This window comes from Tardiphaga sp. OK246, assembly GCF_900188215.1.
Lineage (GTDB): Bacteria > Pseudomonadota > Alphaproteobacteria > Rhizobiales > Xanthobacteraceae > Tardiphaga > Tardiphaga robiniae.
The window spans coordinates 57,198-114,868 of record NZ_FZOX01000001.1 but is presented as its reverse complement, the minus strand read 5'-3'; the positions used below and the strand labels follow the sequence as shown (position 1 = coordinate 114,868).

The window sequence follows — 57,671 nt, the reverse complement described above, 5'->3', positions numbered from 1 at the left end:
GGACGTGCCGTAGCTCATCGACGCCGACAGATCGACGCCGAGCTGCTTGACAATGTTGCGCTGGACTTCCGCAACGGTGACCTTGAGCATGACCTGATCACGCCCGCGCACCGAGATGCTGTTCACGACCTTGTCCATGCCGCCGACGAGGCGCGCCGCGAGGTCCGCGACCTGCTGCGCTTCGACCTGACTCGATGCCGTACCCGACAGCATCACGCCATCGCCGAGACCTTCGATGCGAATATCCGTATTGGGCATGGTCTGCTTGAGCGCGGCCCGAATACCGTTCAGGTCGCGCGTGACGGCGATATCGTAGGCGGCGATCTGCTGGCCGTTGACGTCGAAGAATACGATGTTGGTCTGGCCTACGGTCGCACCGATGATGTAGGCGCGCTGTGCCGAACGCACGACGGCGTTGGCGATCTTGGGATCGGCGACCAGCACATCCTTGATGTCGCGCGGCAGGTCGATGACGATCGACTTGCCGATGCCGAGCGGCAGGAATTTTGCGTTCAAGGCGCCGGCGCTGCCGGCTTGCATGGACGCGGAGTCGGCCGCGAAAACGGGCGTCAATACGGGATTGATCGTGAGCGCCGTGATGGCGGTGAGCGACAGCGCGCGGGCTGCAAGAGCCCGCATCGATCCGCCTGTTGTGATGCGCTTCATCGCCTGCGTCCTCTTCATCACTTCGTCATGGTCGCGGTCGACGGGATGCCGTAACGCACGATGCTAATACTGTCGCGCTTACCGCCATTGGGATCTTCAACCGGCGCAGGCGCGTTAGCGTCGACCAGGGCCCGCAATGCCAGTGAGATCGTGCCGCTCTGCCGCGCGCGGGCGAGCAACTCGGCCTGTTCGGGCTTCAATTCGAGCGTTGCGGTCTTGCCGACGACTGAGTTCTGACCGTCCTTTTCCTTGGGCGCCTGATCGATGGCGAGGATGCGGATATTATTCAGGATGATCTCGGAGTTGATGACCTCAATGCCGCTGCGATCCGTACCGCGTTCGCGCTTCGACAGGATCACGTCGACGCGGTCGTTTGGCAGGATGAAGCCGCCGGCGCCAGTTTCCGGCGAAATTTCGGTGGAGACGGCGCGCATGCCGGTCGGCAGAACGGCGGCCATGAAGCCAGCGCCATTGGCGCGTACCAGTTTCGGTTCGCGGATCGGTTCGCCGGCAATGAAGGCCGACCGCGCGATGGAGCCAGCGATTTGCGTCGCTGCGTCCGGGCGGCTGTTACGGCTGATGACATTGGTGCTCGCCGCTGATGCGGGCCAGGACTGCCACTGGACATCATCGGGACCGAGCGCCTGACCGAGCGCGATATCGGCCTTGGCAACGAGAACGTCAGTTGTCGGGGCTTCGGCGACCTGAGGGGGCGGCGGTGCGTCCGATGTGCTCGCAAGATATAGCGCCACACTGCCAGCGCCGAGTGCAATGGCGAGGACCACAATGCGTGCGGTATTCATACGCTTCAACTTTCCACATTACGCCGCGACGCTGCCGCCGCTGTAACGGGAGTTGACCAGTTATTCGTCAAAGCATGGTTAATGAGCGGTATCTAAATCGCGTTAATAGAAAGTTCCGATCTTAGTGAAGCGCGAGACGCGCCAGGTCGATCGTCTTCACCCATCCGGTGTCGGGGTAAACGAGCAGTGCGCCGAGGGCGAGGGCAATACCGTAAGGGATGCCGGTTTCCTTGTGATGCAGACGCATCAGCCAGGCCTGGCCGCCGAGCGCATAGGGCAGCGGCCACTGCCGGAACTGGAGCAGCAGCAACGTGAGCGCGCCGCCGAACAGCGAGGCGTAAACGAGGTAGTTCAGGAGATGGTCGAAGCCGAACCACAGTCCCGCAGCTGCGGCGAGCTTGGCATCGCCGCCGCCGATCCAGCCGAACGCAAAACAGGCGAAAGCGACTACCAGCACGGTCGCCCCCGCGCCGAGATGCGACAGCGCATCGTGAAGACCCATCCCACCGAAGATCGCCAATACGGTGAAGCCCGCTGCCAGCAGCAGCGAGATACGGTTCGAAATGGTCATTGTGAAAAGGTCGCTGATCGCCGCATAGGCCATCAGGCCCGGGAACAGCAGGAGGCGCGTCAAATCGAGGATCATGGCTTCAAGGGCCCGTTACGGCGACGACGGAAAACCTAGCCAGCAGAAATGAATAATCGGACAACAAGAAAGAATTTACCAAACGCTGGCGATCCGAATCGCGACGGCGACCAGCGCGAGGGTCAATGCGGCGCAGACCAAGCCGGCAGGGTCGCGGAGCGAGATCTGAAGTCCCTGCAGGACAAAGCGGGGAATGTCGGGGTGTCTCATACGCATTACACTTTTGACGACGACTGCTCAGCAGCATTCCGAAACAAAAAAGGCTCCGGACACCGGAGCCTTTGATGCACTCGTAACAGTCGCTTACTTGAGCGAGCCATTGATCGAGGTGAACTTGCCGTTCAGGTTCGAGCCGAGGCCGTTAACGACCGCAATGATGGCCAGCGAGATGCCGGCAGCAATCAGGCCGTATTCGATAGCGGTGGCGCCGGACTCATCCTTCATGAAACGCGAAACGAGGTTCTTCATAATACAAAACTCCATATGTGCACGTGGCTGTCGATCGTGATGCCTGGTCTCCCCGGCGTTCTCAGCACCGTGACCATGAGGGAACACTAGGAGTGGGGAATTGCAGTGCGGTTAATTCGATTGATGAAAGTCGGTCGCATTTGTCTCTTCTTTTGCACGGTAAATACCTACTTAAAGCGATTTTAGAATGACTTGGGTGTGATGACACCAGGCGTGTCCTTTTCGCTTCATCGCTCCTTAAGCATACCGCGGTAACTCTTGGCCTCCGGAGCCTACGAGGTCGCGATGACTATACTCCCCATGGAAGTCCTGAACATGTTCGGCGAGACCATCATGAAGGTGGTGCCGATCACGCTGGTTGTTGCGGTGGTCTTTACGGTGCTGACGCATTTCTGGGCCTGCAATCCCGGCAAGCACTGGTGGCGCAAGACGGAGATCGTGACCGACGTGGTCTACTGGTTCTTCGTCCCGCTGATCACCCGCGTCGTGCGGATCGGACTCCTCGTGGTCGGCGCTGCCGTCGTCTTCAATATTCACGATGCCGATGAACTGATTGCCTTCTACGACAACGGCCACGGGCCGCTGGCGCAGATGCCGCTCTGGGTACAGGGGATCTTCTTCCTCGTGGTGTCCGACTTCATGCTCTACTGGCTGCACCGGATGTATCACGGCGGCGGCTTCTGGAAGTACCACGCCATCCATCATTCGTCGGAAGAGATCGACTGGATCTCTGCTGCACGGTTTCATCCGGTCAACCTGTTTCTCGGCACCGTCGCGGTCGACGTGCTGCTATTGATGGCCGGTATCTCGCCGAACATCATGCTGTGGGTCGGACCGTTCACGACCTTCCACTCGGCTTTCGTGCACGCCAATCTGAACTGGACCCTCGGGCCGTTTAAATATGTGCTGGCGACGCCGGTGTTCCACCGCTGGCACCACACGTCGCTGGAGCGCGGCGGCAACACCAATTTCGCCGGCACATTTCCGATCTGGGACATCATGTTCGGGACCTTCCGCATGCCGAAGGGTGAACTGCCGGACAATTACGGTGTCGACGGCGAGCCTTTGCCGACCGAATTCACCGGGCAACTGGCCTATCCGTTCAAGCAGTAGCACGCTCTTCCTGCTCCTCCCCCAAGCGGCGTAGCCGCGCTGAGGGAGGGATTGCTCTGGCGCCTACGCGCCATCGCAGATTCAACTGTCAAACAGCCACTGTTCTTCAGACATGCGTCATCGCCCCCATTGTTTGCGGCGCGGGGGCGCCATCGTGCTTCGCATTCCCGCCCTCTTGTGAGAGGGCGTGCGGAACGCCGGGTGCCCGTTGCACCCTTGGGCCTGATGCGAATGCGGTCTTCCGCAATCTGGAGTGCATCAGGACTTTCGGAGGCGCCGAGCGATTGCCCGACGTTCCGCCTGCGGTGTTTTTTCGGTTGCTTGCACTTTGCCTCGACGAACGCTCCGATCGCGAATTAAAGTCCCAAGGCGATGGGAAGGGAGCCTCAAGCGACTAGGCCGGACACGTTTTGACTTGGTCGTCCGTCACACTGTCCAGGAGTCTTTCCATCCGAAGGTCGGCCGTCTCCTGCCAGTGACAGTGCTGGCGCAGATCCGTCCTGCCCGAAGACAGACGTCACCCCAAACCGCGTGACGCCGCATCTCCGGCGTCCACCGCATCCCACCCCGCGAACGTGACGATCGCGATCGCCCCTCTCGGTGGGGCAGGACGGAGGAGAATTTAATCCATGCAAGGGATGCTGTCAACGGAGGATAGGAAAAAATGTTTAGGCGCTGTCTTGCTGCCCAAGTTAGTCGTTCCGGGGCGCGGCCGGCACTTGCCGGACGCGAACCCGGAATCTCAACATGGGAGTCTTCAACCGCGCCAAACATGTCGAGATTCCCCGCCACTCCAATGGAGTGGCTGAGGTTCGCGCTATGCCGGCTTCGCCGGCGACGCGCGCGCCGGAATAACGAGCCAAGACGATCGCCTGGGCTGGCAGTGAGCGTCGCCCCGCGTCCATCATGCACCCTGCCACCGCCGTTTCCAGTTCCTTCATCAATTAACGGCACATTTGCCATGTCGGGCGCCGGCACCGCTGCGTATCTGCTTTTGTCGGCTTGTATCGTCCCGGAGTACAGGATGTCGTTTCAGTCGAAGCGCGCGCGGATGCGCGCGGTGTTTGTGGCCCGTGCTCTGGCGGCAGGGACCATGCTGTTGCCGGTGGGCGGTCTTGCGGCCCCTGCGAATGATCTGATCGCAGTCAGCGTCGATCAGGCCAGGCTCGTCAAATTTCCCGAGAAGATCGCGACCATCGTGGTCGGCAACCCCTTGATCGCCGATGTGACGCTGCAGGCCGGCGGCATGGTCGTCGTCACCGGCAAGAGCTATGGCGCCACCAATGTGATTGCCATTGATCGCCAGGGCTCCGTGCTGATGGACCGCGTTATTCAGGTGGAAGGGCCGACCGACAAGGTCGTGACGGTCTATCGCGGTATGAGCCGGGAGACCTATAGCTGCGCGGCGAATTGCGAGCGGCGTTTGACGCTGGGTGACGGGGAAACCTTCTTCAAGTCGACGATGGATCAGGCCGGCGCCATCGGCAGTCAGGCCGCGACGATCGGGGCGAGGAACAACTAGAGTCTCATTCATCTCCGATGAATCAGACTTAGCGTTTTTCTTTGTTGGAGCATGATCCTATCCGAAAACCGGCATCCACTTTTCGGGATCATGCTCTAAGCCACCACTTTTCATCGGTCAGACCAATCCCGCCGGACACCATCGCAAGCGTCCTGCCACATGGTTAATTGCGGGTTAACGCATCGAGCCGTGTTGTCTCGATCCGGCGAAACACTTCAACAATCTGTTTCCGATACATCTCGGCGGTAGTTACTTCCTATCACCGAGGCACTTGCAGATGCTGCTACCGCTGATCTCGATGGCGACGCTCGCCGGGCGGCTGCGCCGCTTCGGCCATAACAGCAGCGGCTCGGCCGCGGTCGAATTCGCGATGATCGCGCCGATCTTCTTCGCGCTGATTTTTGCCATCATGGAAACCGGCATGGTGTTTCTGGCGGGGCAGGTCCTTGAAACCGGCGTCCAGGATGCCGCGCGGTCGGTCTATACGTGTTCCGCTGCAGCTACAGCCGTCGATTTCAAGACGTCGGTCTGCGCGCGCGCATCGGCGCTGATGGATTGCACCAAGCTCGACATCGATGTGCGCTCGTACGATCCCGGCACAGCGATCACGATTTCGGATCCGATCGACGCCAGCGGCAACTATGTGTCGACGAATCTCGTCTACCAGCCGCCGGCCTGTCCGACGAGCAAGACGGTGGTCGTGCGCGGCTTCTATCAGTGGCCGCTTTATGTGACCGGCCTCGGCTACAATATCGCCAATATCAGTCGTGGAACGACGAGCAGCAAGCGCCTGCTGGCCGCGACAGCGGCGACCGGGCCGCAGTGATGGCAGGGATCGGGACAATGCGCGTGCGTATGGCAGCACTGGCAGCCTGGCGACGGGCCTTGCTGTTGCGAGACGACACGAGAGGCGTCTCCGCGGTCGAATTCGCGATGATAATCCCGCTGATGTTCCTGATGTTCTTCGGCATGCTGGACGTTTCCAACGGTTTTGCCGTCGATCGCAAGGTCAGTCAGATCTCACAGGGGATGGCCGACCTGGCGTCACGCTACACGACGCTGGCGGAAACCGATGTCTCGAACTTCTTCATCATCGCCGATGCGATGCTGACGCCTTATGACAAGACGCAGCTCAAGGCGACCATCAGCCAAGTCTATATCGATCCATCGAGCAAGACCGCCAAAGTTGTGTGGAGTCGCGGCGACCAAAAGAAGGACGTGGGCACGGTCGTATCGGTTCCCACCAATCTGATCGTCAAGGACGCCAACGGGAACTATGTGGCGAACCAGTATCTGATCCTCGGCGAGGCCAACTATACATACGTGCCGACGATCGGCTGGGTCGTGCCGAAGGGCGGGCTCACGCTGTCCGATGCGATGTACACGCGGCCGCGTCAAACCTCCTGCGTCGTAATGGTGACGAGCTGCACGCCGTAACTTGCGATCATGCGCTGCGCATTTGTAGTTGCAGCGAACGATCGTCGGTCCACTTTCCCGGATCATGCTTCAGCAAAAAGGCCGCGCTCAAGAGCGCGGCCTTTTCGTATTCAGTCGATTAGTTCGCAAGCATCAAGCTTGCGAGTGATCGTTTAGCCTGCGGCGCGGAGATTGTCGGCCGACGACTTGCCGGAACGACGATCAGCAACGATTTCGTAGCTGATCTTCTGGCCTTCACGCAGGGTGCCGAGACCGGCACGCTCAACGGCGCTGATGTGAACGAACACGTCGTTGCCACCATCGTCCGGCTGAATGAAGCCGAAGCCCTTGGTCGCGTTAAACCACTTCACTGTTCCCATGCTCATGGGGGTAGTCCCTTCTCAAAGATATAGTGTAGCCCACGCAACAGATGTGGGCTGGTGACATCGAATTTTTGGAAGGGTCGTCAGTCTAGACCGGCTGCACCGGGGGATAGATAATGTCGTCCGGCCGAAAATCGATTAACTCATATTAGGGGAAGCGCCCCCTCAAAACAATCCTGACGCGCACGATTTTTTGATTGCGCACGAACGGTCAGGAACGCTTACCCATCCGCGGGATCGCGAGTGATCCGATGCGCGGATGGGTTGTCGTTGCGATTTAAACTGTCGACAGTTAAACGCGGGATGCGCTTAGCGGCGACGGAACTGACCGCGCGGCGGTGCGCCACGCGGAGGACCGCCGGGACGCTCGTCCTTGTGGCGGAAAATCAGACGACCCTTTTCGAGATCGTAGGGCGACATTTCGATGGTCACGCGGTCGCCGGCCAGCGTCTTGATGCGGTTCTTCTTCATCTTGCCGGCGGTGTAGGCGACGATTTCGTGTCCTGCATCTAATTGCACGCGATAGCGTGCATCGGGGAGGATTTCGGTCACCAGTCCTTCGAACTGGATCAGCTCTTCTTTGGCCATTGTTAGCTCCAGATCGATCGGCTGTTAGCGTGGCCGCTGGGTGCGGTTCGGGGTTGTATTCGGTCGGCTTTCGCGGTGCAGGAAGGCAACGCCCTGCATTCCTTCTTTAGTCGCAGTTCCAGCCTGGTTGGCCGGACGTGAGATCGGCTCATGCCGTGCATTCTCGTGTCTCGCATTCTCGTTCCGACCATGATCGCGGTTCGGTTGCGATGCGCCCCCGTTGCCGCCATGCGGACGACGACGATTGCGCGCGTTCTTGCCGGGCGCTCCGTCATTGCTGCGTGGTGCGTGCGGGGCGGAGCGACCGTTGCGCTGACCGCCACGGTTCTGGGAAGGCGACGGCCCCACGTCGTTGCGGCCTGGGGTGCGGCGGTCTTCCTTCGGAAGCGAAATGCGGATCAGCTTTTCAATATCGCGCAGATACGCCATTTCCTCGCCGGCGCAAAGCGAGATTGCAATGCCTTCGCGTCCGGCACGGGCCGTGCGGCCGATTCGGTGGACATAGGTTTCCGGGATATTCGGCAGGTCGAAGTTCACCACATGGGTGATGCCGTCGACGTCGATGCCGCGGGCGGCGATGTCGGTGGCCACCAAAGTGCGGATTTCGCCGGTGCGGAACTGGGCCAGCGTGCGCTCGCGGTGGTTCTGCGACTTGTTGCCGTGGATCGCGGCAGCGGCGATGCCGGCGCGCTCGAGCCCCTTCACGACCTTGTCGGCGCCGTGCTTGGTGCGGGTGAACACAAGGGCGCGGTCAACTGTCTCGGTCTTGAGGATCTGAGCGAGGATCGTCGGCTTGGCGGAGTGATCGACCAGCATGATCCGCTGGCTGATGCGCTCCACGGTGGAAGCAACCGGGGTCACCGCGACGCGGGCCGGATCCTTGAGCATTGCTTCGGCAAGATCGGCGATATCCTTCGGCATGGTGGCCGAGAAGAACAGCGTCTGGCGCTTGATCGGGAGCTTGGCGACGACTTTGCGGATGTCGTTGATGAAGCCCATATCGAGCATGCGGTCGGCTTCGTCGAGCACCAGGAACTCAACCATGTTGAGCTTGAGGCCGTTGCTCTGCACGAGGTCGAGCAGGCGGCCCGGGGTGGCGACGAGGACGTCGACGCCCTGCATCAGCGAACGGACCTGACGGCCCATCGGCACGCCGCCAATGGCCAGCGCCGATGCGAGGTGCATATGGCGCCCATAGGCGTTGAACGAGTCGAGGATCTGGCCGGAGAGTTCGCGGGTCGGGCTCAGCACCAGCACGCGGCAGGTCTTGGGCTGCGGCTTGATGCGGTTCTCGAGCAGGCGGTGAAGGATGGGGAGCGCGAAGGAAGCGGTCTTGCCGGTACCGGTCTGGGCGATGCCGATCACGTCCTTGCCGGTGATGGCGATCGGGATGGTCTGGGCCTGGATCGGGGTCGGGGTCGTGTAGTTTTCTTCTTTAAGCGCACGGGTGATGGGATCGGCGAGGCCGAATTCCTGAAAGGTGGTCAAAAGATTAATCTTTCCAAAGTGAAAGCAGGCGCCCGGCCATGATTCAAAGACCATGGGGCCAGGGAGCGCGCGAGTGTGTCTGGGACACCCGCGTGTTTGGGGCGTCAGTTCTGGTTAGCTGAAGGGGCAAGCCAGAAACCGTCGAACTGCCCTGAGGAGATCAGAGTAAAGACGGGATCAGAACACGCGGCTCGCAAGGACCTGATGATTCTCTAGGTCGTTCGATTGATATGGAACAGCAAGGCGGCGGATTCAAGGTCAATCGGCGTGAGGGTTAAAACCAGCGACAAAATACCGCTGCATGAAATTTAGACATGAGGCAATTTTTGGCGATTATTTAAGCTGTTTGCCGTGTGCATGATCAATTTTTCTGCACAAGAAATAAACAGGAAAACCTCAGCACTTTCTGAAAATCAGAAACACGCGAACAATCCCAATCACTTAACGTGTGTTCCGGGGCTGGCACACTTCTTGCGATCTCCCTAACGCGCCGGCCGTGGGGCCGTTCCGCATTGATTTCGTCTGCGTCAGGGAGAGACCGCACATGATTACCAATTTGACTCACGCTATAGCCAAGCCGATCTCACGCCGGAGCCTGATGGCTGCCGCGACGGGTCTGGCTCTGGGCCTGTCGGCATTTTCGCCGGCCAAAGCGGCAGACGACACCATCAAGGTCGGCGTCCTGCATTCGCTGTCGGGCACCATGGCGATTTCCGAGACCACGCTGAAAGATACCGTGCTGTTCATGATCGATCAGCAGAACAAGAAGGGCGGCGTGAACGGCAAGAAGCTCGAAGCCGTGGTGGTCGATCCCGCATCGAACTGGCCGCTGTTCGCCGAAAAGGCACGCGAGCTGATCACCAAGGACAAGGTTGCCGTCGTGTTCGGCTGCTGGACCTCGGTGTCGCGCAAGTCGGTTCTCCCGGTGTTCAAGGAACTGAACAACATCCTGTTCTATCCCGTGCAGTACGAGGGCGAAGAGTCCGAGCGTAACGTGTTCTACACGGGTGCTGCTCCGAACCAGCAGGCGATCCCGGCCGTCGACTACCTGATGAAGGACGAGAAGGTGAAGCGCTGGGTGCTCGCTGGCACCGACTACGTCTATCCGCGCACCACCAACAAGATTCTGGAAGCCTACTTGAAGTCGAAGGGCGTCAAGCAGGAAGACATCATGATCAACTACACGCCGTTTGGTCATAGTGACTGGCAGACGATCGTGGCCGACATCAAGAAGTTCGGCTCGGCCGGCAAGAAGACCGCCGTGGTCTCGACCATCAACGGCGATGCCAACGTTCCGTTCTACAAGGAACTCGGCAACCAGGGCATCAAGGCGACCGACATTCCGGTGGTTGCGTTCTCGGTGGGTGAAGAAGAACTCGCCGGCATCGACACCAAGCCGCTGCTCGGCCATCTCGCGGCCTGGAACTACTTCCAGTCGATCAAGAATCCTGAGAACGAGAAGTTCATCAAGGAATGGCAGGCCTTCACCAAGAATCCGAAGCGCGTGACCAACGACCCGATGGAAGCCACCGTGATCGGCTTCAACATGTGGGTGAAGGCGGTCGAGAAGGCCAAGTCGATCGAAGCCGACAAGGTCATCGACGCTCTGCCCGGCATCGAAGCCAAGAACCTGACCGGCGGTACCTCCAAGATGCTGCCGAACCACCACATCACCAAGCCGGTGTTCATTGGCGAAATCAAAGCCAATGGCCAGTTCGACGTGGTCTGGAAGACCCCGGCGCTGGTGGCTGGCGATGCATGGTCGAAGGAGCTCGACGGCTCCAAGGACCTGATTGGCGACTGGGTTGGCAAGAAGTGCGGCAACTTCAACACCAAGACCAACAAGTGCGGCGGTCAGGGTTCCTGATCTCGCTCTGAGGTTCTGTGTTCTCCATCATTGCGGGCATTTTCCGCCCGCAATGATGATCCTCCCGAGACTCTTCTGACACGAGACTCCCAAAACTGGAGAAGGCGGTGAATCCGTCGCCTTCTCTTTTTTCTTCGGCCGGGGTTTTCCAGTGACTGATCTCCTTTATCGTTTCCGCGCGATCGCTGTTGCATTTCTGCTGATCGTCGCGACCGCCATTCCGGCCTTTGCGGGTCCTTTCGAGGATGCCGTCGCCAAATTCGCCAATGATGATTTCTCCGACAGCGACGAAGCCGTGGGCATCATTGCCACCTCCGGCAATCCGCAGGCTTTCGCTGTGATCACCGCGCTGCAGGAAGGTCGCCTCTCCGCCGATCCCGACAGCAAGAAGGTTTATCTCACTGGCACCGACGGCAAGGTCACCGATGCTGCGACCGGTGAAGCCGTCGCAGAAGTGCCGGCCAGCGCCGCCGCGGTGCGCCTCAACAACCGCCTGCGCCGCAATATCGAATCTGCACTGGGCGGACTCACGCTGATGTCGCCGGATCCCGCCAAGCGCATCGCCTCGGCGCAGTCGGTGTTCAAGAGCCACGAGACCGCGATGCTGCCGGTGATCGAGACCGCGCTGGAGAAAGAAACCAACAAGGTCGCCAAACAGGCCTTCACCGAGGCCCGCGCGGCGATCCTGCTCTACAAGGAAGATGCGACCGAGGCCGAGAAGATCGAATCCATTGCGATCATCAAGGGGCGCGGCGATCAGGACGCGCTGGCGCTGCTCACCAGCCTGCCTAGCGACCAGACCGTCGGCGTCGCGCGCAGCGCGGCCAGCGCCGTCACGGCAATCAACAGCCGGCAGACACTGTGGTCGATCGGTCAGAACGCCTGGTATGGATTGTCGCTCGGCTCGGTTCTCCTGCTCGCCGCCATCGGTCTCGCCATCACCTTCGGCGTGATGGGCGTCATCAACATGGCGCATGGCGAGATGGTGATGATCGGCGCCTATGTCACCTTCGTGGTGCAGGACGTGATCCGCACCAGCTATCCTGGCCTGTTCGATTATTCGCTGCTGATGGCGGTGCCGCTGGCCTTCATCGTCGCTGGTCTCCTCGGCATCGTCATCGAGCGCACCATCATCCGTTTCCTCTACGGCCGTCCGCTGGAAACGCTGCTGGCGACCTGGGGGCTGTCGCTGGTGCTGCAACAGGCGGTGCGCACCATGTTCGGCCCGACCAATCGCGAGGTCGGCAATCCCTCCTGGATGTCCGGTGCATTCGAGCTCGGTCAGCTCACCATCACATACAACCGGCTCTGGATCCTGTGCTTCACGCTTGCCGTGTTCGCCATCCTGCTGGCCATGCTGCGCTACACCTCGATCGGACTTGAGATGCGCGCCGTCACCCAGAACCGCCGCATGGCGGCATCCATGGGCATCGCGACCTCGCGTGTCGACGCGCTGACTTTCGGCCTCGGCTCCGGCATCGCGGGCATTGCCGGCGTGGCGCTGTCGCAGATCGACAACGTCTCGCCCAATCTGGGCCAGAGCTACATTATCGACAGTTTCATGGTCGTGGTGTTCGGCGGCGTCGGCAATCTGTGGGGCACGCTGGTCGGTGCGTTCTCGCTCGGCATCGCCAACAAGTTCCTGGAGCCGGTCGCAGGCGCCGTGCTTGGCAAGATCGCCATCCTGGTGCTGATCATCCTGTTCATTCAGAAACGGCCGCGCGGTCTGTTCGCGCTCAAGGGTAGGGCGATCGAAGCATGACGCCGCATTTCCTCACCCGAACGCTGGACCGCAGCGCCACGATCTTCCTGCTGATCGTCGCCGCCGTCGGCATTCTCATTCCGCTGTCGAACCTGTTGCTGCCGGCGGACTCGCCGCTGCAGGTGCCGACCTATCTGATGGCGCTGTTCGGCAAATATGTCTGCTACGCCATTCTCGCGCTCTCGATCGATCTGATCTGGGGCTATTGCGGCATTCTCTCGCTCGGTCACGGTGCCTTCTTCGCGCTCGGCGGTTATGCCATGGGCATGTATCTGATGCGTCAGATCGGCTCGCGCGGTGTCTATGGCAATCCGCTGCTGCCGGACTTCATGGTGTTCCTGAACTACAAGGCGCTGCCATGGTACTGGTATGGCTTCGACATGTTCTGGTTTGCAGCAGCCATGGTACTGATCGCGCCGGGCATCCTGGCTTTCGTGTTCGGCTGGCTCACCTTCCGCTCGCGCGTGTCTGGCGTGTATCTGTCGATCATCACCCAGGCGATGACCTACGCGCTGCTGCTGGCCTTCTTCCGCAACGATTTCGGTTTCGGCGGCAATAACGGCCTGACCGATTTCAAGGACATCCTCGGATTCAACGTGCAGGCCGACGGCACCCGTGCGGCGCTGTTCGCGCTGAGCTGTCTGGCGCTGATCATCGGCTTCCTCGTCTGCCGTGCCATCGTCACCTCGAAGCTCGGCAAGGTGCTGATCGCCATACGCGACGCGGAATCCCGCACAAGATTTTTGGGCTACCGCGTCGAATCCTACAAGCTGTTCGTGTTCACGCTGTCGGCCTGCATGGCCGGCGTTGCGGGGGCGCTCTATGTGCCGCAGGTGGGTATCATCAATCCCGGTGAATTTGCGCCGGCCAACTCCATCGAGGCCGTCATCTGGGTCGCGGTCGGCGGTCGTGGCACGCTGGTCGGCGCGGCGCTCGGCGCGGTCGTGGTCAACTACGCCAAGACGGTGTTCACATCCGGCGCCCTTGCACCCTACTGGCTGTTCATGCTGGGCGCGCTGTTCATTCTCGTGACGCTGTTGCTGCCCAAGGGCATCATCGGCACCTTCAATGCATGGTCGGAAAGTCGCAAAGCCAGCAATAGCGCGAATGCCGATAGCGCTGCAGCGGAAGATGGCGTCACCAAACCCCATCTGGCGGAGAAGGCGTGATGACCGTGATTGAAACGCCAGCCCCCGCAACGCCGGCCTCCCACGCGCCCGCTATCATTGATCCCATCGTCGCAGCACGCGAAGCGGAAGCCCGGCAGAAGCGCATCACCTCCGCGCAGCTCTATCTCGACGGCGTTCATGTGTCGTTCGATGGCTTCCATGCCATCAACAACCTGTCGATGGTGCTCGCTCCCGGCGAGATGCGCGCCATCATCGGCCCCAACGGCGCCGGCAAAACCACGATGATGGACATCATCACCGGCAAGACAAAGCCGGACGAGGGCGACGTCTATTTCGACGGCATTCACGACCTGACGCTGCTGGATGAAACCAAGATCGCCGAGCTCGGCATCGGTCGCAAATTCCAGAAGCCGACGGTGTTCGAGAGCCAGACGATCTATGACAATCTTTTGCTGGCGCTGAATGTCGATCACAGTGTGCGCGGCACACTTTTCTGGCGCGGCAATCGTGCCGAAGCCGAGCGCATCGACAAGGTGCTTGAGACCATTCGCCTCACGGACTCGCGCGACCGTCTCGCCGGCAATCTCTCCCACGGCCAGAAACAGTGGCTCGAAATCGGCATGCTGCTGGCGCAGGACCCGAAGCTGCTGCTGGTGGACGAGCCTGTCGCGGGTATGACCGATGTGGAAACGCACCAGACGGCCGAGCTGCTGAAAGCGATCAATCGCGACAACAAGACCGTCATGGTGGTCGAGCACGACATGACCTTCGTGCGCGAACTCGGCGTCAAGGTGACCTGTCTGCACGAAGGCACGGTACTGGCCGAAGGCACCATCGATCAGGTGTCGACCAATGACCGCGTGGTCGAAGTGTATTTGGGGCGGTGATGATGCAGCACTTCACCACACACGCCGTCATGCCCGGGCTTGTCCCGGGCATCCACGTCTTTTCTGCTAATACACAAGGCGTGGATGGCCGGGACAGGCCCGGCCATGACGGAGTAAAATCGCGAATGCCTGAGGCATCACCATGCTGAAAGTCGATAATATCAGCCTCTATTATGGTGCGGCGCAGGCGCTGCGCGGCGTCACTGTCTCGGCGGAGCCCGGCAAGGTCACCTGCGTGCTTGGCCGCAACGGCGTCGGCAAGACGTCGCTGCTGCGCGCCATGGTCGGCCAGCAGGCGATCTCGTCAGGCTCTATCACGTTCGACGGCCAGGACATCTCGACGTTGAAGCCGTTCGAGCGGGCGCGGCGCGGCATTTCCTTCGTGCCGCAGGGCCGCGAGATCTTTCCGCTGCTCACAGTGGAAGAAAACCTCAAGACCGGCTATGCGCCGCTGAAGCGCGCCGACCGCAATATTCCCGATGACGTGTTCTCGCTGTTTCCGGTGCTGAATTCGATGCTGGGGCGGCGCGGCGGCGATCTCTCCGGCGGCCAGCAGCAGCAGCTGGCCATCGGCCGCGCGCTGGTGATGCGGCCGAAACTCCTGCTGCTGGATGAGCCGACCGAGGGCATCCAGCCATCGATCATCAAGGATATCGGCCGCGCCATTTCCTATCTGCGCTCGCTCGGCAATATCGCCATCGTGCTCGTGGAGCAGTATCTCGACTTTGCCTGCGAACTCGGCGACAACTTCGCCGTGATGGATCGCGGCGCGGTGAAATACACCTGCGACCGCAGCACGCTTGATCCCGCCGAGATCAGCCGCCAGATGGCGCTGTAACGCAGGCTCAAGGCCGGAGAGTGCATGCAGGCTGACAACACCACGCTGTCGTCATCGGCAATCTTTGCGGCCAACCGTGCCCGCGGCGCGGTGACGTTCGACGTGCATCTGGTGGAGGGCAAGACGCGCCGCCGCCAGCTGCATGAATCCGGCTCGCTGCGTGTGCGCTTCCCGTCTCCCGAAGACGACGGTCTCTCGGCGATGTTCGTCAACACTGCGGGCGGTGCGGCAGGCGGCGACCGTTTCGATATCGATATCGCGGCCGGTGAGGGCACGAGCCTGACAGTGACCACGGCAGCCGCCGAGAAGATCTATCGCTCCCATGGTCCCGCCGCCGAAATCAACATCGCGCTGAAGGCCGAGGCCGGCGCGCATCTGTCCTGGCTGCCGCAGGAAACCATCCTGTTCGATCAGGCCCGCACCATCAGGCACATCGATATCGATCTGGCCGATCGCGCGACCCTGCTGCTCTGCGAGATCGTCGTGTTCGGTCGTGCGGCCATGGGCGAGGTGATGCAGACGGGGTCTTTCGCCGACCGCTGGCGCCTGCGCCGCGGCGGCAGGCTGGTGTTCGCGGAAAACGTGCGGCTGGATGGCGATATCGCCGCGAAACTGGCCAGACCGGCAATCGGCAATGGCGCGGTGGCCATCGGCACCGCGCTGATCGTGCCCGGCGACGAGGCGCTCATTGAGCGGCTACGCGAAGCCACGGATGGCGCCGGCGGCGAAGTTGGTATCTCCTGCTGGAACGGCTTTGCAATGGCCCGCTTCTGTGCACAAGATGCGGCCAAGCTGCGCACCGACATGATGGCAGTGCTTGGACGATCGGGCGCGATGCTGCCGCGCATGTGGCTCAACTAAACTTATTCAGAGACCTGCAATGAACCTGTCTCCCCGCGAAAAAGACAAGCTCCTGATCTCGATGGCCGCCATCGTGGCGCGCCGCCGGCTGGAACGCGGCGTCAAGCTCAACCATCCCGAAGCCATCGCCATCATCTCCGATTTTATCGTCGAGGGCGCGCGCGACGGCCGCACCGTTGCCGAGCTGATGAAATCCGGCGCCGAGGTCATCACCCGCGCGCAATGCATGGATGGGATCGCCGAGATGATCCACGACATTCAGGTGGAAGCGACATTCCCCGACGGGACGAAGCTCGTCACGGTGCACGAACCGATCCGCTAGTTCAAACTCCGTCATGCCCGGGCTTGACCCGGGCATCCATTTTCAGCGCTCTAAGGCGTGGATGGCCAAGTCAAGCCCGGCCATGACACCGAGAAAATCGAGAGGTCACATGATCCCCGGCGAACTCTTCATCCAGGACGGCGAGATCGAACTCAATGCCGGGCGCAAGACCGTCACGCTGACGGTGGCAAATTCCGGCGACCGGCCGATCCAGGTCGGCTCGCACTATCATTTCTTCGAAACCAATCCGGCGCTGAAATTCGACCGCAAAAAAGCCCGCGGCATGCGTCTCGACATCGCCGCCGGCACGGCCGTGCGCTTCGAGCCCGGCCAGACCCGCGATGTGCAGCTGGTCGAACTCGCCGGCAAACGCACGATCTACGGTTTCCGCGGCGATGTGATGGGGAAGCTCTGAGCGCCTAGCCGCCGGCGCTGTCCATCATGAATGAGCGGAAGTATTGATCGATGGCCAGCGATATCAGGACGACCGAGACGAACAGAAGACAGCTGTACAATGACCAACGTCCGACATCGTCACGGAACGATCGGATGCCAAGGATCACGAACCAGATGCCCAGAGCGATGCTGAACCAGTTGAACCAGGTGACGAGGATCGCTTCGGCAGCGTCCAGTTCGGCAATGAAGCCATCCGGAAATCCGAGCCACATCACGCGGGTCATGTATAGCCAGAACGTCAGCGCGAACAGCAGGCATGCCGCAGCAAATGGATAGACGTTCTTCCATCTCACGATATCGGTCTCCGCTTCAGATCCCGACGCCGCGCGCCTTGTTGGGGTGCGCGAAGCTATGGAAGTCGCGGGTCACGCCGTCAATGAACGAAGGCGCAGGCAAGCGTACCGTCTATGGATTCCGCAGCGACGTAATGGTGAAGTTGTGATTGTTGGGAATGTGACGGCCGTAGTGCTCCCTCCCCCCTTGCGGGGGAGGGGCGGGGAGGGGGGTATGCCACACAACGAGGTCGGCGAGTTTCAGCGCGGTCGCGCCAAGGAACTGCGGCGCGTAATGACTCGCGCCGAGACCTTGCTGTGGCGACAGCTAAAGGCACATCGTCTGGCAAATTTGGGTTTTCGTCGACAAGCCCCGATGGGTGTTTACATTGCTGATTTCGTTTCCCATGCGAGCAAGCTCATTGTCGAAGTCGATGGTGAAAGCCATGATTTTGTAGAGCGCATCGCGCACGACGCGCGCCGCGACGCTTGGTTTGCCGCGCGTGGCTATCGCGTCCTTCGTTTCAGCAATGACGATGTCATGAAGAATCTCGAAGGTGTTGTCCTCGCGATCGGTGAGGCCGCGACCTGTGGCACACCCCCCTCCCTGACCCTCCCCCGCCCAGCGAAGCTTCGCTTCGCGCGGGGGGGAGGGAATACTCCGGCCAATGGAGCGAAAACATGCCCGTGAAAATCAAACGCTCCGTCTATGCCGACATGTTCGGCCCGACCACCGGCGACCGCGTGCGGCTCGCCGACACCGATCTGATCATCGAGGTGGAGAAGGACTTCACCATCTACGGCGAAGAAGTGAAGTTCGGCGGCGGCAAGGTGATCCGCGACGGCATGGGGCAGTCGCAGGCGACACGCGCGCAGGGCGCCGTCGACACGGTCATCACCAATGTGCTGATCGTCGATCACTGGGGCATCGTGAAGGCCGACGTGGCACTCAAGGGCGGCATGGTCCATGCCATCGGCAAGGCCGGTAATCCCGATATCCAGCCCGGCGTGACCATCAATGTCGGTCCCGGCACCGATGTCATCGCGGGCGAGGGCAAGATCCTCACCGCTGGCGGCTTCGACAGCCATATCCATTTCATCTGTCCGCAGCAGATCGAACACGCGCTGATGTCGGGGGTCACCTCGATGCTCGGCGGCGGCACCGGCCCTTCGCACGGCACCTTCGCGACAACCTGCACGCCCGGCCCGTGGCACATCGCGCGGATGATCCAGTCCTTCGATGCCTTCCCGGTCAATCTCGGCATATCCGGCAAGGGCAATGCGTCGAAGCCCGCGCCGCTGGTGGAAATGATCAATGCCGGTGCCTGTGCGCTGAAGCTGCACGAGGACTGGGGCACCACGCCTGCCGCGATCGACAACTGCCTCAGCGTCGCCGACGACTATGACGTGCAGGTGATGCTGCATTCCGACACGCTGAACGAGTCTGGCTTCGTCGAGGACACCATCAAGGCCTTCAAGGGCCGCACCATCCACGCTTTCCATACCGAAGGTGCCGGTGGTGGCCATGCGCCCGATATCATCAAGGTCGCGGGCCTCAAGAATGTGCTGCCGTCCTCGACCAATCCGACACGGCCATTCACCCGCAACACCATCGATGAGCATCTGGACATGCTGATGGTGTGCCACCATCTCGATCCGTCGATTGCGGAAGATCTGGCCTTTGCCGAAAGCCGTATCCGCAAGGAGACCATCGCCGCCGAGGACATCCTGCACGATCTCGGCGCGCTCTCGATGATGTCGTCAGACAGTCAGGCCATGGGCCGGCTTGGCGAAGTCATCATCCGGACGTGGCAGACCGCCGACAAGATGAAGAAGCAGCGCGGCTCGCTCAAGGAAGACAAGGGCAACAACGACAATTTCCGCGTCAAGCGCTACATCGCGAAATACACGATCAACCCCGCTATCGCCCATGGTGTCTCGAAGCTGATCGGCTCGGTGGAGAAGGGCAAGATGGCGGATCTGGTGCTGTGGTCGCCGGCGTTCTTTGGCGTCAAGCCGGATCTCGTCATCAAGGGCGGCTCGATCGTCGCGGCGCCAATGGGCGATCCGAACGCGTCCATTCCCACGCCGCAGCCGGTGCACTACCAGCCGATGTTCGGCGCCTTCGGCCGCGCGCTGACGCAGTCGTCGGTGGTGTTCACATCGGGTGCGGCGGTGGCCGGCGGTCTCGCCAAGAAGCTCGGCATTCAGAAGTCGCTCTATGCGGTGGAAAATGTCCGCGACGGCATCTCGAAGAAGAGCATGATCCATAACGGCGCGACGCCGAAGATCGAGGTGGATTCGGAGACCTATGAGGTGAGGGCGGATGGCGAGCTTTTGACCTGCGAGCCGGCGGAAGTGCTGCCGATGGCGCAGAGGTACTTTATGTATTGAGGTGCGCTATCGCTCGTCATTCCGGGGCGCCGAACCGGCGCCGCAGGCGACGGTCGGCGAACCCGGAATCTCGCGCTGGGGCACGACGGCGCTTCACCATGTCGGGATTCCGGGCTCGCGTCGCTGGCTGCGCCTTCGACGCGCCCCGGAATGACGAGTAGAGGCGGTGAGATGAAAGGTGCCCCCCTTCCTCCCCCTCGCATTCCCCCCTAATGTCCGTCCCGGCATTCTTAGCCATAACAACAAACCGGGAGGACTCCCCTTGATCTACGTCGTTGCCACTTTGTCCGTGAAACCCGAAGCCCGTGCCGAACTGATCGAAGCTGCCAAGGCTTGTATCGCCGAGACCCGCAAGGAAGCGGGCAATATCGCCTATGATCTGCACGAGAGCGTCACCGATCCGACCCGCATGGTGTTCGTCGAGCAGTGGGAGAATGCCGAGGCACTGGTGCCGCACCGGACGCAGGAACATATGAAGACCTTCGGCCGCGTCGCGGTGAAATGCTTCAGCGCGCCTCCGAAGATCGAAATCATCACCCCGGCTGACGTCGTGGTGCGTTAAACCAAACGAGAGATTCCATGATCCGCGCGACTGAGGTCAAAGGCCAATACAACTGGACAGAGGCGGCGGCAGACACCGTCGTTCTCGATTTCGACGATCGTCATCGTCGCCGCATGGCGATGACGGGGACGCGCGGACTGGAATTTCTGCTGGATCTCGAAAACGCCGTCGCCCTGCGGGGCGGCGACGCTTTGGTGCTGGAAGACGGCCGCCTGATCGAGGTGGTCGCAGCGCCGGAGCCACTGATCGAGATCCGTGGTACCGATCCCGGCCATCTGGTGCGGCTCGCCTGGCATCTTGGCAACCGCCATCTGCCGACGCAGATCATGGCCAAGGGCCTGCGCATCCGCAGCGATCATGTCATCGAGGAGATGGTGAAGGGTCTTGGCGCCAAGGTAATCGAGATCGAGGCACCGTTCGATCCCGAAGGCGGCGCCTATGCCGCTGCGCATGAGCCGGCAGGTCATGGACATCATGATCATGCTCATCACGATCATGGACACAGTCACGACGATCATGGGCACGACCACCATGGCCACAGCCATGACGCGCACGGTCATGCCGGTCATGGCGATGACCAGCATGTCCATGACGAGCATTGCGGTCACGATCACGATCATCATCATGATCACGACAGCAAGCACGACCACCACGGTCATTCTCATGCTCATGACCACAAATAAAGCGGCGGACGACAGCCCGCCGAACGACTCTCCCGCCTTGTCTGCCGACGAAGGCGCTGCGCTGTACCGGCTGATGACCTGGCTGTCGCCGGCTTTTCCGGTCGGCGCGTTTTCCTATTCCAGCGGTATCGAATGGGCGGTGGAAGCAGGCGACATCACCGATGCTGCCAGCCTGCAGGACTGGTTGTCGGCGATGCTGTCCGATGGCGCAGGGTTTTGCGATGGCGTGTTTCTCGCTCATGTGCACCGCGCGGCATCTGACGGCGACGACAAGGCATTGCGCGAGGTTGCCGAACTCGCCAGCGCCTTCGTGCCATCAAGGGAACGTCAGCTGGAGACCACCACGCAAGGCAAGGCCTTCATCGAGATCGCGCGCAATGCCTGGTCGCATGAGGGTATGGAGCGGCTGATCGCGATATGCGACAGCCCGATCGTCTATCCCGTTGCCGTCGGACTTGTGAGCGCCGCCCATGGCGTGCCGCTGTCGGCAACCATGCATGGTTTTTTCCACGCGGTGGTCTCGAACTGGATTTCCGCTGGCGCGCGGCTGGTGCCGCTCGGTCAGACCGACAGCCAGCGCGTACTTGCAGCGCTGGAGCCCGTCGTCGTGACCACAGGCCATCGCGCTATGGCCGCATCCCTCGACGATCTCGGTGGCGCGACATTTCGCTCTGATATCGCCAGCATGCGTCACGAGACGCAGTATACGCGGCTGTTCAGGTCATGATTTGCAACAACACCCTTAACCCGGAGAGCATTTGACATGTCCAGTTTTCACGGTCCGCTCCGCGTCGGCATTGGCGGTCCCGTCGGCTCCGGCAAGACCGCGCTGATGGACCTGCTGTGCAAGACCATGCGCGAGCGCTACGACATCGCGGCGATCACCAATGACATCTACACGAAGTGGGACGCCGAATATCTGGTGCGCTCGGGCTCGCTGACAGCGGATCGCATTGCTGGCGTCGAAACTGGCGGCTGTCCGCATACGGCGATCCGCGAGGACGCCTCGATGAACCTCGCCGCCGTTGCCGACATGCGTGTCAAGTTTCCCGATCTCGACATGGTGCTGATCGAATCCGGCGGCGACAACCTCGCGGCGACCTTCTCGCCGGAACTGGCCGATATCACTATCTACGTCATCGACGTCGCGGCCGGCGACAAGATCCCCTCCAAGGGGGGGCCGGGCATCACGCGCTCCGACCTGCTGGTGATCAACAAGATCGATCTGGCGCCCTATGTCGGGGCTTCGCTCGAGAAGATGGACGTCGACGCCAAACGGATGCGCGGGATCAGGCCCTTTGTGATGACCAATATGAAGACGCAGGAAGGTCTCGACCGGATTATCTCATTTATTGAGAGCAAGGGCGGCCTCAAGGCCAAGGCAGTCGCCTGAGACTTGTGAATAAGGCCTCTGCCGTAGTTCTCACGAGCGGGCTTCAACTTGAGGCGTTCATATTGGGTTGGCTATAACGACGGGCTGGTCGATGCCCGTCGGCCAATGTGTCGTGTGATATTGCGTTAAGCCTGTTTTTCAAGATTTGTCCGGTCCGGAAATAATTTCCATCGGGCTGGAACCAAATTGTTCCGGCATGATTGGCATACTCCTGAGCCGCTGACCCGGCAGCAACGTCCTAATTTCCCGAGTATCCGTGTGGTCCGGCTTGGTTTCATTATCGCATTACTGGCACTGGTCGGAGCTCTGCTCTCCGGCCTTGCGGCCTATCGCGTGCATGACCAGGAGCTGGCGATCGAGAATATCGCGCTGGGCCGGGCCGTGGATATCCATGCCAGCCTGGTGCAGGAGCGTTTGACCGAGCGCGAATTGCTGGCGCGCGTCGCAGCCGGGCTGTTTCGTGCGCCGACGGTCATGAAGGCCAATATGCTGCAGCCGCTGCGGGCCTCGATCTACGCCTTCAAGACCGATTTCGCGATTGCCGCCTGGATCGCTCGCCTGCAGCCGAACGAATTCGCGGCCGCCAGCGCGGAGCTGGCCAGTGCCGGCTACCGCAATCCTACGATCCGCAGCTACAACGACGATCGCCTCGATGCCAGGGCGCTGGGGCAGCCGCTCGACGTGCTGATGGATGTGGAGCCGCGCAATTCCGTCACCGAAGGCTTCGCCGGTCGCGCTCTGAATTTCTCTCCCGTCACAGGTCCAACGCTGGTGCGCGCCGTGAACGAGGGCAAGCCGGTCGCCTCCAGCCCCACGCCGCTGCAGCAGCCCGATGGACCGCTGGGATTGGTACTGGTGACGCCAGTTGTGCCCGAAGGTGATCCCGCGCCGGCCGGCTTCGTGTCGTTCTCCTATGAACTTGGGCCGTTGATGCTGGCCAATGACGAGATGTCATTGTTCTCGGTGGCACTGAAAGATCCGCGCGTCGCTGATGGCGAAATCGTCGCCGATGACGATGGCAGGGTAACGGCGCGCCCGCTGGTGGCGAATGGTCCTGCGCTGGCAGTCCTGCGCACGGTTTCGTTCGGCGGGCGTGACTGGTCGCTGGGCTATTATCCGAAGGTCAATACCGAGCTGCGCGCGCAGCGCACCGCCATCATTGTCGGCGGGTTCGGCCTCGCGCTGACGGCCATTGTTTGCGGGCTGTTTGGCTATGTCTCCTACGCCAATCTGCGGCTGCGGCGCGAGGTGGAGATCCGCATCGGCTTCGAACGTCGCCTGACCGCCGTCATCGACGAGCTCAATCATCGCGTGAAAAACATTTTGGCGGTGATCCAGTCCATCGTGACACGCACGCTGCGCCACGGCTCCGATGTGGACAACGCGCGCGATCTCCTGATCGGCCGTATTCACGCGATGTCGAATGTTGTGTCGCTGCTGAGCGAGAGCCAGTGGCAGGGCGTGCAGCTCAAGGGCCTGTTCGAGGCGCGAGCGATCCCGCATGCCGACCGTATCGCACTGGAAGGTCCGGATATCATTGTCAGCGCGCGCGCCGCGCAGAGCCTGTCGCTGCTGTTCTTTGAACTGGCCTCGCATTCCGACGAGGGCCTGTCGCTGGTCGGCAAGCATCCGCATATCGTTGCGCATTGGGAGATTACGGGCAGTGAGCCGGATGGGCTGTTCAATTTCCGCTGGGAAGAGTTCAACACCAGCGAAGCAACGCGGCGCCCGGACAGCGATTTCGGTCTGGTGCTACTCGATCGCGTGGCGCCGGAAGCGCTGGGTGGTACGGCGAAGCGCTACTTCACCGACGTGTCCTACGTCTATGAACTGACGGCACCTGTCGAAACGGTAATCGACATGACCGAGCGCGACCGGACAGAAGCGCTGGCGAAGCCGATCAGATAATCGACCCCAACAAAAAAGCCGGCGTTTCCGCCGGCTTTCGTATTCGTTGTATCCGCTGCGCCCGTTAGTGCGCAGCTTCCAGAGCGGCAGCTTCCGCCTTGGCGATGGTGCCCTTGACCGCGGTCTGCACCTTTTCAAAGGCGCGGACTTCGATCTGACGGACACGCTCGCGCGAGACGCCGAACTCCGAGGCGAGATCTTCCAGCGTCATCGGTTCATCGGCGAGGCGACGCGCCTCGAAGATGCGCCGTTCGCGCGGGTTGAGGACACCGATGGCGCCGTTCAGCGCCTGACGGCGATGATCGAACTCCTCGTGCTCCGCCATGATGGTTTCCTGATTGGGCGAGTTATCGACCAACCAGTCCTGCCATTCGCCGGCTTCGCCGTCGTCACGGATCGGTGCGTTGAGCGACGCGTCGCCACCGAGGCGGCGGTTCATGTCGATCACGTCCTGTTCCGTCACGCCGAGACGCGTGGCGATCAGCTTCACCTGGTCGGGGCGAAGATCGCCTTCGTCCAGGGCGGAAATCTTGCTCTTCGCCTTACGCAGGTTGAAGAACAGCTTCTTCTGGTTCGCGGTGGTGCCCATCTTCACGAGCGACCACGAACGCAGGATGTACTCTTGAATCGACGCCTTGATCCACCACATGGCGTAGGTGGCCAGGCGGAAGCCTTTCTCCGGCTCGAAGCGTTTCACAGCCTGCATCAGACCGACGTTGCCTTCCGAGACAACTTCGGAGATCGGCAGACCGTAGCCGCGATAGCCCATGGCAATCTTGGCGACGAGTCGCAGATGGCTGGTCACAAGGTGATGTGCCGCGTCGCGATCGTCGTGCTCGCGCCAACGCTTGGCAAACATATATTCCTGCTGAGGTTCCAACATCGGAAACTTGCGGATCTCGGCGAGGTAATGCGAGAGGCCGGATTCTCCATTGAGAACCGGAAGGGTAGCTGTACGGGCCATTATGATGCCCTCCAGTGGTTCAGACCCCCGATAGCGGCGGGCCAGGCAGCGAGCGCTTTGTTAAAGCCGCCCTGGCTGCGATGTTCCGCGTCTCATTTGACGCAGGTGCAACATACACCCTACTACAAGCGTATTGAAAGTGAATTCCCTGTCACGTTCCCGTGGGGCCAATATAAGCGTTTGGAAAGGCTTACTTTTTTATATGCATCTGCGTCATTCTGGCACGGCCATATGGGCTCTCAGAACCGCCAAATCGTGAGGAAGCTCGCTGGTCCACTCCAGAATCTCGCCCGTGCGAGGGTGCTCCAGCGCCAGCAAATAGGCGTGAAGCGCCTGCCGGTCGAGCGCTTCCAGCGCCGCGCGGCTCTTTACGCCCAGCGACGACGCCTTGGTCTTGAAATGCGAGCCATAGACCGAATCCCCCATCAGCGGATGCTGAATATGCGCCAGATGCACGCGGATCTGGTGCGTCCGGCCGGTCTCCAATTGGCAAGCGAGCAGGGTGGCGATCGGCTTGCCGTGGCGATCCGGGAATTCCTGCAGCACTTCCCAGTGGGTGACGGCATCGCGGCCGCCTTCGCGGACGGCCATTTTCTCGCGGGCATGGGGATGCCGGTCGATCGGCGCTTCCACCGTGCCGCGCGGCCGGTTTGGGATACCCCAGGCAAAGGCCATATAGCCGCGCCGCATCTCGTTGGTGCGGCCATGATCGGCGAATTGTGTGGTGAGCGACGCATGCGCGGCGTCGTTCTTGGCGACCACCATCAATCCGGTGGTGTCCTTGTCCAGCCGGTGCACGATGCCCGGCCGCTTCACGCCGCCGATCCCCGACAAAGACGCGCCGCAATGGGCGATCAGCGCGTTCACCAGCGTGCCCGTCTCGTGGCCGGCGGCGGGATGCACAACGAGCCCCTTGGGCTTGTTGATGACGATGATGTCCTCGTCCTCGAACACGATATCGAGGGCGATATCCTCGCCTTCGGGCTCCGGCGCGATGGCGGGCGGCACGTCGATTGTGATCGTATCGCCGGCAGCGACATGATAAGCGGGGTCGCGCACGGGGGTGGGGTCTTGCGACGACCGGGTGATCGTCACCTGGCCGGCGAGGATCAGCGCCTTCAGCCGCGACCGCGACAAAGCCGGGCTGCGCACGGCGAGCACGCGATCGAGCCGGGTCGAGCCTTCGTCGCCCTGCACCGTGACATCCAGCCGTTGATCGTTCATTCCGTAAAGCCTTACCTGACAGAAGCGTGTTGCTTCGAGAGCCGTGAATTAAGAGACGAGTGTTTGCATGACCCAGCCCGCCGCCGATAGCGCGCCCGAACCGACCCTTGAACAGGCCGCCATGATCGCGCGCGTCCGCCGCATGATGCTGATCGCGGGCCTGACCACCGCCTTGGGCGTCGGCGCGCTGCTCGTCGTGATCGGCTACCGCCTTTTCCGCACGGATGGAAGCACTGTGACGTCGGCGACGACCGCGACCCTGCCGAAAGGCGCCAAAATCCTCTCCACGGGGGTAGCCGGCGACCGGATCGTGCTGACGCTGGACGTCGGCGGCAGCACCGAAATCCGCACTTTCGACGCCAAGAGCCTTAAACCCGCCGGAACGCTGAAATTCGCCAGCGAGCCCTAGATTTCGCCTGAGACCACTGAGTTCGCTTGGAGACCATAACCATCATGGGGGCAGCGGCCGCCAGCATCTTGCAGCCACCGCCATTCCCGGCTATCCCCTCCCGCGCACGCTCCGTTCGTCTAACGGTTAGGACATGGCCCTCTCAAGGCTAAAATAAGGGTTCGATTCCCTTACGGAGCGCCACGCCTTTCGCGGAAACCCCTTTTAAACAAGGCGTTTTCGCAATTCCATTGACACTTCAAGCCCTTGTTGCGACGGTTTCGTCCTACATAGCGTCCTACATGGGTGCAGGGTGAGTGAGTATCTGACGAAGCGGAACGGGGTCTGGCACTATCAGCGGCGCGTGCCGGAGGAATTTGCTGCCTTCGATAAGCGGGTGCCCGTCAGGCTGACGACCGGCATCAAGGTCGTAGACGACAAGCGCGGACGCAAGGCGATTGAGATCGCCGAGCGACTCAACCTCGATACCGAGGCGTACTGGCGCATGTGCGCTGGCGGCAACGCGGCGCAAGCGAAGCTCGACTACGACGCTGCCGTCAAACGCTCGTTGATCCTCGACCTTCCATATTTGCCGGCGGCTGCCATCGCCAAGGAAGCGCCGGCCGATCTCATTCGCCGGATCGATGCGCTGGGCACCGGCGATCGAGTGCTCGATCCCGAAACGCGTGCGGCGGTTCTGGGTGCCGTGGCCGCGCCGACCATCAAGCTCTCCGGGCTCTACGCCGAATTCGACCTGGCGACCGCCACTGAGCGGTTAGGGTACTCTCCGCGCCAGCTGAAGAAATTCAAGGCCGCCAAAGAGCGCGCGATCGAGATCCTGATCGAGGTCGTTGGCGATGGCACAGTCAACGATCTGACGCGCGAGAAGATGCTGAAGCTCCGCGACCACTGGTCAAAGCGCGTGAAAGATGAGGGCATCCAGGTAAGAACCGCCAACAAGAACATCAGCCACATTACGCGCATGGTCCGCGAGGTGAGCATGCGGCACAATCTCGACAAGGAAACGATCGTCGCCGGCTTGCGGCTGCGTGGTGGCAAGGATGGTAGCCGCAGTCCCTATCCGATCCCATTCATCACCGGCGTGATCTTACGGCCCGGCGCGCTTGATGACCTCAACGACCAGGCGCGGGCCGTGGTGCGCATCATGGTCAATACCGGGTTGCGCCCAGTCGAAATTATCAACCTCACTCCCGGCTTTATCCTGCTCGATGCGGAGATCCCGCATGTGCGGGTGAAGCCGTTCGGCCGCGTGCTGAAATCGCAGGCCTCGGAGCGCGACGTGCCGCTGGTCGGCATCTCGCTGGATGCGATGCGTGAATTCCCCATCGGCTTTGCGCAATATGCCGACAACGGCGATACGCTGTCGGCCACCGTGAACAAGTATTTTGAAGAAAACGGCATATGGCTGTCGAAGATGCACACGCTCTATTCGCTGCGCCACAGTCTCAAAGACCGGCTGCGGTCGGTCGAGTGTCCGGACGAGCTCACCGACGAGCTGATGGGCCATGCCAGCGGCAAACCGAAGTACGGTGATGGCCACGGCCTGAAGTTGAAACTTAAGTATCTGCAGATGATCGCGCTGGCCCCGGCCGAATTAAGCGCGGCGGTCTGCCGACACGTCGCTTGATCGTACATCCCGCTGCAATAAGGCGTAGCATCCCGTAGATGCGATTTTCGGCTGCAGGTCAAAGACAGCGCGACGAATTTATTCACTATCCGACAATGCGATCTTCAGAGTAAACAAGGGTTCGTCTTAGTCGGACCGCAAGTTCTTTGTTGAGGCGCCGTATTGCCGAGATTTCTTCGATTTGTTTGTAAAGAGTCACGTGTTCCCCCTGGCTTCGAGATCTGTACGCTCGACTCGCATTGCCGATGATGCGAAGCATTTCTAAAATGCTAACTGCCACATTTGCGATGGGCTAGCCCATTCAAACTGGTTCACTAACGAGAGAGAGGCCGCCCAACGAGGCGGCCTAATTTTTGGGAATTGAAGCGTTATCACGCGCGCTTGCGCTTTGCGGCACCGCTCGTCGCGCGCGGCTTCGGCCTCTCGCCTGAAGCAAGAAACTGAACCTTGCCCCGCTTGATCCGCGACTTCAGCATGTCATTGATGCGCGTCTGCCAGCCTGAGCCAGTCGCTCGCAGCGCCGTGACGACGTCGTCGTCGAGGCGGATCTTCACGGGAACCTTCGGATTTTCCACGCGCGGCCGACCGGGCTTATTCTTGAATTGGACAAGAATATCCGGCGGCAATTCTTCGGCCGGGCGCGACGCGGCGAAGTCGGCGGCCGTCCATTCCGGGTTGTCGTCGTGGCTGGCTAGTGGTGTTCTCTTTTTAGCGGACATTTCGTTTCATCTCCTTTGCACGGGCGCGGCGCAGGTCGCACGGGCCAGCGAAATGCTGTGGTTGGCGATGTTGATAGCGTCTTTCGCATCATCGTATAGCTTGCTCATGAACATAAACGTGCACCCAATAATGGGGTGCGTCAATCGTTAATGGGTGTACAAAATAGAGTAGACGCAGGGTGGGCCGCGAGCATGCTCCGCACATGCAGAATTCTAATCCGCCCCACCGAAGGATCGCCCCTATAGCTGTGCTGGCTGCCTGGCTCATTGCGGTAGCGGCTTCGGGCATTTTTCCTAGTAAGACTATAAGCCTCATACTTGCGCCACAATCCGTTCAGATTATGTTCCTAACGAACTCGGAGGCGGAGATGAAGAGAGATATGGGGGAATTGCTGGACCACGTGCCGCAGCTGGTGAAGGCATATGGGCGCTGGCCAAGCTTCGTCTATTTGCTCCTCTTTACTCCATTGAGTCGGGGATTACTCGGGGCAGTGGCTACCATCGCCGCCTTAGTCATCTACCATCAGTTGCGGTGATAGGAGCGCCGGCTAATGGATAAGGTGCGAGAGATTTTGCTGTTTTTTGCTGCTGCAATGGCTGTATTCGCGCTCATATGTGCCCTGTACCAAGCCATGAACGACAGGGTTAGCTCCGCGGCGCTTTTGAGCACAATCTTCCTTGTATGCGTGTTGGTCGTTTACCTGCCCAAGCTAGAGATTCTAGAGGCTTGGGGCGTCAAGGCACACCTCGTCCGCACCCTCAACGAAGCCGACGAGATTTTGGCTAAGCTCCGACGGCTAGCAGTGATCAACGCAAAATCGACCTATGAGACAGTGGGTATTGGTCAAAGGTGGGACGGACAGAGCGCCGTCGAAAACCAGGCGCGCTTAGACGAGATTAACGCGCAGCTTATCGACTTTGGCGTGGCCGAGGCGGAGCGACGAGAGTTGGCCAAGAACTACGTCCGGCTCATGGGGTTTGATCTGTACATGCACTACGTCCAAACCCTCGACCGCTATTTCAATTCCAAGGCAAGCGCCCTGCGCATGCAAGGCGATCGTGAGAAGAACGAAGCCATGAAGGCCGAAGGGGCGAGTTATGATGAGGTGAAGGCAAATTGGAAGCCGAACTATAATTTATTCTCGCAGCTAGCGACTTACTCACTTGAAGAGGAATTGACGCTCGCAACTCCCACAAAGCAGCTCAGCGAGAACGACAGGAAGGCGGTCGAAGTCCTCAAGAACCAGATCGTGAGGCTGTTCAAAGATTCCGAGACGAAGGCTGGTCTCACGAAGGAGACGGCGTCGTATCTCGACACTTACAAGGGCTTGGGCGGGCAGGACAAGCGCATCATTGAATTGTTCAGCTTCAACCCGAGTGAGGTGAGGTAAGGAAAAGTGCATACACCGAGAACGGGTTAGATTGCCACGCGTACCAATGCGTTGCTGTCGCGACGAGAAACCGGCAAAACCGCCGCGTCCATCATCTCCGTTACGGCCAGTTGTCACCCGGCGTAGCACCAGACAATTCGACCAAAATGGAATGGTTTCCGGCCTCAGGATCAAATAGGCCCCGGCGAACCGGGGCAAAAGAGTTCAGACCCAGCGCGTGCCATAGTAATCGTTGAGCGCGCGGGACCGCTTGGTGTCGGCCCAATCCCAATCATTCTCGTTGGCATATTTCGGCGCGCCCTCGAGCTGCGCCTTCGTCACGTTGGTGACGTAACCCTCAAGATTGGTGTCGTATTTCAGCGTCTGCCAAGGCAGCGGGTAGTGCTCATCGCCCAGGCCAAGGAAGCCGCCGAAGCTCAGTACGGCATAAGCGACCTTGCCACCGACTTTGTCGATCATCACGCTTTCAATGGAGCCAATTTTTTCGCTGTCGGGACCATAGACGGCGGTGCCTTCCACCTTCTCGCTGCTGATCAGATTGCCCGTTTCGTTTGCCATGATGGCTCTCCCTTGTTTGAGTGTCGGTAAAACAGGAGAATCTGTCATTCGTTCCGAGCTGTGTTGCTGTGTCGCAACCGGAATTGTCACTTTAAAAAAGCCCGGGGGGGCTCTGTGCCGTGCGGCTTTCCCATCGATTGGCGCCCCCTGTGATGCCGGCTCCATGCTGATGCACGCGGATAATGGAGCAATGAACTAGCATCGACGCCCCATTCGCTTTGCGAGCCATCCTCTACAGCCAACAAGGTCATTTGTTTCACCGGGACCGTGCACTAAGTCATTGCCCGCGTTTGTCAGCGTCTTGACCGCCCATCCCTCCCGCCCGAAGAGATCGTTGTTTTTCCCGTAGCAGTTCCTAGAGTTGAATCCTTCCGACAAACATTTTTGGAGTTCGCGTATAGTCAGCTTAATCGCCGCACAGGCGGCAGCTGCGTAAGGTTGGCCACCAGTTTCGGTGACGCAGGCAATGGCGATCCTTTGCTCCGGATTTAGGTTGGCTCCCAATATTTTTGTGCCGGCGCAGGTTGCAAACCCTGTCGCGCTTCCGCCTGACTCGGCTGCGCATGCTACCGCTCCTCTCTGCTCGGGATTGAGACGCGATCCGATTAGCTGCGATCCCGCACATGTTGCAAACTCACTCGAGCTGTCCGAGTCCGCCGCACAAGTGAGGACCGCTCGTTGCTCATTTGATAAACGAGAGACGCCGTAAGCGCTCATGCAACTGACGAAGGCATTCGATCGTCCTTCCGCGTCGTAAGCGCATTTCAGTAAGGCGCGCTGATCCTGACTGACGTGCCTGCCAAGTAACTTTGGACCGGCACATTCCGCGAGGCCTTGCGCGGTCGTTCCCGAACTCTCGGCGCAATCAACAAGGACGCGTTGATCCGGATTTAGGACGACTTTTCCGCCACTGCATTGAAGGAATGCATCAATCCGAGTGCTGGATTGCCGGGCACAATCGACGGCTAAGCTGGCTGAGGAGGATCTTTCGAACCTCTCCGCACTTTGAAACCGAGGCTGGACTGCTTGTTGGCGCCCGTAAGGATTGATGGGTAGTTCTTCAGGGGGCGGTGGCGGAAAAACGATGGTTGGGTAAGGCAACACCGGCGGCGCGGGAAGTGCGTCCGGCGCTTGGACAGGGCCGGGATACGGCATTATGCGCGGAGCTGGGATCATCTGCGATGGGCAGGGTCCAAAGAGCCTGTTCGGATACTGCAGTACCCATCGCTGGCCGTTGAAAAAGCACTGTCCCTGGGCATGCGCGTCAGTAACGCTGAGATAGAACGAGATTACTGCCAAGATCGCCGCAAACTTGATCATGCCGCCGCTCCCTTTGCCGATCTCCAAACTGCACAGATAGTGTCAACCCCTATGCTCGCTGCCGCCGGCAAGGTTATCAAGATCAATTCTCAAAGTGTGCCCTCGCTAATGCGAGATACTGCGCTATGGGCTCGCTTCGGCGAGACGCTGGTTGCGTAACTCAACATTCCGCCGCGCGCGGGCGACGACGTCATCTTTGCGGCGGATCAATTCCAGCTCGTTTTCGAGCCGCTCCAGAATTGGCGCGTAGACCGCGCCGTCCTCCACGATGCAGAACGACACGGTGTCGATGGCCTTGAGCAGCCATTCCTCCGTGAACTCGCCCGGCGCCGTGCGTGTCATCTAAGGCGGCTTTCGTCCTTGGCGCGCATGCCTCCGCTCCGAACCATGATCGGTCCAATGCACATTGAACGTAGGTTTTGCAGCCACAAAGAGCCTTGGAGCTCAGATATGGCTGCTTGGTGCTATGGCGTACAAATAGGATGAAGGATCGCTCTATTTCGCGATATCGGAATGAGCGGCGGTATGCGCGGTAGTAGCGTTTGGAGCAGAGGGGGCATTGCAAAGACGCAGGCCTGTCGGTGAAGCGCAGTCTGCGCTCCTAAGGAAGGCGCATGGCGTTTGTCCTTGCTTCACAATGTCTGGAGCCGCGCACACCGGCCGAAGGCTTTAGCGACAGTACGGCCAGGATGTGAGCGTTGGCAGATCTTCTGGCAGTCATCACGCTGTCACGCACGGCTCGTCATGCGATGTGAGGAGCGACGCCCTCAACGCGGGTGCGCAGTATCTTGATGCGAACAAGCTTGCCGTAAAGGTACAACTCCAGAAAGCAGGCGTACGATTTGTACAGCTACTCGATACGTCCTTGCAGAATTAGCTGCCGAATCGAAAACAAAAGACGGTTCGCGACCGGCTCTGCCGGTCGTGCTCTCGTGAAACGAGCCGCAAGGCGTCTCGGCCTTCGGCTTCGATCCCTTCGCGCGATAACGTGTCGCTCGCCGGAGGCACTCGATCCCGGGTCCCGCCAAGCGGCGGCGCTATGCTGACCCTCCTGCGGGTGCCTTTTTAACCGGTCTCGCGACTGTCGACTGGCCTTCGCTTCGCTGCGGCACAGACGCCCTTTTCTGTTTGGGCGCTAAGGGCTCCGCCCTCGCGCGGGCAAGGGTGAAATCCGGAACGGCCGGGGCGGTCTCCCCGACCTTCCGCGCGAGCGTCAAGACCGGACAGCTGCCACCGTCGGCATCCGCTTGTGCAGGCCGGGTGATTCCCCTCCACCCCGGCCGCCCTTGCCCTTGCTACCCCGGTCTCGCCGACGGGCAGGGGTGCAGCGCAGCGCTGCGCTTGCACCCAACCCCGAAAGGAGAACGACCATGACTGCCAAGAATATTGAAATCGTCACGGCGAGCGGGACTGAAATTTTCATTCCGCTCAACAAGCTCAAGAAGTCCCCGAACAACGCCCGCAAGACGCCGCACAGCGAGGCGTCGATTGAGGCCTATGCGGCTAGCATCGCCGCGAAAGGCATCCTGCAAAACCTTGTTGTCGAACCGGAACTAGACGGTGATGGTACGGCTACCGGCTTTTACTTCGTCACCATCGGCGAAGGCCGCAGGCTGGCGCAGCTTCTGCGCGTCAAGCGCAAGGAGATCAAGAAGACCGAACCGATCCGCTGTGTCATCGACACCGCGAACGACGCGTTCGAAATCTCTTTCTCGATCTGCCATTCCTCTGTTCGACCGGGTGCTGCACCATTCCTCCGTTCTCTAATCGCGGTCTATCATGCAAGCCCCTTCTTCCTCTTTTTCAGCAATAGCCAACACGGCAGTTCTTACCGTCGAAGTCATGGCGGCCCCACTTTCGTGTGCGGCAGCGAGGTCAAGCCCGAAGCCGCCAGAGGCGGTGGCGCGCAGCGCCAGGCTTGAGGTCGCAGACGCACGCGAACACACTTGCCGCCTGCCTTCGACTACGTCGTCGTTTCAACTTGTCACTGACACAGTTGTCAGTCGCTGCCGGGTCCACCGTTCTCTTCGCAGTCCGATCGATAATGCGGCTGCACGTTTGCGTCAGGAGGTCGGCGCCGCTATGTCCCGAACGCGGTCTGCATTAATGCAGCCGCAGGAGGAATGGCGCGGTCGCCGGCGCTCGTCCCGGCAGGGACCTCTTACCGCGGTCAGTGACAGCGGATCTCGTTCTTTAGCGCATGGTTTAGGCAATCATCGGTCGGACGCTCCACTGAAAGGATGTTCCATCGCGCCAGATGTGATGCAGGATGACCGCCAGCTTTCGTGCGACAGCAACGATCGCTCGCTTACTTCCTATCCGTTCACTCAGCGCCTTTCCCCATTCCTTAAGAGGAGATGGCCGGGAGCAGCGACGGAGCACAACGCATGCCGCCTCGTAGAGCAGCGTCCTCATGCTCTGATCGCCTGCCCGAGAGATGCGTCCAGTTCGGTCAGACTCTCCGGATTGGAAGCGTTTTGGTGTCAAGCCCAGATAAGCAGCGACGGTTCGCGAACGTCGAAAGCGCAGGGGATCTTCGATCGTGCAGATGTAGGACAGCGCAACAATGACGCCGACGCCCGGGGTGCTCATGAGTCGCTTTGCGACCGGATCCGCGTAAGCACGACGGTAGAGAGCGCTGTCGAAGACCGTTATCTGCTCTTGCAAAGAGGTAAGTGCGATCAGCATCGGCTCAACGATCGTAAGCAGAATTGGGTTATCCTGGATGGCCGCCCGAACCAATTGAACGTACCGGCGTTGACTGCCGATCTTGAGCACCACTCCAAAGGTCTTGAGCAACCCGCGGCAAGTATTTTTGATCTTCAAAGCCGTGCTAACGAGCTGCGCTCGCGCGGTGATCATGGCACGGACGGCGTGCGTCTGCATACTCTTTACCAGCACTTGCCGATACCAACCGACGCGCACGATTTGGGCAATGCCGTGCGCGTCGTTCGCGTCTGTTTTGTTGATCTGCAGCGACAGCGCCGCTTTAGCGTGACGCGCATCAATACAAACCACCGGCAGTCCGCAGCTCTTGAGTTCATGGAACAACCAGACCGAAAGCATCCCCGTCTCGAGGCCAATGCGAGCCGCGTTTGGCGCATGCTTACTGACAAGCTTCTCAATGTCGTCCGGTGTAGAGGCGCACTTACCGCGCCAGATCGGACGGCCGGATTCGTCGACTGCGCAAGCTTTGGTTTCCTCAAGAGAAACATCAAGACCAACATATTGGGCAATCGGCTGCATTTTGCTGCTCCTGTCATCGGGAATCAGAGCGCAAAGACTAGCAACGACGGCGCTCCGCGATTACCCCATGTCCCGACCAAAATTCGCAACGCCGCCGCGCGCAGCTACGGTCCAGGGCGGCCGCAAGGCCGGCGCGAAGCAGCTTTACCCTGGACGGGCGCGAGCACGGTGGCATGCTTGAGTTGTTTGGGGACGGCAGCTTGTACTGTCGTGATCGTGTTTTCGTTTGCGATCGTGCTGGTGAATGCCGCACAAGCTGATACCGCATCAACCGTACATCCCGCGAGCGCACGGCGCGCCGGGTCGTTTGCAAATCTCATCGAAGAGGCCTCACGCCGCTTCGCCATACCGGCGCACTGGATACGCGCCGTGATGACCGTCGAAAGTGCCGGTGACGTGCGCGCCCGATCGCCAAAAGGCGCGATGGGGTTGATGCAGATCATGCCCGAGACCTGGGCAGACCTGCGCATGCGTTACCGCCTCGGCAGCGATCCTTATGATTCGCGCGATAACATTCTGGCCGGTGCTGCGTACCTGCACGAGCTGCATGACCGCTATGGCTCGCCCGGTTTCCTCGCGGCCTATAATGCGGGACCAGGTCGCTACGAACAATATCTCGCGGGCCGCACGTTGCCGGCCGAGACCCGCGCTTATGTGGCAACGCTTGCTCCATCGTTCGGTGGCGCCGAACTCACCAGTCCGCTCTCAGTCGCAACAGTTCACGCGAAGTTATGGATCGAGGCGCCGCTGTTCATCGGGCGACCCGAACGCGCAACTGCTGCCGATCGGGTGTTGGCTGAGCGGCGATTGGACCGCGCTCCGGCTAGCAATCCGATGCGTAAGATTCCTGCGCTCGTGCCGCAAGCGCGCAGCCTGTTTGTTATTCGATCCAGCGCGGGAGACCTGCAATGACGGGACGTGCAGTCCGGCGTGCGATAGCGTGCTCTGGGATAGGATCGTGGGGAAGGCGAGGCAGCAGGGACACACGACAGCGGGACGGCGAGATAAAAGCGGCTCGCCGCTCGAACCACAAGCCATTGGAATGGCTTGGGTTCGGGCGTGCCGGTCGGTCGGGGCGCGTGCCGCGCCTGATGCTTTCGCCAATGAATTCAATTGTGTTTTCGGCACTGCCCACGACTTCATATCCGCGGAGAACTTGTTGTGAGCGTGGGCGACAGCGAGTTTCGCGTTCGGCCCGGGCGCATTCGCAATACGCGCGCGCCAAAGCCGAAGAGCTTCATCAATCAGGTGCTGCGTGCGGCGAAGAAGGCCGGTCCCACCTCCAGTCTTGCGTCTGCGGGGAAGCGCTTTTCAAGCTACGGGCGCTCGACCTTCGGGCGCGGCCGGATCAGTTTTAGCCGCAGCCGCCTGTTCAACCCCGCGCGGCGCGTGGTGGTGAAGGCGCGCGTCGTTCGTCACGAGGGACGATCCTTCCGATCCGCGCCGCTAACCGCGCATCTCTCGTACCTCAAGCGCGACGGTGTCACCCGTAACAATGAGAAGGCGGTGATGTTCGATGCGGGTAGCGACCACGCCGACGAAGGGAACTTTGCGGGGCGCTGCAAGGACGACCGGCATCATTTCCGCTTCATCGTCTCGCCCGAGGACGCCGCCGAGATGACCGATCTCAAAGCTTTCACGCGCGACCTCGCGAGACAAATGGAAGTCGATCTCGGCACACGGCTCGACTGGGTCGCCGTCGATCACTGGAACACGGATAACCCGCATGTTCATCTGCTGGTGCGGGGTGTCGATCAGACCGGCGCCGACCTCGTAATCTCCAGAGATTACATCAGCCGGGGCCTGCGCTCGCGCGCGGAGGAGTTGGTCTCGATCGAGCTCGGTCCGAAGCCCGAGCGTGAGATCCGCAACGCCCTGGAAAAGGAGATCGCGGCCGAGCGCTGGACGCGGCTCGACGTCGAGATCCGCATGGCCGCCGATGAAACCTGCACCATCGACCTGCGCCCTGAAAGTCCCGGCACGGCCGACCCCGAAATCCGCCGCCTGATGATTGGACGGCTCCAGCATCTGGAGAAGATGGGCCTTGCCGCGCCGGCTGGCCCTGGCGAATGGATGGTCGGGCTGGAGGCCGAGCGCAGTCTTCGCGACCTCGGCATGCGCGGCGACGTCATCAAGACCATGCACCGCGCGTTCACGGTTCCTGATATCGGCAATCGAGGCACTCGCCATCCGCAAACCGTTCTTCACCGGTCGCATCACCGAACGCATGCTCGGGTCCTACCTGACACAAACGGGAGGACAGGAGCCACAACTCCTTTCGCCGCGAGAGCGTATGGTCGTCCAGCTGATCGCGGAGGGAAACAGCAATAAGGAGATCGGCGGCATATTAAACGTCAGCGTTAAAACCGTTGAATCCCAGCGTTCGGCGGCCATGAAGAAGATTGACGTGACTTCGACGGCGAGCCTGGTGAGATACGCACTTCGCAACAAGATCATCGAGCCGTGAAATTGCAGCGAATAGGCCTGTTCGATGTTCGGTCATGGTGGCATGCGGCGCGGTTCCCCAAGGTTCAGGACGAGCCGTCGCGAGTGGTCTAAGGGCCGCCTGATCGGCTTTGTTCGCCCGCTGTGGCGGGGCGTCAGGACCTTAGACGCGCTTCAAAAGTAGTTGGCCGGCGACGCCATTTTCGCCATGGGGAGGGGACCCGAAGTATTCGGGTCCACATTGGTGTGTAGCGGACTAGCCGGGGCGAATGACACTAGGGCCTGATGCCGTGGCTCTTAGCGCAATCGACATAGACGCCGGTGCGTTGCGTCATGACGGTGGCGGTGCCCAGTCCGTTGTCCGGATAAGCGGCCTGTGCCTTCGCCACGCATTTCTCGCGGATGGTGTAGGTGCTGTCCGCACTAACTTTCTTTGCCTTCGCTGCCTGGGCCTGGCCGGGAGAAGCCGTTACAGCAAAAATCGCGATGACGGCGGCACAGACGGCAGCGGCATGGCCGCCGCCCGCATGGTAGGTACCATGTTGACCTCCAGTTCTTTCGTTATCAACGACGCGATCGTGTCCGCAGCCACGCTTGCGGTCTATCAGGGAAATCCCTGAACTTTATGAGGAAGCGCCTGAAAGAAGGCGGCGGGCCTGAAATGGAATTGCGTGCGTTTATGGCGCCCGCGGCGCGGATGAGCGTGGGACCGCTTTATTGTCTCGATCGCGGATTCGTCGGTGCCACTCATCTCGCCGAGTCTTTCTTTTTCTACGCCAATGTACGATCGTCTTGGGTGCATTGTTGCGCCAAGCCAATTCCTGCCTTTTCTAATCATCCCTATCTGAGGACGCTCTTCACGCGGCCTCATTGGTCGGGGCGGCAGTGGCAATTCATTCGGCTCAAGCAGAGGCGATCTCGCGCGGCGCGCGGATGCTCCGTAGCGCGCTCGGCCCCGCAATTGCCCGGTACCTAGAGGACGCCTCGATCGTCGAGGTGATGCTCAACCCCGATGGCCAATTGTGGATCGACCGGCTGTCGGGCGGCTTGACCAACACGGGAGAGTACCTCTCGGCCGCTGACGGAGAGCGCATCGTTCGGCTGGTGGCGCACCACGTCGGTGTGGAGGTGCATGCAGGCGCGCCGCGCGTTTCCCCTGAACTGCTCCGACACCACCGGCTCCTGATCCAATCGGCACCGCAGCCAATATGGGGATGGGAAGGCCGAAATGAAGACGCAAGCAGGTTATCAGCTTGACTGGGCAGGTCAAAGAATCCGGCCTCTCCGGAGGATTTCCCCGCATGACGCGCGCCATGAGCAAGAGCTCAGTCCTTCAGGATATAGCGTTCCGAGAGCAGGATGCTCGCCGCGATCACGTCATTCCTGAAGTCGGGGTGGTCGTCGTGGCGAGCCGACATGGCGCGCCAAGTGCCGTTCAGCGCGAAGATCTTGATGAATTCGGATCTTCGATCTCCCGGAGGCATACCAAGCCATTCCGAGACGAGAAGCTGCAGCTCACGAGCTGTCTTTGGCTGTTTTGCCATCGCTTACGTCACATCTTCCAGTTTCCCCGCCTTGCACGCGAGGTCTATCGATCATGAACGTTAAGCCAAAACTCGATTGTCCGCATAGCCCTCTGCCACTCGCTAGAGCCATGGGCCGCGCTTCTCCCATGCTGATGCCCGGCAAGTTCGCGGATCGCGGCCAGAGCTGCTCGTTCGGCTTCAGCCATGGGATCCGAAGTGTTGGTAGTCGGTTGCTCGGTCGCCAGACCTTCCAGCAGTCCCCGCGCTTCCTGATCGGTGCTGATCGCGGCCACTTTCAAGATCGATCTGCAGTAACGGGCTTTGATGAGGCTTTGCTCGTCGCTCGTTGGAGCGAGCTGGCGGTTAAAAACGTTGTTCAAAATGCGCCCCTCGTCGATGGGGTCATAAAACAGGCCAAGGGCGGTTTAGTTCCGAGGGAAAAACGCGCAATCAGTCCAACGTCAGTCGTCAGACAGCTTATACTTCTGCCGAAGCTCCAGTGTCAGCGCTCCGACAGTACGGGCGCACTTGAAGTGGATCAGGCTATCCTCTGTGCTTGTCACTGCGCTCCATCCAGGACCTTCGGAGGTCTTTACCTCGCGGATCTCAACGGAAATGCCCCGCGGACATTCAGGGTGTTCGTCCATGCGCTCGCGAAAAAGCTGCGCCAGTTCGGCTTTGGAAATCGGCTTCTTTGCCATCGGTCCCTGCCTTCTGGCAGTGACCCTAGCAGCAAACGACCGAAGCCGGCGGTATTAGCAGCGCCCGACGTGAACTCAGTCTTATTTCAGGCTGTAGCGATCCCGCAGCTGCGTTTCTATGCCCGCCACCATACTCGCAAGCTTCGGAAATTGCCGACGCTGACTGGCATTCGTCAGCGCGCTCCAATCCCAGCGGCCGCTTGGGATGATCGCTATGCGGGCGTGGCGGAGGTTCGACCCTGCGAGCTTCTCGTGAAACATCCAGATGAGCTCATCGGCGGTGAGATGTTCTTTGATCATGAAGAGCAGCCTACAGCTTCAGCGCTGGTTCGATCAACTACCGCGAGGCTCCGCTATGAGTGAACAGTCCGCTGTCAGGTTCTGAAGGCTGTGATCAAACGCGCGATCGTCGTGCTCGACGCGCTCGGCGACTCTGAGATGAGGTTCCAGAACCAGGGGCAGGTCTGGAACAGGGCAATCAACGATGCTGCGCTGGCCTATGGCTACGCGGAAGTGACCGTTCGGTTCATCCCGACGGCGCGAGAGATCGCGCAAGCTGAGATCGTCGCGGACTGGCTGCTGTGGCTGGGCAACAACGATGGGGGCGTGCACCGGCTTGTCTCGTGGGCCCATGACGAGCCGAACTGGCGAATGGCCGAACGTGAGCTATGCAGCGTGCGGACCATCCACCGCCGCATTGATCGCTCGGTGGCGGGGATCTTGAAAGAGTTCGGCGGGATAGATGCCGAGATCCAAGAGATCGAGGACAAGCCGGAGAGGGCGCAGCCGCCGAATTTCATGACGCAGCGATCAGTGATCGCGGACACGGCGCCGATCAGCCAGCACGGAAAGGTGTGGATACAGTTTCGCGCGCCCGGCTCGATACATCGCCGGCCGACTGATCTGCGCCATCAACGTCGGAGCGGCACTCGCGAGCGCTGCATCAACGGCACAGGGATTGCGCTGGCGCGTTCCTACGACCGCTGGGGCGTCCGTGGGGCTGCTTATCTCATTCCACTGCGGCATTTCGATCTGCAAACCGTGCTGTGGTTCAACCTTGAACTGGCGCTGTTGCTGTCACTCGGCGGCCAGTTGCTGCAGGGCGTTGCGCTCCGCGTGCTCAATGTGGCTCTTGTGGTTGCATTGACGTCCTAGGGCTCGATTTTCTTCGGGCTCGCGGCCTTGCTCGCCATTCTCGGTGAGCGGCTGACAGTGCAGGACATCATTGCCGGTGCGTTTCTGGTGACAGCTCTTGGCCTTTCGTTGGTCCCCCAAGCGCTGGTTCTCGAAAATAGGTGACGTCGTTTCTACCGCGAGCGGGCCAGATAACCTGCCCGGGTGATCATCTTGTTCGAAATTCCATTGATGACCATCGAAGCAAGAGAGAAGTTGGCGGCGTCGGAATGTCTGTTTCTGGTGCAACGCGTGCGTCGTGAATTAGATTGACGTTTGCGTCCGGTAAGCGCGTTGTGCGACAATGTCCAAAGTACCGCGTCTTCTAGATGTCCAAGTCTGCGCTCACGGAGTCGAGTGGGAATGGCAACTACTAGACCAAGCAGAAATCATTATGAGCGGGCTCAAACCCACCCGCCCAGAAGCGCAAAAAAAAGGCGACAGCGCATTGTTCGAAGTGTTGTCGGCCGGCCATGCGCAGCCCTTCAAAAAGGATCGAAGATGAAATTGGTGATCGTAGCTGCCGCTACGCTGGCTTTTTGCTCAGTCGCACAAGCGGCATCTGAGTGCAGCGCCATTAAGGACGGAAAGGCTCGTTTGGCTTGCTTCGATAAAGAGTATCCGGCGAATACGAAATCGATGCCCGCCGTTACCGACAAAGCAAATCCATTCGCCAAAGAGGACGCTTTAACGACCGCAAAGCTCAACGGGATATGTCGCGGGTGCTAGTAGTGGCCTTCGCCCCTATACCGCGCCCACTCTGTCCAGCGCATCACGGCAGCACCTTCGGTTCGACCTTTAAGGCTGTGAGATGTGCCGACGTAGCTGCCACTGGCAATCCAAACACTTTTTGATTTCTGATCGGTGACGACTTCACACGGCACGCCCCAGACCAATACTGAAAAAGAAGCCACCTAAACCTCGTTTAAAGAATCGACCATGTCACGCGGGCGACTGCACGCACAACGTCGCCTGAGCGGAATATGATCGCCCGGCGACGTTGGTCTGATTACTGGGCCCACAAAATCCCCAGCTTCCATAGGTGTGAAAGATCGCGCAGAAGGTTCAGCACATTTGGCCAGTCACCAAATAGGTGAGGTGGATTGACGCGGTTCGTCACCGGCTTCGACCGATCAGGCGCAAAACAGGCTGACATCGACGCCAAGGAGCGTGAGGCCGCCGGCAAGCTTCAGGAGCTGATCTTGAGCCGCGCCACCATGTCAAAGAAATCACTATTGGCGACAAGCGGCACGTGCACTGATCGCGCCTTGCGCACTAGTGCATCGCTGCCGCGCCTCGCTCATCCAGCTTTTGGGCTGCAATGACAACTTCTAGGCGATTTCGAACATGAAGCTTCTGCATCAGCAGTGTCATGTAGTGTTTCACCGTCTTCTCGCTAATGCGGATTGTCAGCGCGATTTCCTTGTTCGTTTTTCCATGAAGGAGGAGTCGAACGATTTGCTGCTCGCGAATGCTCAGTTTCACAGCTTCGGCAGCCCGACGGCGTAATGACGTATCTCGCAACGCTGCGATGACACGGCTGGCAAAATGTTGTGTGATGTAGGTTTCGCCGGAATGCGCAGATGTGATGGCATCGATGAGCTCGCGTGAGCTACTGCCTTTCAACACATAGCCGGTGGCGCCGGAGTCGAGCGCGCGTATTGCTGAATCGACACCCGTCGCGGCGGTGAACGCTATAACCTTTGTCGAAGGCGACGCGCAAATAGCTGCCGACATTGCAGTATAAATATCGCCTGGCATATTCAGGTCGACGACGATGACCTGCGGCGTGTTTCGTGTGCAAATGTCGACCACGTCATTCGCACACACGCCTGTAGCAACGACGTCAAATCTACCGGACCGCAGAAGGAGCGACGATATCGCCTCAATCATGAGTGGATGATCATCCACCAAAGCGACGGACATTAAACTCATCACAAGCCTCGCAAAACGCTGAGGAATTTCAAATCAAGTAAGACTAATATGTACAAATACGCATGCAGTTTGCATGACCAATGAGATAAACTGCGCACGCTTTAGAGGTGTTGTAAATGTGGAACTTAACTTAGCGTTAAGCTCAGCTTTTATTGATTAAAGGTTGCTATTTAAGGTTGTGGACGTCGACGTTCTTGATATGGGAAGCGTTACGGTCACTGACATACGGTCATCTTGCGGTTCGACGAAGAAGCTGCCGCCAAGCGCCATCACTCTCCTACGAAGGCCCAACAGCCCGAGACGCGCGCCTCTGCCAGACGAAAGTTTCGTGCTGAATTCATTGATCCCGCTGTTGCGTACAATGATCGTCACAGACGATGCATCCTCCACTACTGTCACATGTTGGTCCTGGCCGTCTCCATGCGCATATGCGTTATTCAGGCATTCCTGAACCACACGAAACACGCATACTTGAACGGATTGTTCTGGACGAAAAGATAATGGGTCGATCTCGCATGTCACCTTGGTCGCCGTGTTTCGTTCATGGCGCCAAACCGCGAGCTTAATTGTCTCGGCGCAGGTGAGCCCATCAAGCTCGGGCAACACGAGGCCGGTTGAGATGTCGCGTAGTTCTTTGAGGATACTGGAAGTTAGGTCTGTAACGTTCGGCAACAATTCACGTGTAGCGTTCGGATTTGTGTCGGCAAGTTCACTCAATTTAAGTGCCAAAACGCTGGCGAGTTGAATAGGACCATCGTGAAGATCTTGTCCGATTTCTCCTAATAGGCGTTCGTTGGAGTGCATGGCGGCGAGTTTAACGGCCTCGGAACCGCGGCGGAGCTGATCATTCTGCGTTGCAAGTGCTTGAGCCTCGTCAAATCGGTTTTGAAGCGAGAGGCGCTGACCGGAAACAATGGCATTGGCGCGCCATACCGTCACAAACAGTATGATCATCATGGGTGCGGTAACGGCGCCGACAATGCTGGCTGTGGTTACCCTCATCGTCCGCAGTTCAGCGGTAAAGCGCGCTCCACTATTGTATACTTCTCCGACAGCAATGATGTCGCGAGTTCCCGCCCCATAGATTGGTGCGTAGATCTCGATCAGCGGTCGTTCGAATTGCTGTTCTGTCTGATGTTCCGCATCGTCCGTATCCGCAAATCCACCAAAGGCGTTACCGGCAAACGCCGCATCCCGTTCGATAGATGGAAACTTCTGCCCGATGAGCCGCTTGTCGGTTGCATAAGCCAACGTACCATCTCGTAACCAGATCTTTAGCGCCTTGGTGCGCTCACCCATGGTTGTCTTAAGCAGATTGTCCAGCGTTAGTGCCGTGTTTGAAGTTAGCGTCGAGGACGTTGCCAGCTCCTGGAGGGAGGGGCCAAGGAATACGTCGACCAGAATCGCGCCTTCCTCTGCTGCCGTTCCCATCATGCTCGTCTCAAGCTGGCGCGAGATGAAATACGCGAGCAAAGTCATGGAAATGACGATCGTCAGCGTGGCGGCAATGAAGAATTGTCGAAAGAGGTTTGATTTGTGACCGATATCGAGTCGGTGCCAGATCATTTCGGGGTTCCGCTTTAATTAATCGAATCACTGAAATCGCATTTAACTGTTTGATAGTCGGAATAAGAAAATCGACGGGTAGTGGCGGATAAAGTCGGATTCGTCAAAGTCTTCTAAAAGCGATCACTAAGCGAACGCATCAGGATTGGGGCCGTCGCATCTTATCCTTCCGTTGGACCGCGAGCTATTCCACCTAAAGCTAACTCGGCGACGGTTGGCCCGATACAAATCCAAATACGGATCATTGGATGACGGATGCACTGATCCAGAACGCGTTCCTGGACACAATGATCATTGAATGTTGTCTCGCAACCGACACAAAGGTCGTCAGACCAAGGTCCGACCGTGATTGGTCTTCAGTCCGGGTCCCGCTCGGACCTTATCCCCTGAGCAAGCGAATAGGCCGGCCCTAGCGTGAGATCTGATGCCAGAGGGGCCAGCCATGACCACCAGCTTGTTGTGACCTCCGTTCAAACATCGAAAACTGTCGGGCGGAATAGTCGCAGACGGGCTTAAGGGTAAAACGACTTACATAGGGAGAGCATTATGGCCAATTATATCAAGAGCGATCTGGAATTCATTCTAGAGCAGATCAAGATCGCCGAAAAGCACGCCGCCTATGTTGCCAACCCGAATGATCCGAACGCTGCCCCGCTCTACGGTGTAGGCGATGCCGGTCAGATTGGCTCGGTTCCCGCCTATACGCTGAGCCTTGGGCTTCGCACCGTCGACGGCTCATACAACAACCTGTTGCCGGGCCAGGAACATTGGGGCGCGGCCGATTTGCCATTCCCCGAATTGCTCGATCCGGTGTTTCGGCCGGCCCAAAACGTCCCGCCCGGCTTTGGCCCCCCAGTGCCGACCAATTATAATCCCTCCAACAATCCTGGCTCGATGGTCTTCGACTCCAGCCTGCGCACGATCTCCAACTTGATCGTCGACCAGACCCTGGGCAATCCGGCGGCCATCATCAAGGGTTTGCAGGTTGGCGGCCTCGTGGCCGCGGACCTCATCAACGTGGCCCTCGTGCAGGCCATTTACGCGGTTTACAAGCCGGTCTCCAATGCGGAATACCAGTCGCGGGTTGTTATGGATAATGCCAAAGCAGCGGCAAACGCCCTCAGCGATGGCAATCCGGCCACGCCTCCGACTCCCGCCGAGCAGAATGCAATAGATGTGCTGGCAGCGGCGACTGCCGCGCACGATGTCGCTGTTGCCAATCTCGAAGCCGCGAGCATCGTTCGCGATGCGGCGCTCGAGCCGTTCGGCATCGCCATGGATGGCGATAACGTCATGGTCACCAACGTTGCACCTGACGCGGGCCTGTCGGCCCCGTTCAATTCTTGGTTCACCCTGTTCGGCCAGTTCTTCGATCACGGCCTTGATCTCGTGAACAAGGGCGGCAGTGGCACCGTGTTCGTTCCACTGCAGCCGGATGACCCGCTTTATGTGGCGGGCAGCCCGACCAATTTCATGGTGCTGACACGCGCTACGGTTGGCCCCGGTGCCGATGGCATCATGGGAACGGCCGACGACACTCGCCCGGTCAACACCACAACGCCCTTCGTTGACCAAAATCAGACCTATACCTCGCACGCTTCGCATCAGGTTTTTCTGCGGCAGTACGCGATGGGCGTCGATGGCAAGCCACACGCTACTGGTAATCTCATTGAAGGCGGCGGCGCCGAGCCGGGCGGCATGGCCACTTGGGGCGAGGTGAAGGAACAGGCCAAGATGCTTGGCATCCTCCTAACCGACCAGGATGTTGGCGCTGTGCCACTCCTCCGCACCGACGCCTACGGCAACTTCATCCCCAATACCGCCGGTTTCGCCCAGATAATCACCGGCGTCGGCGCCGATGGCGTTCCCAATACTGCCGATGACATCGTCATCTCCGGCACCTTTGCCGCCCCGGTCGGCCTCGCCAGCGCAATCCGCATCAATGCGGCATTCCTGGCAGATATTGCCCATGACGCGGTCCCAAATGGAATTGCGGACGGCGACATCGAAATCGGCCTGCTGAACCCCGGCAACAATCCGGCGGTCTATGACAACGAACTGCTCGATGCGCACTTCATCGCCGGCGACGGCCGCGTCAACGAGAATATCGGGCTGACTGCCGTGCATCACATTTTCCATTCCGAGCACAACCGTCTGGTTGAGCACACCAAGGAAATCGTGCTCGCCAGCAAAGACATGGCCTTTATCAACGAGTGGCTGGACATCGATCTGACGCAAGCGCAGGTCAACGCCATCCCGACGAACCCGGCCGCCCTTGCAGCCTATGCCGATACCTTGACCTGGGACGGCGAGCGCTTGTTCCAGGCAGCCAAGTTCGGCACCGAAATGCAATATCAGCATACGGTGTTCGAGGATTTTGCCCGCAAGATCCAACCCAATATCGACTTCTTCGTGGTTCCTGATGGGTATCACGCGGACATCAACCCGGCCATCGTGGCTGAGTTCGCCCATGTGGTTTACCGCTTCGGCCACTCCATGCTGACTGAGCAGATCGACCGGCTGGATGCCTCGTTCACCAATGATCAGATCAGCCTGATCGAAGGCTTTCTCAACCCGATCGAGTTCGACACGGGCCACACCGTCGCCGACAACATCGCCGCTGGCGATATCATCCGCGGAATGACGCGCCAGGTTGGCAATGAAATCGACGAGTTCGTCACCAGTGCACTGCGCAACAATCTCTTGGGGCTGCCGCTCGATCTGGCCACCATCAATCTCGCGCGCGGCCGGGATGCAGGCGTTCCTTCGCTAAATGCGGCTCGCCGCGAGTTCTTCGAGGCAAGTTCGCACGCCCCAGAACTCAAGCCCTACGATAGCTGGGTGGAGTTTGCCGGCAATCTCAAGAATGAAGCCTCGGTCATTAACTTCATGGCCGCCTATGGCCTGCACAGCTCGATTACTGGCGAGGCAACGATTGAAGGTAAGCGCGCCGCGGCGATGGCCATCATCTTTGGCACGCCACAGTCTATCCTCGATAACCCGGCGACTGCGGTGAACGAAGCCCGCACGATCGGCGTGCCGTCTGACGCGGAGGATTTCTTGAACGGCACCGGCGCGTGGGCCAGCTTGCCCAACGGCGTCACGATCACCGGCCTCGACAACATCGACCTGTGGATTGGTGGTCTTGCCGAAAAGATCCTGCCGTTTGGCGGCATGCTTGGCTCGACTTTCAACTTTGTGTTTGAAGTACAGCTCGAGCAACTGCAGGATGGCGACCGGTTCTATTATCTGCAGCGCCTGGATGGCATGCATTTCCTGTCGGAAATGGAAAACAACACCTTCGCCAAAATTATCAGCCTCAACGCCGACGCGGGCCATTTGCCCTCCGACGTCTTCTCGACGCCCGGCCTTATTCTGGAAATCGACCGGACCAAACAATGGAATCCCGGCCTCGGTGAAACTGCCGGCCTGAACGGCATCTTGCTGGATGATCCGAACACCGCGATCGACGAATCCGCCGACAACCTCGGTAACGATCCGACCGGCGGCAGCATCCTGACGCCGCTGGTGATCCGCAACAATCCCGCCACCCCAGGTGCCGATACCAACTACCTGAAATATACCGGCATTGAACACGTTCTGCTCGGTGGCACCAATGGCAACGACATCCTGATCGGCAGCGAAGGCGACGATACGCTCTATGCTGACGGCGGCAATGATCGGCTCGAAGGCGGCGCCGGAAACGACTCCTACTTCGGCGGCGACGGCGACGACATCATCACCGATCTGTTCGGCGACGACATCATCCGGTCCGGCGCAGGGCACGATGCGATCAATGCTGGCGCCGGCGTCGATTTAATCGTCGGCGACGCGGGACAGGACTTCATCGTTCTGGGTGCCGATATGCTTGACGAGGCTTTTGGCGGGGTCGGCAACGACTTCGTGCTAGGCAGCAAGACCACCGAGCAGACACTTGGTGGCGAAGGCGACGACTGGATCGAAGTCGGCGCCTGGACCGGTGCGGTCGGCGATAACTTCGACGATCAGTTCCAGGCCGACGCGGTCAAGGGTCACGACGTGTTCCATGGCGATGGCGGCTTCGACGAGTTCATCGGCGAAGGCGGCGACGATATCTGGTTCGGCAGCCTCGGCCGCGGCAAGTTCGACGGCATGTCCGGCTACGACTGGACGACCTACGGCGACATGAACTTCGCCGTGGATGTCGATCTCGCCCGGCAGATACTTCCCGGCGTCCCGGTCCTTCCAGCCAATGTGGCACTGGATACATTCACCCAGGTGGAAGGTGCTTCGGGCTCGACCAAGGATGACGTGATCCGCGGTACCGACGTCACCGCCGCGGATGTGCCGACCGAAGGCTTCCGCGGCAGTGCCCTGGATGCCGAGGGCATAGCCCTTATCCAGGGTCTGCAGCAGCTGCTAGTTGGCACCGGGGCAGCCTCGTTCGATGCCCAGGGCAGCTTTGTCGGGGGCAACATCCTCCTCGGCGGTGCCGGCAGCGACCTCATCGAAGGCCGTGGCGGCGACGACATCCTCGATGGCGACAAGTGGCTGAGGGTCCGCATCGCGGTCATGTCCAGCTTCGACGCCAATGGTCCGACCGGCAACACAGTCCTGAGCTACCATGACTCGATGACGACGCTGGTTTCTTCGGTTCTATCCGGCACGGTCAATCCCGGCCAGCTCAAGATCGTCCGCGACATCGTGTCGGCCACTGGAATTGGCGATACCGACACCGCGGTCTTCTCCGATATCCGGGCGAACTACACGATCACGGGTAATGCGGATGGCAGTATCCGGGTGGAGCATCTGGTTCCGGATGGGGCAGGTGGGTTCACACCCGGCGGTCTGGATGGCATCGATATCCTGCGCAACATGGAGCGCCTGCGCTTCTCCGATGTGGAAATCGACGTGCCGCGTCCGCCCACCGACATCCAGTGGAACGGTGTCACGCCGGGCAACACAGCGCTCCCCGGGAACGGCACGATTGCAACCCTGAGCGCAGTCGATCCCAATGGTGCAGGTACCTTCACCTACGCCCTGCTGGCCGGGAGCAGCGCGGGCTTTACGGTGAGCAACGGCGGCACGGTGGCGCGCACCGGCGGCACAATGGGCACGAACGCCACTTACACGCTCAATGTCCGTGTGACGGACGACACCGGGTTGACCCGTGTCGAGACCTTCACGATCAGAACCGGATCGAACGCCAACGATACGATCGCCATAACGCTTACGAACGATCACATCATCTATGGCGGCGCTGCTGGCAACGACACCCTGAGCGGCAATATCGGCAACGATACGATATTCGGCCAAACCGGCAACGACACCCTGAACGGCAACGGTGGCAATGACACCCTGCTCGGCCAGGACGGCACCGACACGCTGAACGGCGGCATCGGCAACGACACCCTGACCGGTGGCGACGGCAACGATATCGTCAACGGCGGTGCCGGCAACGATACCATCCGCTACACATTCGGCGACGACACCGACACCGTGGACGGCGGCACTGATATCGACGCGCTGGAAATCACCGGGACTGGCGGTGGTGAGACGCTCGACGTGACCTTCAACGGCACGGCGCTTACCCTATTCGAGGGCGGCACCATTGCCGGCGTTGAATCGGTTACGGCCGACCTGGCCGGTGGCACCGATACCCTGATCTATACGTCAGCGGGTCCCGTCACGGTGGATCTCAACAACGGCGCGGCATCGGGCTTCTCGTTCGTGTCGGGCATCGAAAACGTCACCGGCGGCGCCGGTAACGATACGATCACCGGCGACGGCAATGCCAATACCCTGTTGGGTCTTGGCGGTACCGATACCATCGAAGGCGGTGGGGGCAACGATGCCATCAACGGCGGAGCGGCCAACGATGCGATCCGTGGCGGTTCAGGCGCCGACACGATCACCCAGCTCAGCACCGACGGCCGCGATATCATCGATGGTGGCACGACCGCGATAACCGCCGGCCGGGATACATCCTCGGACACCTACGTGCTCACTGGTGTTGCCGCTGCCGAAGCCTTCCGTATCTATACAAGGGCGGCATGGGGTGCTGTGGCGGGAAATAACCTTTCCTCGCTCGCTGCTGGCACCGAAATCGTGATCACACGCAACGGCACCAACAATGCCTCGGTCATTGCCGAACTCGACAACATCGAGGAAATCCAGATCAACACCACCAACGTCACCGCCAATGACGGCGGCGGCCTGAACGGCGGTGCTTCGAGCGGCGACACGATCACGGTGATCGGCGACTTCAACCTGCCGAACACCAGCCTCAACTTCAGCACCATCACCATCGACGGCAATGTCGGCGACGACACCGTGGATATCACCGCCTTGAGTTCGGCGCATCGCATCGTGTTCCGCTCCAATGGGGGCCACGACACCATCATTGGAACTCTGCGTCCGCAGGATGTGATCGAACTGCCTGCAGGTACGACGGCCGCCGACTACGATGAGACTTTCACCAACGGCGTAACGACCCTAACTAACGGTGCCCACAGCATCAGCTACGTCGCAGCCGGCGCCGGCCCTCACGTGGGTTCCGGCAACCGCGACGACGATTGTGGTGGCGATGACGCAGGCAACGAGGAAGCCGGGAATGCTGTCCCATCGATCGGCGCAGTCCGAACCGGAACGCCGCAGATGGACGTGCTGGTCGGAACGGCGAGCGACGACAACATCATTGCGTTCGACGGTGATGACGTCGTGATCGGCAATGCTGGAGCCGATGCGATTTCGGCGGGCGGCGGCGCCGACTTCGTCAACGGCGGCGACGGCCGCGATGTGATCTTCGCCGGCGACAGCGACGATCAGGTGTTCGGGGGTAATCAGGCCGATATTATCTACGGCGAATCTGGAGCAGACCGTATCCTAGGTGAAGCAGGAAACGATTTGATCAATGGCGGCGCCGGAGCAGACACGGTGTTCGGCGGTGCCGGCGACGACCTGATCGTGGCGGAGCTGGGCGACGGCGACGATGTCTATTTCGGTGACGATAGTGAAGGTGGGACGGGGGTAGATGCCCTCAATATGTCGGCGATCACCGCCAATATCACCGTCAATCTGGGCTCCGGCCCGGCCGCCTTTGCCAATGGAAGCGTATCGAGTTCGCAGACCGGCAACGACACGATCTGGGGCATTGAGAACGTTACGACCGGCTCCGGAAACGACGTCATCATTGCGAGTAATGCCGTCAATGTGATGAACGGCGGTCTAGGTAATGACACGTTCACGTTCACGTCCACGTCGGCAACTAACGGCGACACCATCCTCGGATTCCAGCCGGGCGACCGAATCGACCTCACCGGCATCGATGCCAATATGACTGCAACCGGCGATCAGGCTTTCGAGCTGATCGATGGTGCCGCGTTCAGTGCCGCGGGCCAACTGGCTGTCAGCTTCGTGTCACGAGACGACGGTGACTTCACAATCGTGCAGGGTAACATCGATGGAAACACGGATGCCGATTTCAAGATCGAAATCGCCGGGCATCAGCAGCTGACGGCAGCCAACGTCGGGCTCTAGTCTGCAAGATTGGGAGCGGTGGATCGTTGATCCACTGCTCCCAAACTCGTCCTCTTGAGTTTGAAATCTAGGCGGCATCACAATGGTAAAATCAAAAGAACTCACTCCCGCAAAACGCAGGAGCCTTGCAGAACTCACGCGCGGCTTGCGCGGAATCGTTATTTTCTTGTTCATCGTATCCGGGCTGATCAACGTTCTGGCTCTGACTGGCTCGCTATATATGATGCAGATCTATGACCGTGCCTTGACCAGCGGAAGCATACCGACGCTGGTCGTGCTCTCAGGTCTGGCTGTGGGGCTGTATCTGTTTCAGGGCTGCTTCGACGTCATCCGGTCCCAGGTGCTTGTTCGTGTCGGTGCCCGGATGGACAAGAAGATTGCGCCACTGGCGCACCGGGTCGCGATCGATATGCCGCGTTTTGGCTTTTCGACATCGGAGGCTCTTGAGCGTGGTCGCGATGTCGATACGGTTCGTGGTTTCCTGGGTAGTCAGGGACCGGCAGCACTGTTCGATCTACCCTGGATGCCGATCTATCTCGCATTCATCTATTTCCTTCATCCGCTGCTTGGTGCGTTGACGATCGCGGGCGCGCTCTTTCTGACGGTTATGACGGTTGTCAGCGAAGTGCTGACAAAACGTCTCAGCGTGTCAACACGCAAGGCGGCGCTCGCGCGAAACACGATTGCCGACTGCAATGCGCGCAATGCCGACGTTCTGAAGGCCATGGGCTTTGCCGGGCGAGCTGTGGGTCGTTTCAACGAGGCAAACGGCGAGCATCTGGAATTGCAGACCAAGGCCAACGATATCACAGGTACGTTTGCAGCTGTCTCTCGGGTCTTCCGCATGATCCTGCAATCGGCGCTGCTTGGCCTTGGTGCATATTTAACAATCAAGAATGAATTGTCCGCCGGTGCGATCATTGCATGTTCGGTAGCCTCTTCGCGCGCGCTCGCGCCAGTCGATCTCGCGATCGGAAATTGGAAGTCGTTTATCGCAGCGCGCATGGCCTATGCGCGGCTACGCGATACGGTGATCGCTCTTGCTGCGGCGGACCAGCCAATGCAACTGCCAGCCCCGAGCATGCGTCTAACGGTGGATAAGGCGACCATTGCTGCCCCGGGATCAGGCCAAATTATCTTGAGCGATATCAACTTCGAGATCGAGGCGGGGCAGGCGCTTGGAATCATCGGCCCCAGTGCGGGCGGTAAGACCACCATGGTGCGTGCACTGACCGGCATATGGCCGGTGCTGCGTGGAAGTGTGAGGCTCGACGGGGCCGATCTTAACCAATGGCGCGAGGACGAGATTGGCCAGCACATCGGCTACCTGCCACAAGAAGTTAGCTTGATGGAAGCAACAATCGAAGAGAACATCTGTCGCTTCGAGCCGCAGCCGGACTTTCGCAAGGTTGTCGACGCCGCGAAAGCGGCTGGCGTTCACGAGATGATCGTAAAGATGCCGTCGGGATATCGGACCCAACTGGGTCCGCAAAGCGCCGCTTTGTCCGCCGGTCAACGACAGCGGGTCGCGTTGGCACGCGCCCTCTATGGCAACCCCTTTATCGTCGTCATGGACGAGCCGAATTCGAACCTCGATGGCGAAGGCGAAGAAGCACTCACGCGAGCGATCGAGGGTATTCGCGAACGCGGCGGGATCACGATCGTCATCGCGCATCGGCCGAGCGCGCTGGTGGCGGTGGACCTCGTCGCCATCGTACAGAATGGCCGGATGGTCGCCTTCGGCAATAAGCACGACATTATGACGCCGGGTCTGCAGGGAGCTGCCAAGCCGGTTACAGAAGATCAACAAACAATGGTCAGGAGGCCAGCATGATTACAGCCAGGGCCACCAAGCAGGCATGCGGACCGGCGAAACAGAGCCGCGATGATTTTGTCGAAAGTGACAACCACAAGGGAAAGCTTGTTCCGGTTGTCTTTCTTTTACTCTTGGCTAGTTGCGTAGCCTATCTGCGCAGCTTTCTACCGATTCGAGTCGAAGCGCGTGAGGAGCAAAAGCACGAACAGCCGAACAAAGAGAGCAGCGAAGACGGAGGTGGCAACGAACAGCGCGCCGAAGGCGAATCAGAATCAGAAGAAGACGTAACTGGCGGCACGGAACGGACGCGAGGATCGTCAAAATCCGATGCTCCGGTCCTGCCTAAATCGGAAGAAGGCGTACAGAACAGCTCCGTCACGCATAGGAATGGGTTGGAACGGCCACCTGTTGTCTACTTAAGTTCCGGATCAGCGATCGATCCGGAGCGTCCGAAGGATAACCGGCCAGCAGGGCAGGGTGACACCGGGCGAATTGGCGGAGGCGGCGGCGGCGGCGGCGGAGATGGAGACAACAGAGGATCGAGCGCATCGCAGCCGCAAGGACCGCGTTCACCAGCGATCGACATTCCAAATTCCGGAGGCGCGAATCCAGAGACGGCGCGGAACAGGGCGCCGCGCATCAACGGTCCAGTATATCTTCAGGACATATATGGTTGCCAGGCGTTCTTGATTTCAATGCTAGCTCTTCTGGCAGGCGCTACCGATGCTGACGGCGACAGTCTTCGTGTTGTCGGCTTGTCTGCGAACTCCGGGAACGTGAGCCAAAGCGCCGACGGCGATTGGTCGTTTGTTCATGATGAGGGAATGCTCGGGCCGGTCAAGCTGACTTATTTCATCACTGACGGCTTCGTTGTTGTATCTCAAGTTGCCTTTTTTAATGTCGTGGCGGCGCCACCGATTGTCGGAACCAGCGGGGACGACAATCTTCTTGGCACGCAATGCGTTGATACCATCAACGCTGGCGACGGCAATGACAATATAGATGCGCGCGAAGGCAATGATGTCATTATCGGGGGGGGGGGTGACGACCACATCATCGCAGGGGCTGGCAATGATGTCGTCTATGCCGAAGCAGGAAATGATGTTGTGTATGCAGGGGCCGGTAATGACATCGTCTTCGGCGGGGCAGGAAACGATCGGATCTACGGCGAAGGCGGCGACGACAACTTGATGGGTGAACACGGCAATGATGTGCTGTTCGGTGGCGCCGGGAATGATATCATTCTTGCCGGTGCGGGCGAGGACCTTGCTAGGGGCGATGGAGGCAACGACACACTCGACGGTGGAGATGGCGACGATAATCTCGATGGCGGCGATGGCGCGGACATTGTGATTGCCGGTGCCGGCAACGACCTCATCGCTGGTGGTGATGGTAACGATACACTTTCCGACGGCGTCGGTCGCGACACCGTTGATGGCGGCGCGGGTGATGACTATCTGATTGCGGCCGCAGACGGTGAAGCAGACAGCTACGATGGCGGGGCGGGCATTGATACTTTAGATTATTCGACCGCGAGATCGGGAGTTGTGGTTGACGTCGCAAATAATGTAGCGAGCGGCGCGGATATCGGAAGCGACACAATCTCGCGATTTGAAGCCGTGATTGGCGGAAGCGGCGGTGACACGATCATCGCCGCAGTGTCGTCGCTGTCAATGGATGGGGCGGCGGGCAACGACAGATTGATCGGAGGAATCGGTGACGATGTCGTCGCGGATGGTGCGGGCCAGGACGTCGTACAGACCGGGGAGGGCGATGATCGCGTCTTGGCGACCGCGGATGCTGCGAGTGATCAATACGATGGAGGCGACGGCTCAGATACACTGTCTTATGCCACCGCGACCCTCAGCGTCACCATCGACCTTGCGAATGGACGCGCGGACGGTCAGGACATTGGTCACGACCTGATCAATTCGTTTGAAAAGATCATTGGTGGAGGGGGGGACGATCGCCTGATTGCCGGTGCGGGATCGGTTTCCATGACCGGCGGCTCGGGCAGGGATCGTTTTGAGTTTCAACGCAGCGATGACGACCATGAGCCACTCCTGATCCGCAAGATCACCGACTTCACGGTGGGCGATCGCATTTTTGCGGCGACATACGAAATCGCCTACTTGCAAGAAGCGGACGCCGGGCAGCAGATCGCAGATATGTTCGACGACATCTATCTGCAGGGTAATCAGGATAACCGACCGGTTCGCTTTCGGTTTGAACATCTGGATGAAGGTGAATTTACAGTGGTGGATGTGCATGACCGACCAGATTCAAACGACTTTTTCTCCATCGAAGTCGCCGGCCATCACCAGCTCCAGTTCACCGTTGCCATAAGCTAAAGCAGGCAGGACCTTGGATAATGAAACATTTTGACGCCAGACAGTTTGAGGCAGAAGTTGTTGCGCCGAAGCCTGTTCGCGGCAGTTCCTTTCGTATATGGCCGCGTGTCGTGGGGGGTCTTACACTCGTTCTACTATTAGTGGCCGGCTGCGGGGGATGGGCCGCGTTGGCAATGCTGGAGGGGGCCGTTGTCGCGTCGGGTGTGGCGAAAGTCGACCAGAACCTAAAAGAAGTTCAGCATAGGGATGGAGGTATCGTAAAAACTCTCGCCGTCCGGCACGGTGATTTCGTCAAGCAGGGGCAGATTCTCGCGACGCTTGATGATGTGCAGATTAGGGCCGAACTCCTGATCGTGCGGTCGCAGCTTGGCGAGTCCCTTGGGCGTCAGGCGCGATTGATCGCTGAGCGTGATAACTTGCCGTCCATTGAATTCCCTGCCGAACTTCCAGCAATCTCGACCTCAGTTGATACGGTGATTCAGGGAGAACGGCGCTTGTTTGCAGGCAACAAGCTTGGTCGAGATAGCCAGAAGGAGCAGCTTGAGCTGAGCATTGCTCAAACTGGCGAAGAAATTAACGGAATGGAAGCGCGTCTGACAGCTAAGGAGGAAGAGATCAAGCTCGTGGGCGTCGAGCGTGACAAGCTCAATGATCTTTTTGCCAAGCAGATCGTCGAATACACCCGCGTCTATTCGGTTCACCGGGATTGGGCGCGAATTCGCGGCGAACACGGTGAAATCATCTCCAGTATCGC

Annotated in this window: 50 protein-coding genes, 1 tRNA gene and 3 pseudogenes (2 of these 54 cut by a window edge); 33 read left to right on the top strand and 21 right to left on the bottom strand. The window is 59.7% G+C overall.

Annotation, left to right across the window (positions count from 1 at the left end):
- From CHC01_RS00565 to CHC01_RS00550, 4 genes are all read right to left on the bottom strand, one after another.
- Positions 1–666, bottom strand: the beginning of a protein-coding gene (locus tag CHC01_RS00565) for a type II and III secretion system protein family protein (RefSeq protein WP_176454460.1). Its footprint begins 789 nt before the window's first position; only the first 666 of its 1,455 coding nucleotides appear in the window; its start codon is at positions 664–666; its stop codon lies beyond the left edge, outside the window.
- Between the two features lie 17 nt (positions 667–683).
- Complete coding sequence (gene cpaB / locus CHC01_RS00560; protein ID WP_089261538.1) at positions 684–1,469, bottom strand: Flp pilus assembly protein CpaB; 786 nt, start codon at positions 1,467–1,469, stop codon at positions 684–686.
- A 121-nt stretch (positions 1,470–1,590) separates the two neighbouring features.
- A complete protein-coding gene (locus tag CHC01_RS00555) occupies positions 1,591–2,115 on the bottom strand; it encodes an A24 family peptidase (RefSeq protein ID WP_089261535.1) in 525 nt (174 codons plus the stop codon).
- Between the two features lie 303 nt (positions 2,116–2,418).
- Positions 2,419–2,583 (bottom strand): Flp family type IVb pilin, encoded by a 165-nt coding sequence (locus CHC01_RS00550; RefSeq protein ID WP_089261533.1) that lies wholly within the window; start codon positions 2,581–2,583, stop codon positions 2,419–2,421.
- 285 nt (positions 2,584–2,868) lie between these two features.
- Between CHC01_RS00550 and CHC01_RS00545 the strand changes: the two genes are divergently transcribed.
- The 4 genes from CHC01_RS00545 to CHC01_RS00530 all read left to right on the top strand — a co-directional run bounded on the left by CHC01_RS00545 (position 2,869) and on the right by CHC01_RS00530 (position 6,655).
- Positions 2,869–3,696 (top strand): sterol desaturase family protein, encoded by an 828-nt coding sequence (locus tag CHC01_RS00545; protein ID WP_089263571.1) that lies wholly within the window; start codon positions 2,869–2,871, stop codon positions 3,694–3,696.
- A gap of 1,024 nt (positions 3,697–4,720) precedes the next feature.
- Complete coding sequence (locus CHC01_RS00540; RefSeq protein ID WP_089263570.1) at positions 4,721–5,218, top strand: pilus assembly protein N-terminal domain-containing protein; 498 nt, start codon at positions 4,721–4,723, stop codon at positions 5,216–5,218.
- Between the two features lie 277 nt (positions 5,219–5,495).
- Positions 5,496–6,044 (top strand): TadE/TadG family type IV pilus assembly protein, encoded by a 549-nt coding sequence (locus CHC01_RS00535; RefSeq protein WP_089263569.1) that lies wholly within the window; start codon positions 5,496–5,498, stop codon positions 6,042–6,044.
- Positions 6,045–6,061: 17 nt separating this feature from the next.
- Positions 6,062–6,655 (top strand): TadE/TadG family type IV pilus assembly protein, encoded by a 594-nt coding sequence (locus CHC01_RS00530; protein ID WP_176454459.1) that lies wholly within the window; start codon positions 6,062–6,064, stop codon positions 6,653–6,655.
- Between the two features lie 152 nt (positions 6,656–6,807).
- Here the strand turns inward: CHC01_RS00530 and CHC01_RS00525 are convergent, their stop codons facing one another.
- The 3 genes from CHC01_RS00525 to CHC01_RS00515 all read right to left on the bottom strand — a co-directional run bounded on the left by CHC01_RS00525 (position 6,808) and on the right by CHC01_RS00515 (position 9,147).
- On the bottom strand, positions 6,808–7,020 hold the full coding sequence (locus CHC01_RS00525) for a cold-shock protein (protein ID WP_011474122.1): 213 nt from the start codon (positions 7,018–7,020) through the stop codon (positions 6,808–6,810).
- Positions 7,021–7,326: 306 nt separating this feature from the next.
- Positions 7,327–7,605 carry a translation initiation factor IF-1 gene (gene infA / locus CHC01_RS00520; protein WP_068733922.1) on the bottom strand — a complete coding sequence of 93 codons (279 nt, stop codon included), beginning with the start codon at positions 7,603–7,605 and terminating at the stop codon, positions 7,327–7,329.
- Positions 7,606–7,629: 24 nt separating this feature from the next.
- Positions 7,630–9,147: a DEAD/DEAH box helicase gene (locus tag CHC01_RS00515; RefSeq protein WP_089261529.1), complete on the bottom strand. Its 1,518-nt coding sequence runs from the start codon at positions 9,145–9,147 to the stop codon at positions 7,630–7,632.
- A 490-nt stretch (positions 9,148–9,637) separates the two neighbouring features.
- Here CHC01_RS00515 and urtA point away from each other — a divergent pair, with 490 nt between their 5' ends.
- The 8 genes from urtA (at position 9,638) to CHC01_RS00475 (ending at position 17,175) form a co-directional block, all read left to right on the top strand.
- Positions 9,638–10,960: an urea ABC transporter substrate-binding protein gene (gene urtA, locus CHC01_RS00510; protein WP_068733926.1), complete on the top strand. Its 1,323-nt coding sequence runs from the start codon at positions 9,638–9,640 to the stop codon at positions 10,958–10,960.
- 151 nt (positions 10,961–11,111) lie between these two features.
- Positions 11,112–12,722 (top strand): urea ABC transporter permease subunit UrtB, encoded by a 1,611-nt coding sequence (gene urtB, locus CHC01_RS00505; protein ID WP_089261527.1) that lies wholly within the window; start codon positions 11,112–11,114, stop codon positions 12,720–12,722.
- A complete protein-coding gene (gene urtC, locus CHC01_RS00500; RefSeq protein WP_089261525.1) occupies positions 12,719–13,891 on the top strand; it encodes an urea ABC transporter permease subunit UrtC in 1,173 nt (390 codons plus the stop codon). The genes urtB and urtC overlap by 4 nt, the downstream gene beginning before the upstream one ends.
- Positions 13,891–14,739, top strand: coding sequence for an urea ABC transporter ATP-binding protein UrtD (urtD, locus tag CHC01_RS00495; protein ID WP_089261523.1), 849 nt, complete (start codon positions 13,891–13,893; stop codon positions 14,737–14,739). Before urtC ends, urtD begins: the two co-directional genes overlap by 1 nt.
- Before the next feature lie 142 nt (positions 14,740–14,881).
- Positions 14,882–15,577 (top strand): urea ABC transporter ATP-binding subunit UrtE, encoded by a 696-nt coding sequence (gene urtE, locus CHC01_RS00490; protein WP_068733931.1) that lies wholly within the window; start codon positions 14,882–14,884, stop codon positions 15,575–15,577.
- A gap of 24 nt (positions 15,578–15,601) precedes the next feature.
- A complete protein-coding gene (locus CHC01_RS00485) occupies positions 15,602–16,438 on the top strand; it encodes an urease accessory protein UreD (protein ID WP_089261521.1) in 837 nt (278 codons plus the stop codon).
- A 19-nt stretch (positions 16,439–16,457) separates the two neighbouring features.
- The gene (locus CHC01_RS00480; RefSeq protein WP_068733936.1) at positions 16,458–16,760 is read left to right on the top strand and encodes an urease subunit gamma; all 303 of its coding nucleotides are present in this window, start codon (positions 16,458–16,460) and stop codon (positions 16,758–16,760) included.
- A gap of 109 nt (positions 16,761–16,869) precedes the next feature.
- Positions 16,870–17,175 (top strand): urease subunit beta, encoded by a 306-nt coding sequence (locus CHC01_RS00475; RefSeq protein ID WP_089261519.1) that lies wholly within the window; start codon positions 16,870–16,872, stop codon positions 17,173–17,175.
- Between the two features lie 4 nt (positions 17,176–17,179).
- Here CHC01_RS00475 and CHC01_RS00470 read toward each other — a convergent pair whose 3' ends face one another.
- Positions 17,180–17,509: a hypothetical protein gene (locus tag CHC01_RS00470; protein WP_089261517.1), complete on the bottom strand. Its 330-nt coding sequence runs from the start codon at positions 17,507–17,509 to the stop codon at positions 17,180–17,182.
- 214 nt (positions 17,510–17,723) lie between these two features.
- Here CHC01_RS00470 and CHC01_RS00465 point away from each other — a divergent pair, with 214 nt between their 5' ends.
- The 7 genes from CHC01_RS00465 to CHC01_RS00435 all read left to right on the top strand — a co-directional run bounded on the left by CHC01_RS00465 (position 17,724) and on the right by CHC01_RS00435 (position 24,428).
- Complete coding sequence (locus tag CHC01_RS00465; RefSeq protein WP_089263568.1) at positions 17,724–18,179, top strand: endonuclease domain-containing protein; 456 nt, start codon at positions 17,724–17,726, stop codon at positions 18,177–18,179.
- Positions 18,170–19,882, top strand: coding sequence for an urease subunit alpha (gene ureC, locus CHC01_RS00460; RefSeq protein ID WP_068733942.1), 1,713 nt, complete (start codon positions 18,170–18,172; stop codon positions 19,880–19,882). Before CHC01_RS00465 ends, ureC begins: the two co-directional genes overlap by 10 nt.
- Positions 19,883–20,144: 262 nt before the next feature.
- A complete protein-coding gene (locus tag CHC01_RS00455) occupies positions 20,145–20,444 on the top strand; it encodes a putative quinol monooxygenase (RefSeq protein WP_068733944.1) in 300 nt (99 codons plus the stop codon).
- A gap of 17 nt (positions 20,445–20,461) precedes the next feature.
- Positions 20,462–21,127 carry an urease accessory protein UreE gene (locus CHC01_RS00450; RefSeq protein ID WP_089261515.1) on the top strand — a complete coding sequence of 222 codons (666 nt, stop codon included), beginning with the start codon at positions 20,462–20,464 and terminating at the stop codon, positions 21,125–21,127.
- Positions 21,114–21,854: an urease accessory protein UreF gene (locus CHC01_RS00445; RefSeq protein WP_244558238.1), complete on the top strand. Its 741-nt coding sequence runs from the start codon at positions 21,114–21,116 to the stop codon at positions 21,852–21,854. Before CHC01_RS00450 ends, CHC01_RS00445 begins: the two co-directional genes overlap by 14 nt.
- A 36-nt stretch (positions 21,855–21,890) precedes the next feature.
- Positions 21,891–22,520 (top strand): urease accessory protein UreG, encoded by a 630-nt coding sequence (gene ureG, locus CHC01_RS00440; protein WP_089261511.1) that lies wholly within the window; start codon positions 21,891–21,893, stop codon positions 22,518–22,520.
- A gap of 258 nt (positions 22,521–22,778) precedes the next feature.
- Complete coding sequence (locus CHC01_RS00435) at positions 22,779–24,428, top strand: CHASE domain-containing protein (protein ID WP_089261509.1); 1,650 nt, start codon at positions 22,779–22,781, stop codon at positions 24,426–24,428.
- A 64-nt stretch (positions 24,429–24,492) separates the two neighbouring features.
- On the opposite strand, the gene rpoH is transcribed toward CHC01_RS00435, so the two are convergent.
- Positions 24,493–25,392, bottom strand: a complete 900-nt coding sequence (rpoH, locus tag CHC01_RS00430; protein ID WP_089261507.1) for an RNA polymerase sigma factor RpoH — start codon at positions 25,390–25,392, stop codon at positions 24,493–24,495.
- A 213-nt stretch (positions 25,393–25,605) separates the two neighbouring features.
- Complete coding sequence (locus CHC01_RS00425) at positions 25,606–26,616, bottom strand: RluA family pseudouridine synthase (RefSeq protein WP_089261504.1); 1,011 nt, start codon at positions 26,614–26,616, stop codon at positions 25,606–25,608.
- Positions 26,617–26,683: 67 nt separating this feature from the next.
- On the opposite strand from CHC01_RS00425, the gene CHC01_RS00420 reads away from it, so the two are divergent.
- From CHC01_RS00420 to CHC01_RS00410, 3 genes are all read left to right on the top strand, one after another.
- Positions 26,684–27,025 (top strand): hypothetical protein, encoded by a 342-nt coding sequence (locus CHC01_RS00420; protein WP_089261503.1) that lies wholly within the window; start codon positions 26,684–26,686, stop codon positions 27,023–27,025.
- A 108-nt stretch (positions 27,026–27,133) separates the two neighbouring features.
- Positions 27,134–27,208: transfer RNA gene (locus CHC01_RS00415), tRNA-Glu, on the top strand.
- 109 nt (positions 27,209–27,317) lie between these two features.
- Entirely contained in the window at positions 27,318–28,652 is a 1,335-nt protein-coding gene (locus CHC01_RS00410) for a site-specific integrase (RefSeq protein ID WP_089261501.1), read from the top strand.
- A 371-nt stretch (positions 28,653–29,023) separates the two neighbouring features.
- Here the strand turns inward: CHC01_RS00410 and CHC01_RS00405 are convergent, their stop codons facing one another.
- Entirely contained in the window at positions 29,024–29,371 is a 348-nt protein-coding gene (locus tag CHC01_RS00405; RefSeq protein ID WP_089261499.1) for a BrnA antitoxin family protein, read from the bottom strand.
- Positions 29,372–29,922: 551 nt separating this feature from the next.
- Between CHC01_RS00405 and CHC01_RS00395 the strand changes: the two genes are divergently transcribed.
- Positions 29,923–30,762, top strand: a complete 840-nt coding sequence (locus CHC01_RS00395; RefSeq protein ID WP_089261495.1) for a hypothetical protein — start codon at positions 29,923–29,925, stop codon at positions 30,760–30,762.
- Positions 30,763–30,966: 204 nt separating this feature from the next.
- Here CHC01_RS00395 and CHC01_RS00390 read toward each other — a convergent pair whose 3' ends face one another.
- Both CHC01_RS00390 and CHC01_RS00385 read right to left on the bottom strand, forming a co-directional pair.
- On the bottom strand, positions 30,967–31,320 hold the full coding sequence (locus CHC01_RS00390; protein ID WP_089261493.1) for a PRC-barrel domain-containing protein: 354 nt from the start codon (positions 31,318–31,320) through the stop codon (positions 30,967–30,969).
- A gap of 1,443 nt (positions 31,321–32,763) precedes the next feature.
- Positions 32,764–32,982 (bottom strand): hypothetical protein, encoded by a 219-nt coding sequence (locus CHC01_RS00385; protein WP_089261491.1) that lies wholly within the window; start codon positions 32,980–32,982, stop codon positions 32,764–32,766.
- A gap of 1,028 nt (positions 32,983–34,010) precedes the next feature.
- Between CHC01_RS00385 and CHC01_RS00380 the strand changes: the two are divergent.
- A pseudogene (locus CHC01_RS00380) lies at positions 34,011–34,349 on the top strand (ParB/Srx family N-terminal domain-containing protein); the annotation flags it as partial.
- A 496-nt stretch (positions 34,350–34,845) separates the two neighbouring features.
- On the opposite strand, the gene CHC01_RS00375 reads toward CHC01_RS00380, so the two are convergent.
- Entirely contained in the window at positions 34,846–35,877 is a 1,032-nt protein-coding gene (locus CHC01_RS00375; protein ID WP_089263567.1) for an IS110 family RNA-guided transposase, read from the bottom strand.
- Between CHC01_RS00375 and CHC01_RS00370 the strand changes: the two genes are divergently transcribed.
- From CHC01_RS00370 to CHC01_RS00355, 4 genes and pseudogenes are all read left to right on the top strand, one after another.
- The gene (locus tag CHC01_RS00370; protein WP_244558174.1) at positions 35,869–36,798 is read left to right on the top strand and encodes a lytic transglycosylase domain-containing protein; all 930 of its coding nucleotides are present in this window, start codon (positions 35,869–35,871) and stop codon (positions 36,796–36,798) included. The genes CHC01_RS00375 and CHC01_RS00370 overlap by 9 nt on opposite strands.
- Positions 36,799–37,047: 249 nt before the next feature.
- Positions 37,048–38,067, top strand: a pseudogene (locus CHC01_RS00365) (DUF3363 domain-containing protein); the annotation flags it as partial.
- Positions 38,068–38,179: 112 nt separating this feature from the next.
- On the top strand, positions 38,180–38,353 hold the full coding sequence (locus tag CHC01_RS00360) for a response regulator transcription factor (RefSeq protein WP_176454458.1): 174 nt from the start codon (positions 38,180–38,182) through the stop codon (positions 38,351–38,353).
- An 863-nt stretch (positions 38,354–39,216) separates the two neighbouring features.
- Positions 39,217–39,495: pseudogene (locus CHC01_RS00355) on the top strand (P-type conjugative transfer ATPase TrbB); the annotation flags it as partial.
- 161 nt (positions 39,496–39,656) lie between these two features.
- On the opposite strand, the gene CHC01_RS00350 reads toward CHC01_RS00355, so the two are convergent.
- The 4 genes from CHC01_RS00350 to CHC01_RS32825 form a co-directional block, all read right to left on the bottom strand.
- Positions 39,657–39,875 carry a hypothetical protein gene (locus CHC01_RS00350; protein ID WP_089261487.1) on the bottom strand — a complete coding sequence of 73 codons (219 nt, stop codon included), beginning with the start codon at positions 39,873–39,875 and terminating at the stop codon, positions 39,657–39,659.
- A 44-nt stretch (positions 39,876–39,919) separates the two neighbouring features.
- Entirely contained in the window at positions 39,920–40,237 is a 318-nt protein-coding gene (locus CHC01_RS32835; protein ID WP_089261485.1) for a hypothetical protein, read from the bottom strand.
- An 81-nt stretch (positions 40,238–40,318) separates the two neighbouring features.
- Entirely contained in the window at positions 40,319–40,558 is a 240-nt protein-coding gene (locus tag CHC01_RS32830) for a hypothetical protein (RefSeq protein WP_089261483.1), read from the bottom strand.
- 81 nt (positions 40,559–40,639) lie between these two features.
- On the bottom strand, positions 40,640–40,858 hold the full coding sequence (locus tag CHC01_RS32825) for a hypothetical protein (protein WP_089261481.1): 219 nt from the start codon (positions 40,856–40,858) through the stop codon (positions 40,640–40,642).
- 90 nt (positions 40,859–40,948) lie between these two features.
- Here CHC01_RS32825 and CHC01_RS00330 point away from each other — a divergent pair, with 90 nt between their 5' ends.
- Positions 40,949–41,713 (top strand): DUF6362 family protein, encoded by a 765-nt coding sequence (locus tag CHC01_RS00330; protein ID WP_089261479.1) that lies wholly within the window; start codon positions 40,949–40,951, stop codon positions 41,711–41,713.
- A gap of 503 nt (positions 41,714–42,216) precedes the next feature.
- Here CHC01_RS00330 and CHC01_RS31755 read toward each other — a convergent pair.
- The 3 genes from CHC01_RS31755 to CHC01_RS00310 form a co-directional block, all read right to left on the bottom strand.
- A complete protein-coding gene (locus CHC01_RS31755) occupies positions 42,217–42,438 on the bottom strand; it encodes a hypothetical protein (RefSeq protein WP_141137012.1) in 222 nt (73 codons plus the stop codon).
- Positions 42,439–43,006: 568 nt separating this feature from the next.
- Positions 43,007–43,657 carry a response regulator gene (locus CHC01_RS00315; RefSeq protein WP_349636603.1) on the bottom strand — a complete coding sequence of 217 codons (651 nt, stop codon included), beginning with the start codon at positions 43,655–43,657 and terminating at the stop codon, positions 43,007–43,009.
- A gap of 165 nt (positions 43,658–43,822) precedes the next feature.
- Complete coding sequence (locus CHC01_RS00310; protein ID WP_089261471.1) at positions 43,823–45,232, bottom strand: sensor histidine kinase; 1,410 nt, start codon at positions 45,230–45,232, stop codon at positions 43,823–43,825.
- A 546-nt stretch (positions 45,233–45,778) separates the two neighbouring features.
- On the opposite strand from CHC01_RS00310, the gene CHC01_RS00305 reads away from it, so the two are divergent.
- The 4 genes from CHC01_RS00305 to CHC01_RS00290 form a co-directional block, all read left to right on the top strand.
- Positions 45,779–52,750: a peroxidase family protein gene (locus CHC01_RS00305; protein ID WP_089261469.1), complete on the top strand. Its 6,972-nt coding sequence runs from the start codon at positions 45,779–45,781 to the stop codon at positions 52,748–52,750.
- Between the two features lie 82 nt (positions 52,751–52,832).
- Complete coding sequence (locus tag CHC01_RS00300; protein WP_089261467.1) at positions 52,833–54,584, top strand: type I secretion system permease/ATPase; 1,752 nt, start codon at positions 52,833–52,835, stop codon at positions 54,582–54,584.
- Positions 54,581–56,917 (top strand): calcium-binding protein, encoded by a 2,337-nt coding sequence (locus CHC01_RS00295; RefSeq protein WP_089261465.1) that lies wholly within the window; start codon positions 54,581–54,583, stop codon positions 56,915–56,917. Before CHC01_RS00300 ends, CHC01_RS00295 begins: the two co-directional genes overlap by 4 nt.
- A gap of 20 nt (positions 56,918–56,937) precedes the next feature.
- On the top strand, positions 56,938–57,671 hold the 5' portion of the coding sequence (locus CHC01_RS00290; protein ID WP_089261463.1) for an HlyD family type I secretion periplasmic adaptor subunit. Its footprint extends 610 nt past the window's final position; the window shows 734 of its 1,344 coding nt (coding positions 1–734); it begins with the start codon at positions 56,938–56,940; its stop codon lies beyond the right edge, outside the window.

What these genes read in the sequence shown, in the direction of transcription:
- CHC01_RS00310 (WP_089261471.1), bottom strand. Translation starts at nt 45,232, where the DNA reads ATGATCTGGCACCGACTCGATATCGGTCACAAATCAAACCTCTTTCGA.
- CHC01_RS00360 (WP_176454458.1), top strand. Translation starts at nt 38,180, where the DNA reads ATGGTCGTCCAGCTGATCGCGGAGGGAAACAGCAATAAGGAGATCGGC.
- CHC01_RS00515 (WP_089261529.1), bottom strand. Translation starts at nt 9,147, where the DNA reads ATGGTCTTTGAATCATGGCCGGGCGCCTGCTTTCACTTTGGAAAGATT.
- CHC01_RS00390 (WP_089261493.1), bottom strand. Translation starts at nt 31,320, where the DNA reads ATGGCAAACGAAACGGGCAATCTGATCAGCAGCGAGAAGGTGGAAGGC.
- CHC01_RS00425 (WP_089261504.1), bottom strand. Translation starts at nt 26,616, where the DNA reads ATGAACGATCAACGGCTGGATGTCACGGTGCAGGGCGACGAAGGCTCG.
- CHC01_RS00525 (WP_011474122.1), bottom strand. Translation starts at nt 7,020, where the DNA reads ATGAGCATGGGAACAGTGAAGTGGTTTAACGCGACCAAGGGCTTCGGC.
- CHC01_RS00420 (WP_089261503.1), top strand. Translation starts at nt 26,684, where the DNA reads ATGACCCAGCCCGCCGCCGATAGCGCGCCCGAACCGACCCTTGAACAG.
- CHC01_RS00315 (WP_349636603.1), bottom strand. Translation starts at nt 43,657, where the DNA reads ATGTCCGTCGCTTTGGTGGATGATCATCCACTCATGATTGAGGCGATA.
- CHC01_RS00535 (WP_089263569.1), top strand. Translation starts at nt 5,496, where the DNA reads ATGCTGCTACCGCTGATCTCGATGGCGACGCTCGCCGGGCGGCTGCGC.
- urtD (WP_089261523.1), top strand. Translation starts at nt 13,891, where the DNA reads ATGACCGTGATTGAAACGCCAGCCCCCGCAACGCCGGCCTCCCACGCG.
- CHC01_RS00555 (WP_089261535.1), bottom strand. Translation starts at nt 2,115, where the DNA reads ATGATCCTCGATTTGACGCGCCTCCTGCTGTTCCCGGGCCTGATGGCC.
- CHC01_RS00530 (WP_176454459.1), top strand. Translation starts at nt 6,062, where the DNA reads ATGCGCGTGCGTATGGCAGCACTGGCAGCCTGGCGACGGGCCTTGCTG.
- cpaB (WP_089261538.1), bottom strand. Translation starts at nt 1,469, where the DNA reads ATGAATACCGCACGCATTGTGGTCCTCGCCATTGCACTCGGCGCTGGC.
- CHC01_RS00550 (WP_089261533.1), bottom strand. Translation starts at nt 2,583, where the DNA reads ATGAAGAACCTCGTTTCGCGTTTCATGAAGGATGAGTCCGGCGCCACC.
- CHC01_RS00395 (WP_089261495.1), top strand. Translation starts at nt 29,923, where the DNA reads ATGGATAAGGTGCGAGAGATTTTGCTGTTTTTTGCTGCTGCAATGGCT.
- CHC01_RS32830 (WP_089261483.1), bottom strand. Translation starts at nt 40,558, where the DNA reads ATGGCAAAGAAGCCGATTTCCAAAGCCGAACTGGCGCAGCTTTTTCGC.
- CHC01_RS00480 (WP_068733936.1), top strand. Translation starts at nt 16,458, where the DNA reads ATGAACCTGTCTCCCCGCGAAAAAGACAAGCTCCTGATCTCGATGGCC.
- CHC01_RS32825 (WP_089261481.1), bottom strand. Translation starts at nt 40,858, where the DNA reads ATGATCAAAGAACATCTCACCGCCGATGAGCTCATCTGGATGTTTCAC.
- ureG (WP_089261511.1), top strand. Translation starts at nt 21,891, where the DNA reads ATGTCCAGTTTTCACGGTCCGCTCCGCGTCGGCATTGGCGGTCCCGTC.
- CHC01_RS00545 (WP_089263571.1), top strand. Translation starts at nt 2,869, where the DNA reads ATGACTATACTCCCCATGGAAGTCCTGAACATGTTCGGCGAGACCATC.
- CHC01_RS00475 (WP_089261519.1), top strand. Translation starts at nt 16,870, where the DNA reads ATGATCCCCGGCGAACTCTTCATCCAGGACGGCGAGATCGAACTCAAT.
- CHC01_RS00295 (WP_089261465.1), top strand. Translation starts at nt 54,581, where the DNA reads ATGATTACAGCCAGGGCCACCAAGCAGGCATGCGGACCGGCGAAACAG.
- ureC (WP_068733942.1), top strand. Translation starts at nt 18,170, where the DNA reads ATGCCCGTGAAAATCAAACGCTCCGTCTATGCCGACATGTTCGGCCCG.
- CHC01_RS00305 (WP_089261469.1), top strand. Translation starts at nt 45,779, where the DNA reads ATGGCCAATTATATCAAGAGCGATCTGGAATTCATTCTAGAGCAGATC.
- infA (WP_068733922.1), bottom strand. Translation starts at nt 7,605, where the DNA reads ATGGCCAAAGAAGAGCTGATCCAGTTCGAAGGACTGGTGACCGAAATC.
- CHC01_RS00465 (WP_089263568.1), top strand. Translation starts at nt 17,724, where the DNA reads ATGCCACACAACGAGGTCGGCGAGTTTCAGCGCGGTCGCGCCAAGGAA.
- CHC01_RS00540 (WP_089263570.1), top strand. Translation starts at nt 4,721, where the DNA reads ATGTCGTTTCAGTCGAAGCGCGCGCGGATGCGCGCGGTGTTTGTGGCC.
- urtC (WP_089261525.1), top strand. Translation starts at nt 12,719, where the DNA reads ATGACGCCGCATTTCCTCACCCGAACGCTGGACCGCAGCGCCACGATC.
- CHC01_RS00385 (WP_089261491.1), bottom strand. Translation starts at nt 32,982, where the DNA reads ATGACACGCACGGCGCCGGGCGAGTTCACGGAGGAATGGCTGCTCAAG.
- CHC01_RS00450 (WP_089261515.1), top strand. Translation starts at nt 20,462, where the DNA reads ATGATCCGCGCGACTGAGGTCAAAGGCCAATACAACTGGACAGAGGCG.
- CHC01_RS00300 (WP_089261467.1), top strand. Translation starts at nt 52,833, where the DNA reads ATGGTAAAATCAAAAGAACTCACTCCCGCAAAACGCAGGAGCCTTGCA.
- CHC01_RS00485 (WP_089261521.1), top strand. Translation starts at nt 15,602, where the DNA reads ATGCAGGCTGACAACACCACGCTGTCGTCATCGGCAATCTTTGCGGCC.
- CHC01_RS00405 (WP_089261499.1), bottom strand. Translation starts at nt 29,371, where the DNA reads ATGTCCGCTAAAAAGAGAACACCACTAGCCAGCCACGACGACAACCCG.
- urtE (WP_068733931.1), top strand. Translation starts at nt 14,882, where the DNA reads ATGCTGAAAGTCGATAATATCAGCCTCTATTATGGTGCGGCGCAGGCG.
- CHC01_RS00445 (WP_244558238.1), top strand. Translation starts at nt 21,114, where the DNA reads ATGACCACAAATAAAGCGGCGGACGACAGCCCGCCGAACGACTCTCCC.
- urtA (WP_068733926.1), top strand. Translation starts at nt 9,638, where the DNA reads ATGATTACCAATTTGACTCACGCTATAGCCAAGCCGATCTCACGCCGG.
- CHC01_RS00350 (WP_089261487.1), bottom strand. Translation starts at nt 39,875, where the DNA reads ATGGCAAAACAGCCAAAGACAGCTCGTGAGCTGCAGCTTCTCGTCTCG.
- rpoH (WP_089261507.1), bottom strand. Translation starts at nt 25,392, where the DNA reads ATGGCCCGTACAGCTACCCTTCCGGTTCTCAATGGAGAATCCGGCCTC.